The sequence below is a fragment of the Rhizobium sp. PK7-22 genome, assembly GCF_056530405.1.
The window spans coordinates 335,563-392,087 of sequence record NZ_CP096514.1 but is presented as its reverse complement, the minus strand read 5'-3'; the positions used below and the strand labels follow the sequence as shown (position 1 = coordinate 392,087).

Sequence of the window (56,525 nt, the reverse complement as noted above, 5' to 3'; positions counted from 1 at the left end):
GCTCCCGGCGAGGAGACGTCGGCATGATCGATAAACTGGAATTCTTTATTGCCCTGGCGCGGGAGCGGCATTTCGGTCGTGCCGCGGAGGAGAGTGGGATTTCCCAACCCTCGCTTTCGGCCGCCATTCGCCAACTCGAGGATCAGCTCGGTGTCGTTCTGGTCGTGCGCGGCTCGCGTTTCCAGGGGCTGACGCCGGAGGGGCAGCGGGTGCTGGAATGGGCGAGGCGCATCGTCGGCGACGCGCGTACCATGCGCGAAGAGATGCGGACCGCCAAGACCGGCCTCTCCGGTCACATCCGACTGGCAGCTATCCCCACGGCTCTGGCCATGATCCCGCGGTTGACGGAACCCTTCCAGGCGAAGCACCCGGACGTTACCTTCTCGGTGGTCTCGCGCAACTCCCTGCAGGTTCTCAGCCAGCTCGACAATTTCGAAATCGATGCCGGCATCACCTATCTCGACAACGAGCCGCTGGGACGTGTCACCAGCGTACCGCTGTATGCCGAGCATTATATCCTCGTGACGGCAGAGGGCACGCCTTTCGCGGATCGGGAGGCTGTGACGTGGAAGGAAATGAACGGCGTTAGGCTATGCCTATTGACTCCCGACATGCAGAACCGTCGGATCATCAACCAGCATCTGGCGGATGCAGGAGTCACCGTGAAGCCCACGCTGGAATCCAATTCCATGGTCGTCCTGCTTTCGCATGTGGGAACGGGCCAATGGGCCAGCATCATGCCGCGAAATGTCGCTAAGTCCTTCGGGTTTGCCAAGCAGATCAAGATGATCCCGCTGATTGATCCGGAAGCCAGCCACATCGTCGGCCTCGTGGCAACCCACCGCGAACCCTTCACCCCGCTGGTTTCCGCTTTGTTACATCAGGCCCGCAGCCTGAGTGCCGCCGACCTCGTTTGATAGTTTTTTTCTATCGCGTAACGAAACAGGTTTATTGACCGCTGAGCGCCGGTTCCGCAACACTGTACACATCGAACGCCGAAGCAGGTGTCGGGGGGATGCCATCGATGCGTCCCTTGCGGGGAGGCTAGAACAATGAACGTACATGTAGCGACCGGCATCTACGCCGAGCGGGCTTTGTCCATAATCCATGACCTGAAGCATCTTGAAGGTCCGATGCTGCCCATTCTCCATGCCATCCAGCACGAATTCGGGTTCGTGCCGGAGGAGGTGAAGCCTGTCCTAGCGCGTGAGCTCAACCTCTCCCGCGCCGAGGTGCATGGGGTGGTCACGTTCTATCACGACTTTCGCGATGCGCCCGCAGGCCGTCACGTCCTCAAGATCTGTCGTGCCGAGGCCTGCCAAGCCATGGGATCCGATCAGGTGGTCGATCAGGCCCGCCGGCTTCTCGGCATCGATTTCCACCAGACGACGCTCGACGGCGCGGTGACGCTGGAACCGGTCTTCTGTCTCGGTCTCTGTGCCTGCGCGCCTGCCGCGATGCTGGACGATGAAGTCTATGGCCGCGTCGACGAACACTGTCTCACCGAAATTGTTGCGGAGGCTCGCCGATGACCGTCACCATCTTCGTGCCCCGGGATGCTGCCTCCCTGGCGCTCGGCGCCAACAAGGTTGCCACTGCCATTGCCCAGGAAATCGAGCTGCGGGGGCTGGACGCAAAAATAGTCCGTAACGGCTCGCGCGGCATGGCGTGGCTGGAGCCGCTGGTGGAGGTTCGCACCAGCGCCGGGCGGATCGGCTACGGTCCGGTCAAGGCGGTCGATGTGGCCAGCCTCTTCGATGCGGGCTTCCTCAGCGGCGGCGATCACCCTCTCTGTCTGGGGCTGACGAAGGAAATTCCGTTCCTCCGTCAGCAGACACGGCTCACCTTCGCCCGGTGCGGTGTCACCGACCCCCTCTCGCTCGACGACTACCGTCATTACCAGGGCCTGAAGGGTCTGGAGCGGGCGCTGTCGATGTCGGCGCCGGAGATCGTGCAGGAAGTCACAGACAGCGGCTTGCGTGGCCGCGGAGGGGCCGGTTTCCCGACGGGCATCAAGTGGAAGACCGTGGCCGGAGCGCCAGGTGTCCAGAAATACATCGTCTGCAATGCCGACGAGGGCGACAGCGGCACGTTCGCCGACCGGATGATCATGGAAGGCGATCCCTTCGTCCTGATCGAGGGCATGATCATCGCCGGCATCGCCACCGGCGCCACGAAGGGCTACCTCTACACGCGCTCGGAATATCCCCACGCGATCGAGACGATGAACGCGGCAATCGTGATTGCACGGGAAGCCGGCATTCTCGGGGCCTCGGTGATGGGATCGGCGTATGCCTTCGACATGGAGGTCCGTGCCGGGGCAGGTGCCTATGTCTGCGGTGAGGAAACCTCGCTTCTCAATTCGTTGGAAGGCAAGCGCGGTATCGTCCGCGCCAAGCCGCCGCTTCCGGCGCTGCAGGGCTTCCTTGGTCGTCCGACCGTGGTCAACAATGTCATCTCGCTTGCATCCGTGCCGGTCATCATGGACCGCGGCGCGGCCTTCTACCGGGATTTCGGCATGGGCCGTTCCCGCGGCACGATTCCGATCCAGATTGCCGGAAACGTCAAATACGGTGGCCTCTTCGAGACGGCCTTCGGGCTGACGCTGGGACAGATCATCGATGAGATCGGCGGCGGCACGGCCAACGGTCGCCCGGTCAAGGCGGTGCAGGTCGGCGGACCGCTGGGAGCCTATTTCCCGCGTGACCTGTTCGATACGCCGTTCGACTACGAGGCATTTGCCGCCAGGGACGGCCTGATCGGTCATGCCGGCGTGGTGGTCTTCGACGACACGGCGGACATGCTGAAGCAGGCGCGCTTTGCGATGGAATTCTGCGCCATCGAGAGCTGCGGCAAGTGCACGCCCTGCCGCATCGGCTCGACCCGCGGCGTCGAGACGGCCGACAAGATTGCCCGAGGCATCGAGCCAGAGAAGAACAAGGTGTTGCTGGCGGATCTCTGCAACACGATGAAGTTCGGTTCGCTCTGCGCGCTGGGCGGTTTCACCCCCTATCCGGTGATGAGCGCGATGAACCATTTCCCGGAGGATTTCGCTCCCACACCCCTCGTCGAAGCGGCGGAGTAAGACCATGTCCCTCATTCATGAAATCGACTACGGCACGCCCGCCTCCCGCCTGGAAGCGCAGGTGACGGTCACCATCGACGGGCGCGAGATCACCGTTCCGGAAGGGACATCGGTCATGCGGGCCTCGATGGAGGCCGGCATTCAGGTGCCGAAGCTCTGCGCCACCGACATGGTGGATGCCTTCGGCTCCTGCCGGCTCTGCCTGGTGGAAATCGAAGGACGCGCCGGGACGCCGGCCTCCTGCACCACGCCGGTCATGCCGGGCCTGGTGGTGCACACGCAGACGGGCCGGCTGAAGGATATCCGCAAGGGGGTGATGGAGCTCTATATCTCCGACCACCCGCTCGACTGTCTCACCTGCGCCGCCAACGGGGACTGCGAACTGCAGGACATGGCCGGTGCCGTCGGGCTTCGCGATGTCCGCTACGGCTATGAGGGCGACAGCCACGTCCAGGCGCGCACCAACGGCGAGATCAACGTCCAGTGGATGCCGAAGGACGAGTCCAACCCCTATTTCACCTATGATCCTTCGAAATGCATCGTCTGCTCGCGCTGCGTGCGGGCCTGCGAGGAAGTGCAGGGCACCTTTGCGCTGACCATCGAGGGCCGAGGCTTCGACAGCCGGGTCTCCGCCGGCATGCACGAGAATTTCCTGGAATCGGAATGCGTCTCGTGCGGCGCCTGCGTGCAGGCCTGCCCGACGGCGACGCTCACCGAGAAATCGGTGATCGCCATCGGCCAGCCGGAGCATTCGGCGGTGACGACCTGTGCCTATTGCGGCGTCGGCTGCTCGTTCAAGGCGGAGATGCGCGGCGAGGAGCTGGTGCGCATGGTGCCTTGGAAGGATGGTCAGGCAAACCGCGGCCACTCCTGCGTCAAGGGGCGCTTCGCCTACGGCTACGCCAGCCACAAGGACCGCATCCTCAACCCGATGGTGCGCGAGAAGATCACCGACCCCTGGCGGGAGGTCACCTGGGACGAGGCCTTCGCGCATGTGGCGAGCGAGTTCAAGCGGCTGCAGTACCAGTATGGCCGTGATTCGATCGGCGGCATCACCTCGTCGCGCTGCACCAACGAGGAGACCTTTCTCGTCCAGAAGCTGATCCGCGCCGGCTTCGGCAACAACAATGTCGATACCTGCGCCCGCGTCTGTCATTCGCCGACCGGCTACGGCCTCGGCCAGGCCTTTGGCACCTCGGCCGGCACGCAGAACTTCGATAGCGTCGAGCATTCCGATGTCGTCGTCGTCATCGGCGCCAATCCGACCGACGGTCACCCGGTGTTCGGTTCACGGCTGAAGAAGCGGCTGCGCCAGGGTGCAAAGCTGATCGTCATCGATCCGCGCCGCATCGATCTCGTCAAGACGCCGCATGTGGAGGCGGCCTATCACCTGCCGCTGAAGCCCGGCACCAACGTCGCGGTCATGACGGCGCTCGCCCATGTGATCGTCACCGAAGGCATCTTCGACGAAGCCTTCATCCGCGAGCGCTGCGACTGGTCCGAGTTCGAAGACTGGGCGGCCTTCGTCGCCGAACCGCAGCACAGCCCGGAGGAGACCGAAAAGTTCACCGGGGTCCCAGCCGAGCTCGTGCGCGGGGCAGCGCGCCTCTTTGCGACGGGCGGCAATGGCGCGATCTACTACGGCCTCGGCGTCACCGAACACAGCCAGGGCTCGACGACCGTCATGGCAATCGCCAATCTTGCGATGGCGACCGGCAACATCGGGCGTCCCGGCGTCGGCGTGAACCCGCTGCGCGGACAGAACAACGTGCAGGGTTCCTGCGACATGGGCTCCTTCCCGCACGAACTGCCGGGCTACCGGCATGTCTCCGACGACGCCACGCGCGACACCTTCGAAAAGATGTGGGGCGTCACGATCAGCAACGAACCGGGATTGCGCATCCCCAACATGCTGGACGCTGCCGTCGAGGGCACCTTCAAGGGCATCTACATCCAGGGCGAGGACATCCTGCAGTCCGACCCGGACACCAAGCATGTGTCCGCCGGTCTTGCCGCCATGGAATGCGTCGTCGTCCACGACCTCTTCCTCAACGAGACGGCGAACTACGCGCATGTCTTCCTGCCCGGCTCCACCTTCCTGGAGAAGGACGGCACGTTCACCAACGCGGAACGGCGCATCAACCGGGTCCGCAAGGTCATGTCGCCGAAGAACGGCTATGCCGACTGGGAGGTCACCCAGAAGCTGGCGCAGGCGATGGGGCTGAACTGGGCCTATACGCATCCCTCGCAGGTGATGGACGAGATCGCCGCGACCACGCCAAGCTTTGCCGGCGTCTCCTACGCGTACCTGGAGAAAATGGGTTCGGTTCAGTGGCCCTGCAACGAGAAATTCCCGGTCGGATCGCCGATCATGCATGTGGATGGTTTCGTGCGCGGCAAGGGCAAGTTCATCCGGACCGAATATGTCGCGACCGACGAGCGCACCGGTCCGCGCTTCCCGCTGCTGCTCACCACCGGCCGCATCCTGTCGCAGTACAATGTCGGCGCCCAGACGCGGCGCACCGAGAACGTCGTCTGGCATGATGAGGATCTTCTGGAGATCCATCCGCATGACGCCGAGCAGCGGGGCATCAAGGAGGGCGACTGGATCAAGCTCGCCAGCCGGTCCGGCGACACGACACTGAGGGCGCTGATCACCGATCGTGTGGCACCTGGCGTGGTCTATACGACCTTCCACCACCCGGACACGCAGGCGAATGTCATCACCACCGACTACTCCGACTGGGCGACGAACTGTCCCGAGTACAAGGTGACGGCGGTACAGGTCTCGCCCTCCAACGGGCCCACGGAGTGGCAGCAGGACTACGAGGAACTGGGACGGCGGTCGCGGCGGATTGCCGGCAAGCTGGAAGCAGCGGAATAGGATCTGGCAGTGCAGGGTTTTCAACCAAAGACGGCAGTACAGGAAATCGTCTGCCACAGGGGCACCGTCCGCGCCGGTGTCCGGGTGGTGCCGGAGGAAGTGCCGATCGCCCTCTCCTATGGCGGCTCGACGCATGCGGTGATGATGGGAACGCCTTCCGACCTTGCTGATTTCGCAATGGGCTTCAGCCTCACGGAGGGGATCATCGCCTCTGCTGCCGAGATCGAGAAAATCGAAATCCTCGAGGAAGCGAAAGGGATCGACGTCCAGATCACCCTTCTCGAGCACAAGGAGGATGCCCTTCGCCAGCGTCGTCGTCACATGGCCGGGCCGGTCGGCTGCGGTCTCTGCGGCATCGAATCGATCGAACAGGCGATCCGTCCGGTGCCTGAGCTCGGTACGGTCGATATCACCCTGACAGGGCAGGAGGTCGCGGCGGCCATCGGCGCGCTCAACAACGCGCAACCTCTGCATGGGGAAACGCACGCGGTGCACGGGGCGGCGTTCTTCGTTCCGGGCCGCGGCCTGGTCGCGGTCCGGGAGGACGTGGGTCGTCACAACGCGCTCGACAAGCTCATCGGCGCGGTCACCGCACAGGGCATCAAGGGTGCCGAGGGCGCAGTGGTCGTCACCAGCCGGGTTTCCGTCGAGATGGTGCAGAAGGCGGCGATCCTCGGTGCGCCGATCCTGATTGCCATTTCAGCGCCCACGGCGCTCGCCATCCGCACGGCGGAGGACGCCGGCATGACGCTCGTTGCGCTGGCACGCGGCGCCGATTTCGAAGTCTTCACCCGCGCGGATCGCATCAATACCGGAGCCATGTCCCATGTCGCATGATCAGACCCGCGAGAAGCTCCTCCGGATGGCCAACCAGATTGCGACATTCTTCCTGTCCCAGCCTGAGGATATCCGGGCGGAGGGGGTGGCCACGCATATCAACAAGTTCTGGGAGCCGCGCATGCGCCGGCATCTCTTCGAACACATCGACAGCGGCGGCGAGGGGTTGCTGCCGCTGGTGATGCAGGCGTCGATGCTGATCCGTCGTCCGGATGCACCGGGCGGAGCGGGTGTCGGCGTCGGTGACGAGGCGGCAGAAGGCGCGCCGGGCGGCAAGGGCGCCGTCGCGGGCGAGTCTCTTTCGGAACCCAGCGTTCCGGAAAGCACAGCATAGAGATCAATCGTAGGTCGAGGGGCCGACGCGGCTTTGCAGATTTGTGAAGCCTATTTTCCACAGGAGGGATTGGAATGGCAGTCGCAGGAACAACCGCGGAAGGGCTCTCAGAGCCCGGCATTCTCGACAGGGAACGCATCATCGCAAAACCAGGCTTCAACCGGTGGCTTGTTCCCCCGGCAGCGCTGGCAATCCACCTTTGCATCGGCATGGCCTATGGTTTCAGCGTCTTCTGGCTGCCACTGTCGCGGGCTCTCGGGACTGAGACGCCGGCCGCCTGCACCGAGATGAACCTCATCGGCGCGCTCTTCACCACGGCCTGCAACTGGCGCGTGGCGGATCTTGGCTGGATCTACACGCTGTTCTTCGTGCTTCTCGGCTGCTCCGCTGCCATCTGGGGTGGCTGGTTGGAGCGTTCCGGCCCGCGCAAGGCCGGTTTCGTGGCCGCGTGCTGCTGGTGTGGCGGCATCCTGGTCGCAGCGCTCGGCGTCATGACCCATCAGTTGTGGCTGATGTGGCTGGGTGCCGGCGTAATCGGCGGCATTGGTCTCGGCCTCGGTTATATCTCTCCGGTATCCACCCTGATCAAGTGGTTTCCGGACCGTCGCGGCATGGCGACCGGCATGGCGATCATGGGCTTCGGTGGCGGGGCGATGATCGGCGCACCACTTGCCAACCTCCTGATGAACCACTTCAAGACGGATCTCTCGGTCGGCGTCTGGCAGACCTTCGTCGTCATGGCGATCATCTATTTCGTCTTCATGATGGGCGGGGCCTTCGGCTACCGGATCCCGCCTGCCGGCTGGCGTCCGGAAGGGTGGACACCGCCTGTTTCCAAGAACACGATGATCACCATGCGCCACGTGCACCTGAAGAACGCCCACAAGACGCCGCAGTTCTGGCTGATCTGGGCGGTGCTCTGCCTCAACGTGTCTGCCGGCATCGGCGTCATCGGCATGGCGTCACCCATGCTGCAGGAAATCTTCGCGGGGTCGCTGATCGGCCTTCCGGATCTCACCTTCGCGCAGCTTGACGCGGGTCAGAAGGGCCAGATTGCCGCCATCGCTGCAGGTTTTGCAGGATTGCTGTCGCTGTTCAACATTGGCGGTCGTTTCTTCTGGGCATCGCTCTCGGACAAGATCGGTCGCAAGAACACCTATTTCGCGTTCTTCGTGATCGGCATCATCCTCTACGCTGCCGCCCCGACGCTTGCCGACTTGGGCAACAAGGCGCTCTTCGTGCTCGCCTTCGGCATCATCCTGTCCATGTACGGCGGTGGCTTTGCGACCATTCCCGCCTATCTCGCCGATATTTTCGGGACGCAGTTCGTCGGGGCAATCCATGGTCGCCTGCTGACGGCCTGGGCAACGGCCGGCATCGTCGGTCCGGTCGTGGTCAACTACATTCGCGAAGCTCAGCTTGCCGCCGGCGTACCCGCCGGACCGGCGCTCTATACCGGAACTATGTATATCTTGGCGGGAATGCTGGTGCTCGGCCTGATCGCCAACGCCATGATCCGGCCGCTTCCGCAGAAATGGTTCATGTCGGATGAGGAAGTGGCATCGCTGCAGGCCAAAACAGCTGCTGCGAATGCGGGCCCGACCGGCTCCTTCGGGATCGGCAAGGGCGGCTTTGACGGCAAGGCGCTCGCCGCCTGGGCCGTGGTCGGCATCCCGCTCCTCTGGGGTGTATGGGTGACGCTAAGAAGCAGCCTGGTGATCTTCGGATAAAGGATCCGAAGCTTCACGGGGAAGACAAGAATGGCGGCCGCAGGGCCGCCATTCTTCGTGGGGCAGGTGCCGGTCGTGGCGACCACCGGGCCACTCTCTTCAACAGAATCAGAACGGCCACCCTGACGGATCGGGGTGGCCTTTCAAAAGTCTGGATGCCGGCGAAACTTAAGCGGCGAGTTCTTCGATCTCCGAGCCCCTGAACATCTTGGCAAGGTTCAGGAAGCAGATCATGCCATGCTCATTGGCGATGATGCCTTCCGAGAAGGACTTGTCGAAGGAGGCCGAGATTTCCGGGACCGGCTGCACCTGGCTCGAGGGGATGGTCAGGATGTCGGACACCTGATCGACCAGCATGCCGATGACCATGTTGTGGACTTCGGCGACCACGATGGCGCTGCGTTCCGTTGCGACTGCGCTCTTCATGCCGAGCTTCTGCGCCAGATCGATGATCGGGATCACGGAACCGCGCAGGTTCATGACCCCGATGACATCGGAAGGAGCATGCGGAATGGGTGTCGAGGGTGCCCATCCCCGGATTTCGCGGATGGTCGTCGTCTTGACGCAGAATTCCTGATCATGGAGACGGAACGCGATGATTTCGAGCGTTTCGCCGCTGTAGTTCGCAGAACTGGTTGTCGTAGCCATCAAAATTCTTCCCAACTCTCCGGTGCCTGGAGCAAGGCGGCGCTCGACGCAGCGCGGGCGATCCGGGCCTGAAGCTGCCGAGCCGGGGAGGCTGTTGGCTGCCTGTCGTGATGCGATGAGACGACCCTAACGGAAGATTGTTGCGCAAATCTAAATCTTGTCAAAAGATCACGCAAATTCTCGGCTTCACGTGCCAGGCTATGGCTGGCGGCGGTCGTTTCCTCGACCATGGCAGCATTCTGCTGCGTATTCTGGTCCATCGTGTTGACCGCATGGCTGACCTCGCGAAGCGCGGTAGCCTGTTCACGCGCGGCTTCGACGATCGCCTTGACGTTCCCATTGATCTCGACCACCTGGCCGACAATGTCCTCCAGAGCCTTGCCGGTCTGGCCGACCAGCGAGACACCTCGCGACACCTGCTCCGTCGAGGTGGTGATCAGGGCCTTGATCTCGCGCGCTGCGGTGGCGGACCGCTGAGCCAGCTCGCGTACTTCCTGCGCCACGACAGCGAAACCTCGCCCAGCGTCACCGGCGCGTGCCGCTTCGACGCCGGCATTCAGCGCCAGCAGATTGGTCTGGAAGGCGATTTCGTCGATGACACCGAGGATGCTGCTGATTTCCTTCGAGGACGCCTCGATCTGCCCCATGGCGTTAATGGCATTGCGTACGACCTCGCCTGACTGCTCGGCACCCTTGCGGGTCTTTGCCACCAGAGATCCTGCTTCCTCGGCACGTTTGGCGCTGTCGGTAACGGTGCGGCTGATCTCTTCCAATGCGGCTGCGGTTTCTTCCACGGCGGCCGCCTGCTGCTCGGTACGCTTCGCCAGACTGTCGGAGGCCTGCTGGATTTCGCCGGAACCGGCAGCGATGCCTTCGGCATTGTCACCGACGGTGCGCATGGCGTTGCGGAGTTCCGAGATGGCGCCGTTGAAGTCGACGCGGATCTTCTCGAGACCCGGAATGAACGGCTTGTCGATGGTGCATGTCAGGTCACCGGCGGCAAGGCTGGTCAGGCCCCCAGCAATCTCGTCAACGGCTCTGACGCGTTCCGTAATGTCGGTCGCAAACTTGACGACCTTGAAGACCCTGCCATCGGCATCAAGGATCGGGTTGTAGGACGCCTGAATCCAGACGACCTTGCCGCCCTTGCCGATGCGCTTGAATTCTGCGGCCTCGGGTTGGCCGGCGGCAAGGCTGCGCCAGAACTCGCGGTATTCGCTGCTGTCGCGGAAGGAGGGTTCGCAGAAGATGCTGTGATGGCGGCCGACAACTTCGTTCAATTCGTAGCCCATGCAATCCAGGAAGTTCTGGTTGGCGTGCAGGATGTTGCCGGTCGGTGTGAATTCGATGACCGCCTGGGTGCGGGAAATCGCCGTGACCTTGCCGTCGTTTTCCGCAGCCTTCATCGTCGCCGCTGTGATGTCGGTCGCGATCTTGACGATTTTGCGAGCCTTGCCGCGCACGATGACAGGATTGTAGGAGGCCTGGATCCAGATTTCGCGACCGCCCTTGGCGATCCTCTTGAAAGCACTGGATTCAAAATTCCCGGCGACGAGCCGTTGCCAGAATTCGCGATACTCCCGCGATGCCGCATAGGTCGGTTCGCAGAACAGGCTGTGGTGCTTGCCGACGATTTCGGTCAGCTCGTAGCCGATGGCGCGACAGAAGTTTTCGTTGGCGGTCAGGATATGGCCGGTCACGTCGAACTCGATGATGGCCTGGGACTTGGAAAAGGAAGCCAGGACAGCACTGCTGTCCGAGCCGAACGAAAGAAACGACATGGAATGCTCCGGTGGAAGAGGATGTGCCTTAGGATGTCTCTCGGCCAGACCAGCAAACCTCCATCATGGAGGTGATGCGCAAAGTCCCACGCCCTCTGTACAGACGGGTGAGAACTAGCAGCTGAGACTTAATAAACGGTCAAGCTTCTAGAGGTGCCGATTTATCAAGTCCCAGCCACGACGCGCATCGGCGAAGTTGGTCAAGGCCCCCAGAACGCAGCCACCAAGATTAGGTTCAAAAGGGATCCCGGTCGCTTCAGGACATGCTGAACAGACTATTAATGCGCGGATGAAGCAGGCCTGAATGGCGGTAACGGCCTGCCGCCGAGGACCATGATCAGTACTCGCGCTCGTAGAAGATGCCGGCGGTGCCGCCTTCCGTGCCGGCACCTGCCTTCAGCTTGACGCCGCGGCCGATATCCAGGTTGATCGTCGCCTGGGCGCCTGCAGCGCCACCCTGTTCGAGCTGCAGGTAGGTGCGGTCGTTGAGGTACCGCCCGACGGAGACGGTGGTCTGTCCCGTGGAATCAGTATTGATGTCGAGGTCGTCGACGCCGAGGTTGTTGCGTAGCGTCTGCAGCAGCGACGTCCCACCACCGCCTGCCAGCTGGCTCACCGCATCTGCGAGCTGGGCGATCTGCAGTGGCGAGAGGCGTGACATTGATTGCCCGAATATCAGCTGCGCCAGAACCTCGTCCTGAGGCAATGCCGGAGCAGAGGAGAAGGTGATGTCGGGGTCGTTGGCGAGCCCGGCTACGTTGACGGTAATCGTCGTCTGGCCGGAGGTGGTTGTGGCTTCCATGTCGAGAACCGGTATCAAGCCGCCACCGAAGGTGATGCGGCCCGACGTGAAGTCGAGGCGCTTGGCCAAAATGACGATCCGTCCGCGGCGCAGGTCGAAAGCGCCAGACACCTCAGGGGCAGCGGTCGTGCCGGTGATGGTCAGGTTGCCGCCGAGTTCCGCGTCGATGCCACGGCCACGAACGAAAATGCTGTTTGGGGCATTCAGTGTGAGGTCCAGTCCAAGAGCGGCAGAGGTGCCCGCCGCCCGTTCCGGCTGCAGCTTGGCGACCTGTTCCACCACGGCGGGCGGAGGTCTGCGGTGGCGGACCTCGACTTCCGCAAGCGAGCTTGGCAGTCTGGCCGGCACGGTGATCGCCGCTTCGCTCAGATCGATTGTGCCACCCAGCGTCGGGCCACCCGTCAGCGGACCGGTGACGGTAAGGGTGCCGTCGGCCGTCGCCGTCACGATGGTGCCGTCCACATAGGTGGCATCGTCGAGGTTGATCGTCAGATCGGCCGGAAACCCTGAGCCTGGGGTTATGCCGATCGTGCCGCTCGCGCTGATGCTGCCGCCCGTGGCCAGTTCGCCGGAGAGATTGGTGATGACGGCCTGATCGCCGCTGAAATTGACGTTGGCGCTCAGTTCCTCGATCGCGAGGTTGCGGCGAACATCGATAAATCTCGCGCCGGAGGCGGAAGCGGATCCCGTGATCGACGGTGCCGACGGTGTTCCGCCAATCGAAAGATCGACGGTGCCGTCACCCTCCAGGACAAATCCCTGGCTGGCAAGCTGACCGGCCAGAACCTGAAAGGGGATCTGGCCCTGGAAGTCGAGATCGAGCGCCCGGTCTCCGGTGAGAGATATCGTTCCGCCGCCGGAGAGTGAAAGACTGTTTTCGCCGGACAGGGTGGTGTCGAGGGTGACGCTGTCACCGGCGTATTCTCCCGTCGCGCGCACCTGGAGGGAAGAGAGACCGGCGGCGGTGCTCTGGGCAACGGCTGCGTCCGACCAGGTGAGGTCGTATCGAACGGCTGGTGCCTCAGGCGTGCCTGAGGCAGTGACATCGCCGGATATCGTTCCCCGGGCGCCGAGTGCCGGCACGAAGGCGTTTGCGAGGCTTGCCGGGACGGACTGCACGTCCGCATTCAGATCCAGCGTCGGCGGCCCGTTCTCGTTCAGAACCACCCGACCGGCAGCCGTGACATCGAGACCATCGCCGCCCGCAACGCGGGTTTCGTCCAGAACCAGGGTGTTGTCGGAAAAGCTGCCTGCTGCTTGCAGGTTCAGAGGCGCCAGACCGGCGTCCCGCGTCTGCTGCAATTGGGCCTGCGACCACTCCAGGTCGTACTGAACCGCTGGTTCGGTGATCGAGCCGCTTGCGCGGATCGTCCCCGAGATCGAGCCACCCGCATTGATGGCGGGAACGAAGCTGTTGATGAGGCTCGCCGGCAGCCGGTCGATGTCGGCCTGCAGGTCAAGGTTGTTGCCGACAGTCCCGGTGACGCTGACCTCTCCGCTTCCCGTGGCCAGCGTCAGGTCCGAGAGCACAGCACTGCCGTTCTCGACGACGACGGTGGTCGGCGACGCCAGGGTGATCGGGATTTCGCGCGGCGTCGCGGCAAAGCTTTCGAGAGCAACGGTCAGCTGGTCGCCGGTACGGATCGTCGCGACGGCAGTGAGCGGTGCATCGTCATACTGCGCATCGAGGTCGAGGCGGGTCGCACCATCCTCGTATTCAAACCCGAGGTTCAGACCCGTGACCGCAGCAGCTGCTGTCCCGATGCGTGAAGCCCGGACCGTACCATCGGCGGCAAGCTGCGTGATGTCCGGGATCGTCAGGTTCACAGCCGGCTCGGAGATGGTGACGGGATCCCGGCTGAGACTGCTGCCGGAGGCCTCGACCCGGGCTGCTGTGCGGCCCTCTTGCCTGGTGAAGGTCACGGTGCCGGCTAGATCTCCTGCCGCTTCCTGTGCGGCCAGCGCGGCCAGAAGGGAGACATCCGGAAACGCGAAGTTGACCGTGCCTTCCGGCAAGAACTCGGGCGAGAAGACAAGAGAGCCGTTCAGGCGGTTGGGGCCGACTTCGGCAGTGATCTCGGGGGCCTCTATCCTGCCTTCCGTGGAGACGAGACCGGCGTTGATGCGCAGGGGTTGTCCGTCGATCGTTCCGGTCGCGGCGACGGTGCCGCTCGGGGACTGCGGATCGGCGGTCCCTTCGACGGTCAGTCGCAGGTCTTCCAGCAACCGTCCGGCGAGGCGCGCTTCGGCGGAATTGACCACCGCATCGACCGAGAGGGCACCGATCGGGCCGGCTGCCGTCATCCTGAAGCCTGCCGCGCCATCGGCGTTTTCGATCCACCGACCAATTTCCGGGATGCGTCCTGCCAGATCCGCGCTCAGCTGGTCGTTGAGGAAGGCAAGGCTTCCATGTGCCTCGAGCGCACTGGCTGTCAGCACCAGGTTTTCGAGGCTGATGCCTCCGTCGCTCGTCCGCTCGATATAGCCTTCGGCGTTGATCTTGTTTTCAAACCGGCCGGCCAGAGATGGGGGAAGGACAGCCGGTGCAGCGGTCAGGCGGAAGTTGCCGCTTACCGCCTGGGTCTGCGTATCGAATGCTCCACTGACGGTGCCGCTCAGGCGGGCGCTGTCGAAGGTGGCGGCATCGAGACCGACTGCAGGCAGATCGAGGCGCAGAGGAGCATCGAGGGTCAGGGGACCCTGGATGACGCGGTCGATCTCCTCGTTGACGAAATCGGTTTCACCGATGCGGACGCGCGTCCGGATGCTGCCGGTGTTCGCGGCGATGTTCAGGTCTTCGCTTTCGGCCTGAATCCGGATCTGACGGAAGCTGCCCTGCGGGAGAGTGGCAGCCGGTAGGGAGGCCGTTGCATTGAACCTTGCGGAGGTCGCGGCGCCATTGAGGGTGAAGTTGATGGTATCGACGGTAAATCGGCTTTCCTCGCCGGCGATCGGCCAGACGAGATCGACGGGACCGTCGGTTCCAGTCAGACTTGCGGTCAGGCTGTTGTCGCCGTTCGGATTCCAGACGCCGGAAGCGACGAGATTGACCGCACCAGAGGTGATCTGGCCGCTGTCGATGCCGATGCGGCCGTTGGGGTTCATGTTGGCGGCCACATCGATTTCCGTGGTGCCCTCGAAAAGGGGGCGGAACGCCGGCGGCAGCAGGGTGGCGAGCTGCCCGCCGCCGGTGACGGCGATGCTGCGGCTTCCGTCCGGGAGCATCCGGTGCCGGGCGTTCACGTCGATGACCGGATCGCCGGCCACGCTGCCTGTGAGGTCGCCGCTCCAATCGGAAAGCGGACCGGTGCCCTGAAGGGCGAGATCGATGGCCGGGGCACCGGGCAGGCGCAGCAGGCTCGCAAGGAGCCCGCCTTCCGGTTCCGATACCGTGGCATCGACCGAAAGCCGGTTCTCCTCCGGGGCGTAACGCAGGTCCACCAGCGCGCGGGCGTCCGGTTCGTCCTTGCGGCGCGCTTCCAGTTCAACCGAAACATCGGGACCGGTCGCGTCGATCGAGCCCTTGAGCGAGAGCGAGAAGTCCCGCCCGCTCAGGGCCGGACCCAGATCGATGTCCGGCATGTCGATCTGTGCCACCTTCACCCCGATCGGCAGGGAAAAGCCGGATCCTGATTCATTCGTGACGGGCTCCGTTACCTCGGCGGGTTCGGGCGCGCGCAACACGTCGATCTGACTGACGGAAACATGGTCTGCCCGGAACACACCGCTGACGAGGGCGGTGGGCGACCAGTCGATTTCGATGCCGCTGAGCTGGGCATAGGGGCCCTGCGAGTCGGACAGGGTCAGGTCCTCGAGGCGCAGCTCGCCGCTCAGGAGGCCTTCCGGTCGAGAAAATTCGACGGTTCGATCCGGTGTCGAAAGGATCTCCGCGACGCGTTCGGCAGCAATGCGGCCACCCACCGGCGTCAAGCCGACGAACAGAAAGATACCAAGCCCCATGATGAGGACGATGGCCACGGCCGCCGCCGCAAGCACCAGGATCCATTTCAGCAAGCGAACCATCAGCGTCATGCCCGATTTCATTGGTTTCGGCCGGCGACGTCGGCTCCGTTAAAACGCTTGTCCAATTCCGGCATAGATGCCGTATTTGCTGCCGCCTTCATAGCTTTGAAGAGGGACCGCAACATCGATACGCAGGGGGCCGAACGGTGTCGCATACCTGAGCCCCAGACCTGCACCTGCTCTTATATCCGAGAAATCAGGCACGAGTTCGGTGGAAACAGTGCCGACATCGATGAAGGGCACGATACCGATGTTCTGCGTGACCCTTGCCCTCACCTCGAAGGAGGCCAATGTGTAGGATCGTCCTCCCAGCGCCTCATCCGCATCATTGTAGGGCGAAATTTCCTGGTATCCATATCCTCTGACGGAACCACCACCGCCGGCAAAGAAGCGTCGGGTAACAGGTACATCCGACAACTCGTCCGCACCGATCAAAGTTCCTGCCGCAAGGCGGCCGGCCAGCACGAAACGATCCTCCTCGCCGAAGCCCAGATAGCCGGACACCGAGCCCTCGAAGGAGGAGAAGATGGTGCCGTTGAAAGCCTCGTATGCGGGGGAGGCCTCCAGGGTGGCACGGTAGCCCTCGGTCGGGTTGAGCTTGTTGTCTCTGGCGTCGCGCTCAAAGGAGATCGGCGTGCCGAACGTCAGGTATTCGTTCTCGCCGAATGCATCGTCGGCGCGGGTATAGGCAATTTCAACCCCCGCCTTCACGACGTCTGTCTCGTTCAGTTCATAGGAATAGGCGGCAGATCCGACGATGCTCTGGGCTTCATAGACATCCGGCGTCTCGCTGAATGCCTGCAGCTTTGCTTCGAATGTTCCTTCCGGAATAAGGGCGCCCGGCTTGATGAAGGTGATGCCTGCCGAATAGTTGAAGGTCTCAACGTCGGTAGTAGCTTCGATCCCCGACACTTTGCCTTCGATCCGAAGGGATTCCGCCTCGCCGAAGAGGTTCCTGTGTCCCCAGTACGCCTGCACGCCTGCGCCGTCCAATGACGCGTATTCTGCGCCAAAGCCGAAGTAGCGGTGTTTTCCTTCCGAGACCTCGATCACAAGCGGCAAGGTGCCTTCTGGCGTCAGGCTGTCTTGCTCGCGGATATTGACGCTGGAAAAGACACCCAGTTCCCGCAGCCGCTCGGAGGCCTTCTGCAATTGTTCGGGCGAATATCGTTCGCCCCTGTCCAGGCGGGAATAGCGCTGGATGAAGTCTGTCTCAACGGTGCGGGAGCCCTTCACCGTTACTGCGCCCAGATTTGCGACCGGCCCGCCGATGGCGCCCAGCACCACGTGCACCGTTCGGGTGGGATGGTCCGCAGTAACCTGGCGTTCCGTCAGCTGAGCCAAGGGCCGCCCTTCCGCCTTGATGTCCACCAGAAGCTGTTCGCCTGCCCTCAGGATCGTGCGCGAGCCGACCTGTTCGCCGCGAACCAGATCGTACTCTTCCGGGTCGCGACCTGCGGCGTCGCCTTCGAAACTGACGGATCCGAGCGTGAAGGCCGGGCCAGGATCAATCGCGACGGTCACCGGTATGGGCTGCGAGTGATCGAATGTCGGATTGGGCGGCAGCTCGTCGAGGTCCTGGCCCTGGATGGTGATGCGGACGATGCCGCCGTAGCGGGCGTCCTCGTAAAGAACTGCGACCAGACGATCACGATCTTCGCGAGCCTTCACGACCAGACCCAGATCACCTGAAACAGGATCTTCGTCGTCATTTACCAGAGAGGCTGCGTTCTCCAACCGTTCGGCAAGATCCGTGTCGGCTGTTCCGGTTTCGATCGTCGCCTCGTACTCGACAGGATTGATCACCTCGACCGCCTCGTCCTCGCTGCCAAAGAGCGTGATCCCGAACAGCTTGAAGGCATGGGCATCGGACACAGTGCAAAAGGCAATCGCTGCCGCGGAGGCTGCAAGCGCTGCCGTTTTCCTCAGCTTGCCGGCAGTAGCTGCCTCACCTTTTGTTGCATGCTTGTCCAAAGTCGGTTTTCGCCTGTTTACCCAGCTCGTCGCGGCCCAGTCTGCTTCTGTAGCTGCAAACGGCGGAAACGAATACCTTTTTTCATATTCCATTGTTCTTTTAAACGAGAAATGCCCCGGAGCGTGCTCCGGGGCAACAGTCGCAAAGCTCAGATACTGTATCAGTATCTGCGTGGGCAATCGTCGATGTAGCGACGTCCATATCTGTCGCGGTAGTAGCACTGGCCGGGCTGCTGCGCCACGGATCCGATCACGGCACCGGAGACACCGCCGATCGCTGCGCCGACGGCGGCGCCGCGTACGTTGCCGGTGGCGACGCCGCCGATCACGGCACCGGTTCCGGCGCCGATGGCTGCGCCCTGTTCGGTCTGGGTGCAGCTTGCAGCCGACAGGCCGACGATCATCAGGATGATGGCTTTCTTCATTTTTTCCTCCATGGTTGCGAAGACTTTCAATGGCTGGCGGCAACGCCTTCGCCCATGGCTTCCGGACAGCGCATCACGCAAAACAATAGATCGGCTGCAGGGGAAGTCCAGATGTAGCCGAGAGGATTGGAGAGGATTCACCACCTGACTGGTCGCTCCTGAAGGCCGCGGATCCGCTGCCCGGCGGAGACCTGAAAAAGCCCGTCGCACCGGCAAACTAGAGGTTGATCAGCTGCGAAAAAAGGCAAATGATGTCCGAGTGTCTGGAGGAGGCACGGGGAGGAACATGATGGCGAAAGTGACGCTGACGGTGAATGGCCGCAGGGTGAGCGAAGACTGCGACGATCGCATGCTGCTCGTTCATTTCATCCGCGACAAGCTGGGACTGACGGGGACACATGTGGGGTGCGATACCACCCAGTGCGGAACCTGCGTGGTGCATATGGACGGCCGCTCGGTGAAGAGCTGTTCGATCCTTGCCGTTCAGGCGGCCGGTTCCGATGTCACGACCATCGAGGGCCTTGCAGTGCAGGGTGATCTGCATCCTGTCCAGGCCGCTTTCAAGGAACATCATGGTCTGCAGTGCGGCTTCTGCACGCCGGGGATGGTGATGACGGCGGTCGATATGATCCATCGCCACGGAGGACAGCTCGACGAGGCGACGGTCCGCCACGAGCTTGAGGGCAATATCTGTCGCTGCACCGGCTACCACAATATCGTAAAGGCCGTGCTTGCCGCCAATGAAGAGATGCACACCGCGCGTCAGGCGGCGGAATAAGGCAGTAGGCAGTAGCCAATGGGCATTTGTCTACGGCACGCCGCCGTTGCACAGACCCCGTTACTGCCTGGTGCCAATTGCCTAATCCCTATTCTCTGGAGGAGACGATAATGGGTATTGAAGGTATCGGTGCGCGGGTGACCCGCAAGGAGGACAAGCGCTTTCTGACGGGCAAGGGGCGCTATACCGACGACATGTCGGTACCGGGCATGAAGCACGGCTGTTTCGTGCGAAGTCCCTATGCGCATGCGAGGATCCGCGGCATCGACACGACGGCGGCACGGGAGATGCCCGGCGTCATCGACATCCTCGAGGGCCGGCAGCTTCAGGCCGATGGCATCGGCAATCTGATCTGCGGCTGGATGATCCATTCCAAGGACGGCTCGCCGATGAAGATGGGCGCCTGGCGGCCGCTGGCATTCGAGACCGTTCGCTATGTCGGCGATGCCATCGCCATCGTCGTGGCCGATACCTACGCCGAAGCGCGCGATGCGGCCGAGGCCGTGGCGGTCGACTATGAGGAGCTTCCGGCCGTCACCGAGGCAGTGTCCGCCCTGCAGGCGGAGGCGCCGCAGATCCATCCGGAAGCGCCGGGCAATCTGATCTTCGACTGGCAGATCGGCGATCAGGAGGCCACCGACCGAGCCATCGCCTCTGCGGCGCATGTGACGGAAATCCAGATCCACAACAACCGGTTGTCGCCGAACCCGATGGAGCCGCGCTCGACGCTCGGCATCTACGACAGCGCCGAAGAGCACTACACCTGCTACACGACGAGCCAGAACCCGCATGTGGCGCGGCTGGTGATGAGCGCCTTCTACAATGTGGCGCCGGAAAACAAGCTGCGCGTCATCGCGCCGGACGTCGGCGGCGGCTTCGGCTCGAAGATCTACATCTATCCGGAGGAGATCGTCTGTCTCTGGGCGTCGAAGAAGACAGGCGTGCCGGTTAAATGGACCTCCGACCGCACCGAGGCCTTCCTCACCGATGCCCATGGTCGTGACCATGTCTCGACGGTCAAGATGGGCTTTGACGCCGATCACCGGATCGTCGGGCTGAAGGTGGACACCATCGCCAACCTCGGCGCCTATATGTCGCTCTTCTCCTCGGCGGTGCCGACCTATCTCTATGCGACGCTTCTGTCGGGCCAATACGCGATCCCCGCCATCCACGCCAACGTCCGCACCGTCTACACCAACACCGTGCCGGTCGATGCGTACCGCGGCGCCGGGCGGCCGGAAGCCACCTATCTTCTGGAGCGGACGATGGAGACGGCGGCCCGCGAGCTCGGCCTCTCGCCGGCGGAGCTGCGCCGCAAGAACTTCATCCGCAGCTTCCCCTACCAAACGCCGGTGATCATGAACTATGACGCCGGCGATTATGAAGCTTCTCTTTCTGCCGCCATGCAGGCTGCCGACTGGGATGGCTTCCCGGCCAGGAAGGCGGAGGCAGCTGGGCGCGGCAAGAAGCGCGGCATCGGCATGAGCTGCTATATCGAAGCCTGCGGGATTGCGCCGTCGGCGGCGGTCGGGTCGCTCGGGGCCGGGGTCGGGCTCTGGGAATCGGCGGAGGTGCGGGTGAACGCCGTCGGCACCATCGAGGTGCTGACCGGATCCCACAGCCACGGCCAAGGCCATGAAACCACCTTTGCGCAGCTCGTCGCCGAAAGGCTCGGGGTCCCGATCGACAGCGTCAACATCGTGCATGGCGATACCGACAAGGTGCAGATGGGCATGGGTACCTATGGTTCCCGCTCCGGGGCCGTCGGCATGTCGGCCGTCGTCAAGGCGCTCGACAAGGTCGAGGCGAAGGCGAAGAAGATCGCCGCCCATATGATGGAAGCGGACGAGAACGACATCGTCATCGAGAACGGCGAGCTCAAGGTCGCCGGCACCGACAAGACGGTGCCGTGGTTCCAGGTGGCGCTGTCGGCCTATACGGCGCACAACCTGCCTTCCGGCATGGAGCCGGGGCTGAAGGAAACCGCCTTCTACGACCCGGCCAACTTCACCTTCCCGGCCGGCTGCTACATCGCCGAGGTGGAGGTGGACCCGGAGACGGGCAAGACGCAGATCGTGCAGTTCGTCGCGGCCGACGACTTCGGCAACATCATCAATCCGATGATCGTCGAAGGCCAGGTGCATGGCGGGCTGGCGCAGGGCATCGGGCAGGCGCTGCTCGAGGAGGTGCGCTATGACCCGGAATCCGGCCAGCTGCTGACGGCAAGCTACATGGACTACGCCATGCCGCGGGCCGACGACCTGCCGTCATTCGATCTTTCGCACCAAAACACGCCGTGCCCCAGCAATCCGCTCGGCATCAAGGGCTGCGGCGAGGCCGGAGCGATCGGATCGCCGCCGGCGCTGATCAATGCGATCACGGATGCGATCGGCACCAATGATCTCACCATGCCCGCCACGCCGATGAAGGTGTGGCTCGCCATGCAGGCAACCCACTGAGGAGGAACCGACATGTATGCAACCAGCTATCATCGCGCCTCCTCCGTGGAGGATGCCGTCAGACTGCGGGGCGAACACGAGGAGGGCCGCTATCTGTCAGGCGGCATGACCCTGATCGCCACGATGAAACAGCGCCTGGCGGCGCCGAGCGATCTCATCGACCTCAGGCACATCCCGGATCTGAAGGGCGTCTCTGTCGATGGCCGCAATGTCCGGATCGGCGCCGGAACGCCGCATGCGGATGTGGCCGGCTCATCGGCGCTGCGTTCGATCTGTCCCGCCATCTGCGAGCTCGCCGGAATGATCGGCGATCCGCACGTCCGCCACATGGGCACGATCGGCGGGTCGATCGCCAACAATGATCCGGCCGCCGATTATCCGGCCGCCATGCTGGGTCTCGCGGCAACGATCATCACCGACCGCCGCTGGCTGACCGCCGACGACTTCTTCACCGGCATGTTCGAGACCGCGCTGGAAGAGGGCGAGATGGTCACGGCCATCTCCTTCGAGGCGCCTGAAAAGGCGGGCTATGCCAAGTTCGCGAACCCTGCCTCCCGCTATGCGCTGACCGGCGTGTTCGTGGCAAAGCGTGCGGATGGCGTTCGCGTGGCGGTCACCGGGGCGGGCGCCGATGGCGTCTTCCGTCACGCCGGCATGGAGGCGGCCCTGGCATCGAGCTGGTCTGCGGATGCCGTGGCCGATGCGGAGGTCTCGCCCGCCAACCTGCTCTCGGACATGCACGCCAGTCCCGTCTACCGAGCCAATCTCGTGAAGGTGATGGCAAAGCGCGCCGTGATGGCGGCAGACTGAGGCAGCCTACCTGGAAGGCTCCGTCAACTTGATGTGGATCAAGTTTCCATCGGTGCCGGTCGGGTAAGTCCATTTCGGGATTGCTTGCGAGAATGTCCAATTGCCGCACTCTGGATTTATTCCAATCTGCGGGGTTGACGAAATGCGAGCGAGAAACCAAAACCAAAACAGGTTCTGGAGTGTGAAATGGATTTCGAGGCATTTTTCAAGAGCGAGCTGGACAGCCTTCACCAGGAGGGCCGTTATCGCGTGTTCGCCGATCTCGAGCGGCACCGCGGAAATTTTCCGCGCGCCACGCGTCACACGCCTGAAGGTCCCAAGGACGTTACCGTCTGGTGTTCCAACGACTACCTCGGCATGGGCCAGCATCCGGCCGTGATCGAAGCCATGAAAGAGGCGATCGACCACTGTGGCGCGGGTGCGGGAGGCACCCGGAATATCTCTGGCACGACCCATTATCATGTTCGTCTCGAGCAGGAACTGGCCGATCTTCACGGCAAGGAAGCCTCGCTCGTCTTCACCTCCGGCTATGTCTCAAACTGGGCGACACTCGGTACGCTCGGCCAGAAGATCCCCGGACTGATCATCTTTTCCGACGCCCTGAACCATGCCTCGATGATCGAAGGCATCCGCCACGGCAAGTGTCAGCGGGTGATCTGGAAGCACAATGACCTGAACGACCTGGAAGCGAAGCTGGCGGCAGCCGATCCCAATGCGCCGAAGCTGATCGCCTTCGAATCGGTCTATTCCATGGATGGCGACATCGCGCCGATCAAGGAGATCTGCGACCTGGCCGACCGCTACGGCGCCATGACATACCTCGACGAAGTGCATGCGGTGGGCATGTATGGCCCGCGCGGCGGCGGCATTGCCGAGCGCGAAGGGCTGATGGACCGGCTCACCATCATCGAGGGCACGCTCGGCAAGGCCTTCGGCGTCATGGGCGGCTATATTGCCGCGTCCACGGCGCTCTGCGACTTTATCCGCTCGTTCTCCTCCGGCTTCATCTTCACGACGGCGCTGCCGCCGGCGCTGGCCGCCGGCGCGATCGCCTCGATCCGGCACCTCAAGGCCAGCCCCTTCGAGCGGGTTCGTCATCAGGATCGCGTCAAGAAGCTCCGGGCACTGCTCGACGCTCGCGGCATCCCGCACATGCACAACCCCAGCCACATCGTTCCGGTGATGGTGGGCGACGCGGCCAAGTGTAAATGGATCTCGGACATCATGCTGGATTCGTTCGACATCTACGTGCAGCCGATCAACTACCCGACGGTGCCGCGCAAGACGGAGCGTCTGCGCATCACCCCGACGCCGCTGCATTCGGATGGCGATCTGGAACATCTGGTCGGTTCGCTGCACCAGCTCTGGGCGCGTTGCGCGCTGGCCCGCGCGGTGGCCTGATCCGTCTCACGGACTGTCGAATCAGAACAATGGTCGCCTAGGCGGCCATTTCCTTTTTCGAGATCAGCTCTGCGGCCCTGCGCCTTGCCTCGGCATCGGCGGCAAAGACCGCATCGATCGTCGCGGCGGCCGGATAATCCGTCATCGCCTCCATGACGCCTTCGGCAATGTCTGCCATGGCTAGGAAGCCGATGCGGCCGTCGCAGAAGGCCTGGAAGGCCACTTCCTCGGCGGCATTCATCACCGCGCCCTGCATGCCGCCGCGCTCCAGTGCCGTGCGAGCCAGCCGCAGCGCCGGAAAGCGCACCTCATCCGGCGCCTCGAAGTCGAGCCGCGCCAGCTTGGCGAAATCGAGCCGGTCGACGTTGAGCTTCGGCCGGTTCGGATAGGCCAGCGCATAGCCAATGGCGGTTCGCATATCCGGTGCGCCCAACTGGGCGATCACCGAGCCATCGGTGTAGCCGACCATGGAGTGGATGATCGACTGGGGGTGGACGATCACTTCGATCTGGTCGGGGCGCAGGTTGAAGAGGTGCTTGGCCTCGATCATCTCCAGCGCCTTGTTGAACATGGACGCGCTGCCGATGGAGATCTTCAGGCCCATCGACCAGTTGGGATGCGCCTTGGCGATCTCCACGGTGACATCCGCCATCTGCTCGCGCGACCAGGTCCGGAAGGGACCGCCGGAGGCCGTCAGGACGATCCGCTCGACCGCGTGATGCTGGTCGTCCTCCAGCGACTGGAAGATCGCGCTGTGCTCGCTGTCGACCGGAATGAGGCGTCCGCCGCCGTCGGCCACGGCCGTGACGAAGAGATCGCCGGCAGACACCAGGCATTCCTTGTTGGCAAGCGCTATGTCGGCGCCGCGCCGTGCTGCGGCGAGCGTCGGCGCCAGTCCGGCCGTGCCGACGATGGCGGCCATCACCCAGTCGGCATCCGCCGAGGCCGCCTCCATCAGCGCCTCGCGACCGGCCGCAGCCATGATGCCGGTGCCGGCCAGCCCATCCTTCAGAGCGGCATAGTTCGCGTCATCGGCGGTGACCGCCATGCGGGCGCCCAAATCCTGCGCCTGACGGGCCAGAAGCTCGACATTGCTGTTGCCGGTGATCGCCACGAGTTCGAAGGCGTCCCTGCCACCCAACTGGGCGACGACGTCCAGCGTGTTGACCCCGATCGAGCCGGTGGAGCCGAGGATGGAGATGCGTCGATGCGTGCCGGAGCCGCCTGCCATGCGTTCAATCCATGAAAATTGTGCCCATCGTCTACAGGCGAAAGCCATCGCTCACAAGGGTTGGCACGGATAGATGCCGGCTGCGACCAAGTGTATCTTGATCGACATCCTGGTTCGCGCAATGCTGGCGCATGGATCATCAAGACGAACTGCATGCCGGCTGCGTCATTGCCGGCGCCGGCCCGGCCGGGCTGATGCTTGGGCTTCTTCTCGCGCGCGCCGGCGTCGACGTCGTGGTGGTGGAGAAGCATCCCGACTTCCTGCGGGATTTCCGCGGCGACACTATCCATCCATCGACGCTCGAGGTGATGCACGAGCTTGGCCTCGCGGACGAATTCCTCGCCCTGCCGCATACGAAGGCGCCGAAGCTTTCGGCCGAGATGGGCGGGCACACCGTCACCATCGCCGATTTTTCGCGCTTGCCGGTCCGCAACCGCTTCATTGCCTTCATGCCGCAATGGGATTTCCTGACTTTCCTGTCGGCCAAGGCCGGACAGTATCCGGGATTCCGACTGCTGATGCAGGCGAAGGTGCTCGATCTGGTCGAGGCGGATGGACGCGTGAAGGGCCTGCGGGTGGAGACGCCGAAAGGGATCATTACGATCCATTCGCCGCTCGTGGTCGGCGCCGACGGTCGCAATTCCGCGGTGCGGGAGAAGGCAGGCCTCGAGGTGGAAAGTTTCGGCGTGCCGAGCGAAGTGCTCTGGATGAAGCTCAGCCGGCAGCCGGGGGATCCAGACGAGGTGATGGGCCATGCCGGGCCGCGCCAGGGACTGGTGCTGATCAACCGCGGCGATTACTGGCAATGCGGCTATGTGGTGCGCAAAGGCACCTTTGCAGAGATCCGTGCCGAGGGGATCGCCGCGCTGCGGGACAGGGTGCGGGAAATCTCTCCGCTTGCTCCGGAGCGGATGGACGAGATCGCAAGCTTCGACGACGTCAGCCTGCTGACCGTGCGCATCGACCGGCTGAAGCGCTGGTGGCGGCCCGGGCTTCTCTGCATCGGCGACGCGGCGCATGCGATGTCGCCGATTGGCGGGGTCGGGGTCAATCTCGCCATCCAGGATGCGGTGGCAACGGCGAATATTCTTGCTGCCCCGCTGCGGGAAGGCCGGCTGGCGGACGCCGATCTCGCGGCGGTCGAGAAGCGGCGCCTGTTTCCCACCAAGGCCACCCAGAAGCTGCAGCTGATGATGCGCAGCCGGCGGCGTAAGGACGAAGGGGATAGCGAAAAGCGGAAAGGGCCGTCGGCCTTCATCCGTGGCATCGCCCGCTGGCCGGTCCTTGCACATCTGGCCGGCCGGCTGATCGGCCTCGGCTTCCGCATGGAGCATGTGCGCCCCCGCTGAGGGCTGCGCGCCGTTCCGACACGCTGACGGACTGTGCGAACGCAAAGCAGTCTCTTCTCCAAGCAGCAGTCCTATCAAAGAAGAACGATATTTTAACCGTGTTCGGTAAGTATATGTCCTCGTAATATATGCAGTTGTTCTCAAATATTTGCAGTAGAGGCACGTTACCATGTTGGCGCCGAAGCCTGATCATCGCCGGATTGCAGCGACCCCGCGGACGATGCGCATTGTTACCGAAGGGATTGGCAGTGAACTCGAGCGCTTCAGCAGCGACAATGCCAGCGTCGTCAAGCAGATCCGGCTCCTGGCGATCAATGCGCTGATCGAGGCGGCGCGGGCGGGAGAGACGGGCAAGGGCTTTGCGGTGGTCGCCAACGAGGTCCAGCGTCTGGCGCAGACCGCGACGGACATCGCGGAGAAATTCGAGAGCCGGGTGCTCGGGCGCATCGGCCTCGGGCGCAGGATGGCCGATGCCCTCGTCGAAGAGATGGAGGGAGTACGCCTCACGGATCTCGCGCAGACGCTCGTTCAGCTGATCGTCCGCAACCTCTTCGAGCGAACCGCCGACGTCCGATGGTGGGCCACCGACTCCGCCCTTTGGCAAGCGCTTGCCGGAAATGATGCCGAAGCTGCCGTCTTCGCTTCCGAAAGGCTCGGCGTCATCAATCGCTTCTACACGGTCTACCTCGACCTGGTGCTGACCGATCTCAACGGCTGCATCATCGCCTCGGCCAACCCTGCCTTCCAGAAGAAAATCCTTGGTGTGTCGCTGGCCTCCGAACCCTGGTTTGCGAGCGCCCGCCACTGCCGGACCGGCGATGATTACATCGTCGACGACGTCAAACCCAGTCCCCTGCACGGCGGTCGCAACGGGCTCGTCTATGCGACCGGCGTTCGTGAGGGCGGCAGGATGGATGGCGCTTTGCTCGGCACGCTCGGGGTATACTTCGATTGGCAGGCGCAAGGCCAGGCCATCGTTGACAAGGAGCCGAACCTGCCGCCGCAGGTGGCGGACAAGACCACCATCATGCTCCTCGACGGCGGCAGCCGGGTCATCGCTTCAACCGATCCGTCGCGCATGTTCACGCATTTCGCGCTGCAGAAGAAGAACGGCGAGGACAAGGGAAGCTACTACGACCGCAGCGGCGCCATCGTCGCCTTTGCCAAGACCCTCGGATACGAGGATTACGACGGTCTGGGATGGCACGGCGTTGTCCTTCAGGCGACCGAGAGCGAGGAGAGCCTCAAGGCGGCACTGAACCTGGATAGTGTCAGCTGAGGGTGCCCTGACTGTGCACCTGCGGCTTACCCACTCACCTCCGGCGAGCGCGCAAGCCAACGGCATCGCTTAGGACGTTGGCCTCAAGGCACCCGTGGCCGTGAGCACAACCATCGCATGATCGACCCTGGATGAAACCCCATCAAGCAGCTTCTCTCTGCTCTCTCCAAGCAGTGCGCGAAGCTGATGCGGCGCGAAGACCAGATCGATGAACTGTTCCACGACATCGTCCACATCCGCAGGACGATCCGGTCCGCTCAGTATTGCATTGCGCACGCTGCTGCGTCCGCCCTCCCAGCCGATCCTGCTGGCCTCGACGGCGAGGTCCGGAAAACGGTCAGCCGTCGCAACGACCAGCCGCATCATCGCAAGCGTCTCAGGTCTCAGCGCATGATCAAGGATCTGCCGGCCCGCCATCCGCAGGCGTTCTTCCAGTCGCAGATCCGGGTGGGCTTCCGCTACGGCAGGAAGCGTGCTGGCCTGGCGCCGAACGACGGCTTCAAACAGGCTGTTCTTGTTTGGAAAGCGCGCATAGAGACTGGCTTTGCCCGCTTCTGCCTGTCGGGCCACTGCCTCACACGAGGTTGCGGCAAAGCCGCGCGTGATGAACAGATCGAACGCCGCATCCAGCAGCCGCCGGTCCACTTCGCCTGCGTCCTCGCGTCTTGGTCTGCCACCGCGTGATCGTGATTTTGTCATGCCGGGAGCCTAAGGCCATTGACCGAATAGTTCAACTGAACGATGGTGTTCAGTTATGGCATCCCGCCATCCAACCTCAGAGTTATCCATGAAGAATGCCGTGCTGCCGTACCCTATCCAGATTGCGCAGAGAGATCTCGACGACCTTGCCGGCCGCCTTGCAGCCACGCGCTGGCCCGATGCCGGGACCGTCAAGGACGGCAGCCAAGGGCCGGAACTGGACCGCATCAAGGTCCTGGTAGACCGCTGGCGCGACGGCTACGACTGGCGAGCGACGGAGCAGTTGTTGAACGGCTGGGGAAGCAGCCGCACGGTGATCGACGGCCTGGGCATCCATTTCCTTCACATCCGCTCCTCGGAAGCCGGTGCAAGGCCACTCCTCCTGACCCATGGGTGGCCGGGATCCGTGCTTGAGTTCAGGGACGTGATCGCTCCCCTGTGCGAGCCGGCATCGCATGGCGGAGATCCCGCCGATGCCTTCCACCTTGTCATTCCTTCGCTGCCGGGGTTCGGCTTCTCCGACAAACCGGAAACATCCGGTTGGGGAGTAGGGCGGACTGCGGCGGCATGGGCGGAATTGATGCAGCGCCTCGGGTATGGCGAATACTGGCTGGCACAAGGCGGCGACTGGGGCGCGGCGGTGACCACCGCGCTCGCGCACATGCAAGTCCCCGGTCTCGCAGGAATTCACCTCAACATGGCCATGTTCCAGCCGACAGCTGAGGAGATCGCAGCAGCGACGCCCGAGGAGCGCAAGATGCTAGCCGATGCGCAGACGTATGATCGTGAATATTCTGCCTACATGAAGCTGCAGAGCAGTCGGCCCCAATCGGTCGCCTTCGCGCTTGCCGACTCGCCGGTCGGCCTTGCCGCGTGGATCTATGCCCTTTTCCAGGATGTATCCGACACTAGAGGCGAACCGGAACGGATCATTGCGCTCGACCACCTGATCGACGATATCATGCTTTACTGGCTTCCCGCCGCCGGGCCAAGTTCAGCTCGTTTTTACTGGGAAGCTGCGCGCGAGATGGCCGGGGGAATGCCCAGAGAGCCAGTTCCATTGCCGGCCGGGGTCAGCATGTTTCCGGGAGAGCAGCTGCGCCTGTCACGCCGTTGGGCCGAGCGGCGCTTTGCTGACCTGCGCTATTTCGCCGAAGCGGATCGGGGTGGTCACTTCGCCGCGATGGAAAACCCGGAAACCTTCGTCAATCATGTCCGCACCGCGTTTCGCGCCATTGGCTGACGAAGTTTCCTGCAACACAGACGGCGCTGTGGCTTCAACGCGTTTGCGCCGCCTGTGACAATCAGAAGAGTCCTGGAAGGCAAGATTGTGATCCGCTCCAGCGGCGGATTGCAGCCAACGACCTTCCGGCTCTACGGGCTGCCTTCTACGATACCGGCAAGTGGTGATTCCGACGCGATTCGAACGCGTGACCCCCAGATTAGGAATCTGGTGCTCTATCCTGCTGAGCTACGGAACCACTGGTGAGCATCCATACAAAAGGCGCCCGCCGATGCCAAGCCTTTTCGGAAGGGGCGTGGCGGGCACATGACCCCGCCACGCGTCCGGTTGATGGGTGTCTTCAGTCGCTGAGGCGCTGTTCGGCGAGGCGCACCCAATAGGAGATACCGTAGGCGATGGCGTCGTCGGCAAAGTCGTAGGCCGGGTTGTGCAGCGGTGCGCTGTCGCCGTTGCCGATGAAGATGAAGGCGCCGGGGCGGCTCTTCAGCATGTAGGCGAAATCCTCGCCGGCCATCGAGGGCTCGACTTCAATGTCCAGGTTCTTCGGCCCCACGACATCCGAGGCGGCGCGGATGGCGTTCTCCGTTTCGTGGTCGTGATTGGTGGTGACGGGGCAGTTGCGCTCGTAGTCGATCTCGGCGCTCGCGCCATGGGCAAGCATGGTGCCTTCGACGATCTGGCGGATGCGGGTCTCGGCGAGATCGCGCACCTCTTCGCTGAGGCTGCGCACGGTGCCGCCGATCATGGCGCTGTCGGGAATGATGTTGTGGGTGGTGCCTGCCTGGAAACGGGTGACCGAGACGACGACGGAGCTCAGAGGGTCTGCATTACGCGCGGCGATCGTCTGCAGGGTGCCGACGAGCTGCGCGCCGATCAGGATCGGGTCCACCGTGCGGTGCGGCTGGGCGGCATGACCGCCGCGACCCTTGATGGTGACCGTGAACTTGTCGGGTGCGGCCATGATGCCGCCGCGCCGGATGGCGAACTGGCCGACGGGGATGCCCGGCATGTTGTGCATGCCGTAGACCTCGTCGATGCCGAAGCGCTCCATCAGCCCGTCCTGGATCATGGCCAGCGCGCCGGCGCCGCCCTCTTCGGCCGGTTGAAAGATGACGGCGACCGTGCCGTTGAAATTGCGGGTCTCGGCCAGGTGTCTTGCGGCGCCGAGAAGCATGGAGGTATGGCCGTCGTGGCCGCAGGCATGCATCTTGCCGGACGTCCTGGAAGACCACGGCTTGCCGGTCACCTCGTCAAGCGGCAGGGCGTCCATGTCGGCACGCAGGCCGATCGTGCGGCTGCCGGGCCCGCGACCATGGATGAGGCCGACAACGCCGGTGCGGCCGATGCCGGTTACGACCTCGTCGACGCCGAAGTCGCGCAGGCGCGCTTCCACAAAGGCTGCGGTATCCTGGACATCATAGAGAATTTCGGGATGTTGATGAAGATGGCGGCGCCACTCGGTCACTTCCGCCTGTAGCTCGGCGGCACGATTGATGATCGGCATTCGGTCCCCTGTTCTTGTCTTTGTACGAGATCGTGAATCGCCCTCCCGGGCCATTGTGCTCCTCACGATTGACGCAATCAACGATCTTTGCCATTGCTTGGCCACATAGGCAAACTATTGCCGCTCTCGTTCACCCGCCAACGAGGTTATCGTTTTGCTCAAGCGTCACTCCACCTTGCCGCGCCTTTCCAGGCTGGCTGCAGCCCTGACGGCTGCGGCCGTCTTTGTCTCAGCAGGAGGCGCGTTCGCCAATCCGCAGATGGTCGTGGATGTGCGCACGGGGCGCGTGATCATGCACGAGGATGCCTTCAGGAAGTGGTACCCGGCTTCGCTCACGAAGCTGATGACGGCCTATCTCACCTTCAAGGCGCTGAAGGGAAACCAGCTCTCGCTCGAGACGCCGGTGACCATGAGCAAGAAGGCTGCCGACCAGCCGGCCAGCAAGATGTATTTCAAGCCCGGCTCCAAGCTGACGCTCGACAGTGCGTTGAAGCTCCTGCTCGTGAAGTCCGCCAACGACGTGGCTGTCGCGGTGGCCGAGACGGTCGGCGGATCCCTCGATCAGTTCGTCGGAATGATGAATGCGGAGGCGCAGCGCCTCGGCATGACCTCGACGCGCTTCATCAATCCGCACGGGCTGCCGGGCAAGGGTCAGTACACGACGGCGCGCGATCTTGCCGTGCTGGCGTTGCAGCTGAAGCGTGAGTTTCCGGAATATGCGGGATATTTCGCGCTGGAAGGCGTGAGCACCGGCGCGAAGAATTATCCGAACTACAACATGCTGGTGGGCCGCTTCAACGGCGCCGACGGCATGAAGACCGGCTTCATCTGCGCTTCCGGCTTCAACCAGGTCTCGTCAGCGACACGCAATGGTCGCACGGTGATCTCCATCGTGCTCGGCTCCGACAGCCTGGCGGGACGCGCGGACGACTCGGCCGATCTCCTGCAGAAGGCGCTGACCTCGCCGGCAGGCCAGGGGGTGCCGCTTGCATCGCTTGCGCCCTATGGCGACACCGCGGCAGTCAACGACATCAGCGCCGAGATCTGCAATCCGAAGGCAGCAAAGGTGCGCAGCGAAGGCCGCGATGATGCGGGGCGGATGGTCGTTCGCTCGCCCTACATCCACGAGATGACGCAGCCGCCGCGCTACAGCTTCGCCGGGCTGATTCCCGGCTCGGAGGTTGCTGCGGGCAAGACCGGGCAGAACCAGATCGCCAACGTGCCGATCCCGCTGCCGCGTCCGACCTTCTGAGCCGCGAAGACGATGTCGGCTCCTCAAGACCGCATTCCGGTCACCATCATCACCGGCTTCCTCGGCGCGGGTAAGTCGACGCTGCTCAACCGTATTCTCAAGGATCCGGCAACCAGCGACACGGCCGTCATCATCAACGAGTTCGGCGAAGTCGGCATCGACAACCTGCTGGTGGAGTCCTCTGGCGACACGCTGGTGCAGCTGTCGAACGGCTGCCTGTGCTGCACGGTGCGCGGCGAGCTCATCGATACGCTCGCCTCGCTGATGGATGCCATGCAGACGGGCCGTATGACGCCGATCCGCCGCGTCGTCATCGAGACCACCGGTCTTGCCGATCCGGCGCCCGTGATGCAATCGGTGATGGGGCACCCGGCGATGGCGCAGAGCTTCGAGCTCAATGGCGTAATCACGGTCGTTGATGCCGTCAACGGATCCTCGACGCTGGAACGGCATGTCGAGGCGGTGAAGCAGGTTGCGGTCGCCGATCGGCTCATCGTCTCCAAGTCGGGCATGGCGACCAGGGAGCAACTGCTCGATCTGCATGCGCGGCTCGACCGGCTCAACCCGCGGGCGGTGCGGATGGATGGCGATGCGCCGGAGGCGGCGACCGCTTCAGTTCTGCAGAACGGGCTTTACGACCCGACGACGAAGATCGCCGATGTCGACCGCTGGCTGCGCGACGAGATGGCCAGCAGCCACCACGCCCATGACCAAGATCACCATCACCACGATCACGGCCACCATCACCATCATCACGACGTCACTCGCCACGGCGCCGACATCCGCTCCTTCTCGATTCTTCACGACCGGCCTATAGACCCTGCGGCCATCGAGATGTTCATCGACCTGTTGCGTTCGGCCCATGGCGAGAAGCTGTTGCGGATGAAGGCGATCGTTGCGCTGTCGGACAATCCCGATCGGCCGCTCGTTCTGCATGGGGTGCAGTCGATCTTCCACCCCCCTCAGCGGCTGGCCGCCTGGCCCGAAGGGTCGGACCGCCGCACGCGCATGGTGCTGATCACGCAGGATCTGCCGGAGGAATTCGTCGCCGACCTGTTTGCCGCCTTCACCGGCACGCCGCGGGTGGACCGGCCGGACCGGGCGGCGCTGGAGGACAACCCGCTCGCCGTTCCCGGCTTGCGGATGTGAGGATCAGCCCTTGCGGATCCGGAAGCGGTGCCCGTCTTCCGTCGTCTGGCCTTCGATCAAGTGATGTCCGTCTTCTCGGCAGAAATGCGGGATGTCGATGCCCGCCAGCGGATCGCTGGTCTCGACCACCAGCTCCTCGCCGGAGCGCATCGCGCTCATGCGCTTGCGTGTCTTGAGAACGGGAAGGGGGCATTTCAGCCCCCTCAGGTCGTAGAGACTGGTCGTCTCGCCGGTCATTCCGCCGCCCAGAATTTCCACAGCGGCTTCTTGTCGGCGGTGCTGACGGGCGGTGCCGCATAGGCAAGCGGATTGGGTGCCGGGATCGGAACGGTGGTGGTTGTCGAGGAGCCGTCGGCAATCGCCGTCTCCCCAGGGGCCGGCTCCAATGTCGTAGCGGTTTCTGGCAGGCGGTCCTGCTTCATCCGCTCGGCGGCGGTTGCCGGACGGTCCGAGGTGGAAGTTGAGGCAAGCATTGGCGTGGCCGGCGTGCTCTGCGGGCCTGACCGCTTTGCCATGAAGGCTTCGAATTCCTGGCGCTTCAGAAGCTTTCCGGCCTCCAGCGAGGTGCCGGTCGGTGCATAGGCAAGATCACGCCCTTTTCGCTTTGCAGCAACCACTTCCTTGCGCTCGGCTTCCGTCGGCTCGTACCAGACCATGCCGTCCAGCTTCTTCATCGCCTTCTCGTAGGCGACCTCGTAGGTCTTCTGGTAGGAGGCCAGGGCGACGTTGAGCGCCGGCGGCGTCGACATCGGTGGGCATGCTGCCGCGCCGTTGCTGATCGTGCCGTCGATCTGCTGGTTGAAGACGTACTTCTTCTCGCAGATATTGACCTCGGGGGGACGCTTGGTCACCTCGAAGTTGTCGTAGCCGACCTTCAGCATGTTCCAGAAATCGGTATGTTCGCTGTCGCGGTGGCGGGCCATGTTCTCGGCCGTCATCCGGAAGGGGAAGGCCTGCAGCTGGACTGCCGTCTGGCCGCCCTTGAAGGCGTCCCGCGCGAAGGCGTAAATCTCCAGCACCTGGGCGTCCGTCATCGAATAGCAGCCGGATGACGAGCAGGCGCCGTGGATCATCAGGTTGGACCCGGTGCGGCCCTGGGCCTGATCGAAGCGGTTGGGAAAGCCGGTGTTGATCGCAAGGTAGTACTTGGAATTCGGGTTCAGGTGCGCCGGCGTCAGGTTGTAGAAACCTTCGGGCGCCTGACGGTCGCCCTCCTTCACCTTCGGGCCGAGCTTGCCCGACCAGGCGCAGATGGAATAGCTGGCAATCACGTCAAAACGTCCGTCCGCCTTCGCCTTCCAGATCTCAAGAGCGCCCTCTTCCTTGAAGATGCGCATCATGATCGGAGAGTTGCGGGGCATGTTCTTCTTCTGCATCTCGGTCACGATGCGAGACGGAAGAGGCTGCTCAACCTTGTTCTTGACGTGGGACAGATCGACGGAATCGAGAGTGTCGTTGCAGCCTGCCAGTGCAGTCGCGAAGAGAAGGGCGAGGGCAATGTTTCTCAGGCGTATCGGCATGAACACCACTTGGATTGCTGCGGGCGAGTAACGGGCACAAGAGCTATAATAATGAAGCGGTAATCTTTACATCTTCTTAAACGCTGGCGTCCGTCTGTCCAGCAAAACCCCGCATTCGCTTCGGGATTTATGCAAAACATCCGCTTTAATGGGGCGATTTGAAGGCGGTGACGCGGATTAGAGGTTGCGGCCGATCTGCAGGAACTTCTGGCGACGTGCAGTGCGCACCTCGTCCCCCGACATCTGGCCAAGCTCTTCAAGCGCCGAAGAGATCACATCGCCGGTAGTGTTGATGACCATTTCGGGATCGCGGTGGGCGCCGCCGGTCGGTTCGGGAATGATGTCGTCGATCACGCCCAGCTCCTTCAGGTCGGGTGCCGTGATGCGCATGTTGGTCGCGGCTTCCTTTGCGCGCGTGGAATCGCGCCACAGGATGGAGGCTGCTCCCTCCGGCGAAATGACCGAATAGATGGCGTGCTCGAGCATGTAGACGCGATTGCCGGTGGCGATCGCAATCGCTCCGCCGGAGCCGCCTTCGCCGATCACCACGGAGACCATCGGCACCCGCAGGGAGAGACACATTTCGGTGGAGCGGGCGATAGCTTCCGCCTGACCGCGCTCTTCCGCGCCAACGCCTGGGTAGGCGCCGGCCGTATCGATGAGCGAAATCACCGGCAGGCCGAAACGGTCCGCCATTTCCATGACGCGCACGGCCTTGCGATAGCCTTCCGGGCGCGGGCTGCCGAAATTGTGCTTCAGGCGGCTTTTGGTGTCATGGCCCTTCTCCTGGCCCATGACGGCGACGGGCTGGCCTCGGAAGCGCGCAAGCCCGGCCTGGATCGCGGCATCTTCGCCGAAATTCCGATCGCCGGCCAGTGGCGTGAAGTCGGTGAACAGCTGGGCGGCATAGTTCATGAAGTGCGGGCGCTGCGGATGGCGCGCGACCTGCGTTCTCTGCCAGGCGTTCAGCTTCCCGTAGATGTCTTCCATCGCCTCGCGGACGCGGACTTCCAGGCGTGCGATCTCATCGGAGGTATCGATGCTTTCGTCTTCGGCGGCAATCTTCTTGAGCTCGTGGATTTTTGCCTCGAGGTCTGAGATGGGCTTTTCGAAGTCGAGATATGTCTGCATGAGATCCGTGTTCCGATCATTCTAGCCAGGTCGGCGGGCCCTCTATTCCCGGTTTTTTGCCAGTTTTGCAAGAGGGTGATGCGTTTGTACCAATTGCCGCAATCTCTCTTCGAGCACGTGGGTATAGATCTGTGTGGTGGAAATGTCTGAATGGCCCAGCAGTTCCTGCACCACGCGAAGGTCGGCACCGTTCTGCAGAAGGTGACTTGCAAAGGCGTGCCGCATCACGTGCGGAGAGATTGCGGAGCTTTTGAGGCCGGCGCGGGCGGCAAGCCCCTTCAGGTCGCGGCCAAAGACCTGCCGCGGCAGATAGCCCTCCTTGCCGGAGGAGGGAAAGAGCCAGGGGTTGTCGTCGGCGTCCGGGATCTCCGCGCGCCGTGCCGCGCCGTAGCGCCGCACCGTTTCGATCGCCGAGCGGGACAGGGGAACGAGCCTTTCCTTGTTGCCCTTTCCCTTGACGATCAGGAAGCGGCCTTCCTGATCCAGGACCCGCGCCGGGAGCGATACCAGTTCGCTGACGCGCATGCCGGTCGCATAGAGCAGTTCCAGAAGCGTCAGCATCCGCAGCCGGGAGAATTGCCCGGGGGAGGCGTCGTCCGCTTCCTCGGCCGCACGGGCCAGGAGCCGGGTCACCTCCGCCTCGCTCATGGTCTTCGGCAGCGTCCTGCCCTTTGCCGGGCTGTCGAGAACTGCCGTGGGGTCATCCCCCCGCAGGCCCTCGGCGTAGAGGAACTTGTAGAACTGCCGCATCGCCGACAGTCGCCGTGCCTGGGAGCTCGATGCAAATCCGCTTTTGCCCAGACCGGCGAGATAGGCGCGCAGGTCGCTGCTGCTGGCTTCGATCGTCTGCACGCGTCTGGACGCCATGAAGCCGAAGAGGTCTTCGAGATCGTGCTGGTAGGAGATCAGCGTATTGCCGGCGGCACCGCGTTCGGCGCTCATCATCTCCAGGAAGGCCTCGATATGGGCTCGGGTCAGGTCGGCCACGCGGACCTCACTCCTGTGGCGCGGGGTTCAGGCGTTCCGACGGGACACGAACGGTGACATCGCGTTCTCGCGGCTCGACGAGGAAGACCAGGGCCAGCATGCTCCCGTAGATGATCGCGGCGATGACCGCGATGACGGACAGGAAGCGGAAAAGGGTGGGCATCGGTCGGGATTTCCTTCGCGAATCCGGATGGAGACGGTTCAACTATATGCGAAATGGCTGCTGGATGCGCAAGCTGACGTTGAGCCGGGACTTTGCGCGCCGCATGGCTTGACGCTGCGGGTCCATTTGTCGATACCCTTCTCTAAATGGATCTCGGACGATGAATGACCTTCTCATGCCCGCTGCGGTACCCTCCCTCGCCAGTCAGGCGCGTGCGGCGCTCGGCAAGCGTAACCTTATCTTCGTCGGGTTGATGGGTGCGGGAAAGTCTGTGATCGGCCGCATGGTGGCGCAGGCGCTCTCCGTTCCGTTCATCGATACAGATGCGGAAATCGAGCGGGTTTCGCGGATGACGATTGCCGAACTGTTTGCAGCCTATGGGGAGGTGGAGTTCCGTTCGCTGGAGACCCGGGTGATCGCCCGCCTGCTGGACGGCGGGCCTCGGGTCATCTCGACGGGCGGCGGCGCGTTCATCAACGAGAGTACCCGCAAGGTGATCAAGGAGGGCGGCGTTTCGGTCTGGCTGAAGGCTGACCTTGACGTTCTCTGGGAGCGGGTCAACAAGCGCGATCATCGGCCTCTGCTGAAGACGGAAAATCCGAAGGCAACGCTGGAGCAACTGATGAACCAGCGCTACCCGATCTACGCCGAGGCGGATTTGACCGTGCCGTCGGGGAATGTGCGCAAAGAGGCGACGGTTACGAACGTGCTGTCGGTACTGGCTGGTCCCGAAGAGAAAGGTGACGTGCAATGAATGCTTCTTCGTCCAAGGCCGGCGAACGGATGGTGCATGTGCCGCTCGGAGACCGCGCCTACGACATCCTGATCGGGCCGGGGCTGATTGCCAGGGCCGGCGGCGAGATCATCACCAGGATGTCGGGCCGGCGCGTGGCGATCGTCACCGACGAGACCGTCGGTCCGCTCTATCTGGGGCAGCTGATGGACAGCCTGCAGACCGACGGCTTCGAGGCGGTTTCGCTGGTGCTGCCGGCGGGCGAGAAGACGAAGAACATGGACGCGCTTGCCGCAGCGACCGACATGATCCTCGCGGCCCGCATCGAGCGTGGTGACGCCGTGATCGCTCTCGGCGGCGGCGTCATAGGAGATCTGGCCGGTTTCGCGGCCGGCATCGTGCGCCGCGGGGTGCGCTTTATCCAGATCCCGACATCGCTTCTGGCGCAGGTCGATTCCTCCGTCGGTGGCAAGACCGGCATCAACACCCGGCACGGCAAGAACCTGCTCGGTGTCTTCCATCAGCCGGATCTGGTGCTGGCCGACACTTCGGTGCTCGACAGTCTGTCGCCGCGGGAGCTCCGCGCCGGCTATGCGGAGGTCGCCAAATACGGCCTGATCGACAAGCCCTATTTCTTCCACTGGCTGGAAAAGAACTGGAAGCAGGTGTTCGAGGGCGGACCGGAGCGGATCGAGGCGATCGCGATCAGTTGCCAGGCGAAGGCGGATGTCGTTGTTGAGGACGAACGGGAGACGGGACGTCGGGCGCTTCTCAATCTCGGCCATACCTTCGGCCATGCACTGGAGGCGGCAACCGGCTACGACAGCAGTCGGCTGGTGCACGGCGAAGGCGTGGCGATCGGCATGGTGCTCGCTCATCAGTTTTCAGCCCGCCTCAATCTTGCCAGCCCAGATGATGGCCAGCGCGTCGCCGCGCATCTGGCCGAAGTCGGCCTCCCCACCAGGATGACGGATATTGAAGGTGAGCTGCCACCGACCCAGATACTGATGGAGGCGATCGCGCAGGACAAGAAAGTCAAGAGCGGCAAGCTCACCTTCATCCTCACGCGCGGTATCGGCCAATCTTTTGTTGCGGACGACGTGCCTACGTCGGAAGTGTTCAATTTCCTTGAGGACATGCGTTAGGAATCATTTTGGAAGCTTTTTTCTCCGTCGTCGCCGAATACTGGCTGACGCTCGTCTCCATCGTGTTGCTGATCATTGCCTCGGGATTTTTTTCGGGGTCTGAGACGGCTCTGACAGCGGCGTCGCCGGCGCGCATGCACACGCTGGAAAGCAATGGCGATGAACGGGCAGGCGTCGTGGGAGCGCTGATCAAGCGCCGTGACCGGCTGATCGGGGCATTGCTGATCGGCAATAACGCGGTCAACATCCTTGCCTCGTCGCTGACCACCAGTCTGTTCCTGGCGTTGTTCGGCGATTCCGGCGTCGCGATTGCCACGCTGTTGATGACGGCCCTGCTCGTGATCTTCTCCGAAGTGCTCCCCAAGAGCTGGGCGATCTCGGCGCCCGACCGGTTTGCCATGTTCGTCGCACCATTCGTGCGGCTCTTCGTGCTCGTCGTCGGGCCGCTTTCCAGCGGCGTCAACGCCATTGTCCGCGGCATTCTGGCGATCTTCGGCATCAACCTGTCCAGGGAAGCCTCGATGCTCTCTGCACACGAGGAACTGCGCAGCGCGCTCGACCACCTGCACCGCGAGGGTGGGTTCAAGAAGGCCGACCGCGACCGCATGGGGGGGCTTCTGGATCTCGAGGAGCTCGAGGTTTCCGACGTCATGAAGCACCGGACCGTCATGCGGGCTGTCAATGCCGACGACCCGCCGGAGGTGGCCGTGCGGACGGTGCTTGAGAGCCCCTTCACGCGCATGCCGTTGTGGCGCAACTCGACGGAGAACATCATCGGCGTCGTGCATGCGAAGGATCTTCTGCGCGCGCTTGCCGAACCGAATGTCGAGCCGGAGAACCTGGACATCGTCAAGATCGCCCAGAAACCCTGGTTCGTGCCCGACAGCACGACCCTCAAGGATCAGCTCAACGCATTTTTGCGCCGCAAGGTACATTTTGCGGTGGTCGTGGACGAATACGGCGAGGTACAGGGCATTGTGACGCTGGAAGACATCCTGGAAGAGATCGTCGGGGATATTGCCGACGAGCATGATCTCGAGATCCAGGGCGTCCGGCAGGAGGCAGACGGCTCCATCATCGTTGATGGCTCCGTGCCGATTCGCGACCTCAACCGTGCCCTCGACTGGAACCTTCCCGACGACGAGGCGACGACGATTGCCGGTCTGGTCATCCACGAATCAAAGCTCATCCCGCAAGAGCGGCAGGCGTTCACCTTTTATGGAAAGCGCTTCATCGTCATGAAGCGGGAAAAGAACCGCATCACCCGACTTCGAATTCGTCCGGCGGATTCAGTCAACCTGCCGGCGGAATAGGTCACCAGCGCGTCGGTTCGCCGGGAGCGGACGCTTCGACAGCCAGCGCATGCAGCCCTGCATCAAGCTCCGGCTTCAACAGTGCGTTGACCGCCCTATGACGCTCGAGACGGCTCATTGTCGAAAATTTTTCCGAGACGATACGGACCCGCATATGGGTTTCGCCAGTTCCGTCGAAGCTCGCCTGATGGCCGGCGTGCTGATGACTTTCGTTGATGACTTCCAGGCGCTCTGGAGCAAGGCCGTCCTGGAGCAGGGTCTCTATTCGGGATTTGACGGACATGAGCAGCCTTCGCAGATCGATAAGGGGTGCTCCAGAGAGCAGCAACAAAGGGGTTTGTCAATTCTTGTTCGTGCTCTTCGCGCACCCCATAATGAGGTCAAATGAAACTGGATTCCAAATACTTCGATCGCATTCGGACGCGCCGGAAAACACAGCAGGAAACGGTCGCCGAGGCGCCGACCTGCCAATGGGACGGGTGCGACCGTCCGGGCGCACACCGGGCACCGGTCGGGCGCAACGCCGAAGGTCAGTTCTTCCTCTTCTGCTTCGAGCACGTGAAGGACTACAACAAGGGCTACAACTACTTCTCGGGCCTGTCCGACACCGAGATCGCGCGTTACCAGAAGGAAGCGATCACCGGTCATCGCCCGACCTGGGCCGTCGGGGTCAACAAGGATGCAAAGCATGCATCGATGCATTCGACGATCCGGTCGGGGCCAGGAGGGCCCAGCCAGAAGATCAAGGATCCCTTCGGCTTCGTCGCTTCTAGCCGTGGTGCCGGCCCGCGCGTGGAGCCGCAGGCGCGCAAGCTGAAGACTTTGGAGGCCAAGGCCTTCGACACGATGGGTCTTGGCGCCAGGGCGAGCTCGACGGAGATCAAGAGCCGGTACAAGGAACTTGTGAAGATGCACCATCCAGACGCCAACGGCGGCGATCGCGGCTCGGAGGAACGTTTTCGAGAGGTGATCCAAGCATATCAGTTGTTGAAGCAAGCAGGTTTCTGCTAAGCGATAAACCAGTTGAAAGAGGACTGACGGCGGGCGGTGGCTCGCGCCTTGGAGAGATAATGAGCAAGATCGATCTTGATATTTCAAACCTTCCCGACACCACTGTTTCAGTCCGCGAGGTCTTCGGCATCGACTCCGACATCCGGGTCCCCGCCTACAGCAACGGCGACCCCTATGTTCCTGACCTCGATCCCGACTATCTTTTTGACCGCGACACGACGCTCGCCATCCTGGCCGGTTTCTCCCATAACCGTCGTGTGATGGTGTCCGGCTTTCACGGCACCGGCAAATCGACCCATATCGAGCAGGTCGCTGCCCGTTTGAACTGGCCCTGCGTGCGCATCAACCTCGACAGCCACGTCAGCCGTATCGATCTTGTCGGTAAGGACGCGATCGTGCTGAAGGACGGCAAGCAGATCACTGAATTCAAGGACGGCATCCTGCCCTGGGCCTACCAGCACAATGTCGCGCTGGTGTTTGATGAGTACGATGCGGGCCGGCCCGACGTGATGTTCGTCATCCAGCGCGTGCTGGAATCCTCGGGCCGCCTGACCCTTCTCGACCAGAGCCGAGTCATCCGGCCGCATCCGGCGTTCCGGCTGTTTGCGACCGCCAACACGGTTGGCCTGGGCGATACCACCGGTCTCTATCACGGCACGCAGCAGATCAACCAGGCGCAGATGGACCGCTGGTCCATCGTCACCACCCTGAACTACCTGCCGCACGACAAGGAAGTCGACATCGTCGTCGCCAAGGTGAAGAGCTTCGGAAAAACGGCCGAAGGCCGCGAGACCGTCTCTAAGATGGTGCGCGTTGCCGATCTCACCCGCTCGGCCTTCATGAACGGCGACCTGTCGACGCTGATGAGCCCGCGGACGGTCATCACCTGGGCGGAGAACGTGGATATCTTCGGCGACATCGCCTTTGCCTTCCGCATCACCTTCCTCAACAAATGTGACGAGCTTGAGCGCACCCTGGTGGCCGAACAGTACCAGCGGGCCTTCGGCGTGGAGCTGAAAGAGAGTGCGGCCAACATCGTACTCGGAGCCTGAGGTTAGACTGACGGATGGCAGGACGCGGCGATAATCTGAAGGGCAAAGCGGGCGGTCCCGTCGATGTGGAACCGCTGCGCCGGGCAATTACCGGCTGCGTCCGCTCGATTGCCGGCGACGGCGAGGTCGAGGTCAGCTTCAGCAACGACCGTCCGGGGCTTGCCGGCGAGCGGGTTCGCCTGCCGGAAATTTCCAAGCGACCGACTGCCCAGGAACTGGCGGTCACCCGCGGCCTTGGCGATTCCATGGCGCTGCGGATTGCCTGCCACGATACTGATGTCCACGCCAATCTCTCGCCCCAGGGCGCCGATGCGCGCAGCGTCTTCGACGCCGTGGAGCAGGCGCGCGTCGAATCGATCGGCGCGCTGCGCATGACCGGCATGGCGTCGAACATCGAGTCCATGAATGCGGAGAAATACGCCAAGGCGAACTTCTCCGGCATCGAGCGCCAGGAGGACGCGCCGCTTGCCGAAGCCATGGCGATGATGGTGCGCGAAAAGCTCGCCGGCACCCGGACGCCGGCCAGTGCCGGCAAGGTGCTCGACCTATGGCGTCCGTTCATCGAGGAAAAGGCCGGTCCTGCCCTTGATAACCTGAAGGGTGCGCTCGAAGACCAGCAGGCCTTCGCCAAGCTCGTCCGGAACATGCTGTCGTCCATGCAGATGGCGGAGGACCTCGGCGACGACGAGTCCGAACCCGAGGAGATGGACAACCCCACCGACGAGGAGCAGCCGCGCAGCAACGAGGCCGACAACGAGGAGGTCGAGGAGGAGGCGGGTTCCGATGCGGCGCCGGCCGAGCAGAGCGAGGCAGCCGACGACGAGCTCGACGAGGGCGAGATGGACGGGGCCGAAATGTCCGACGACGAGATGTCGGACGAGGCAGACGACCATTCGGAAACGCCTGGTGAGACGCGCCGGCCGCACAGCCCCTTCGACGATTTCAACGACAAGGTCGACTATCACATCTTCACGCAGGAATTCGACGAAGAGGTGCACGCCGAGGAGCTGTGCGACGAGGCCGAGCTCGACCGGCTGCGCGCCTTCCTGGACAAGCAGCTTGCGCACCTCCAGGGCGCTGTCGGTCGGCTGGCGAACCGTCTGCAGCGCCGGCTGATGGCGCAGCAGAACCGTTCCTGGGACTTCGATCTCGAGGAAGGCTATCTTGATCCCGCCCGTCTCGTCCGCCTGATCATCGACCCGATGCAACCGCTCTCCTTCAAGAGGGAGCGCGATACGCAGTTCCGGGATACGGTGGTGTCGCTGGTCATCGACAATTCCGGCTCCATGCGCGGCCGGCCGATCACGGTTGCCGCGACCTGCGCCGACATCCTCGCCCGCACGCTGGAACGCTGCGGCGTCAAGGTCGAGATCCTTGGCTTCACCACCAAGGCGTGGAAGGGCGGGCAGAGCCGCGAGCAATGGCTGGCGAATGCCAAGCCCGCCAATCCGGGCCGCCTCAACGACCTGCGCCACATCGTCTACAAGTCGGCGGACGCGCCCTGGCGCCGGTCGCGCCGCAATCTCGGGCTGATGATGCGCGAAGGTCTGCTCAAGGAAAACATCGACGGCGAGGCGCTGATGTGGGCGCACAACCGTCTGATCGCGAGACCCGAGCAGCGCAAGATCATGATGATGATCTCCGACGGCGCGCCGGTCGATGACTCCACCCTCTCGGTCAATCCGGGCAATTATCTGGAGCGGCACCTGCGGGCCGTGATCGAGCAGATCGAGATGCGCTCGTCGGTAGAACTGCTCGCCATCGGCATTGGCCACGACGTGACCCGCTACTACCGCAAGGCCGTCACCATCGTTGACGCCGACGAGCTTGCCGGTGCAATGACCGAGCAGTTGGCCGCGCTGTTTGAGGAAAACGCAGGCAAGATGCGGCGGGCCGGTTGAAGCACAGTCTTGCGAAGACAGGGCGACTGCTTGCCTGGACAGCGGGCGTCTTATCGCTCGTCGCCTTTCCTGTCTTGCCGGCTGGTGAATTCATGCCTGTCACCGCGCAGGTCATCAAGATCTTCAGACAGGGCTCGTCCAATAGCGAACTGGGTCCGCTCCAGTTCCTGGGCGGGCTTGAGTACTCCTCGTCCGACAGGCGCCTCGGCGGCGTTTCGTCGATCCGGTTCAGGCCGGATGGTCGCAGTTTCGTGGCTGTTCTTGACACGGGGGACTGGATGACCGGAAAGATCGTTCGCGACGGCGCCGGTCATCTCAGCGGCATCGCCGAACTCTCTGTCACCCCGATGCTGGGCGCCGATGGCCAGCCGGGTTCCAAATCCGAGATGGATTCCGAGGGACTTGCCTCCCGCGCTGGTGAGCTGATCGTCAGCTATGAGCGGCAACACCGTGTCGCGGCCTATTCCGATCCGGGGTTCGAGACCTCCAAGCCGCGTCCCGTCGACATGGTCATTCCGAAGCGCGAACTGCGGTCGAATGGCGGCATAGAGACACTCGCGGTCGCACCATCTGACAGTGCGCTGAAGGGTGCGATCGTGGCCGTTGCCGAGCGAAGCATCGATGGCGATGGCAACCTCTTCGCTGCCGTCCTGGACGGTCCGTTGAAGGGGATTTTCAAGGTTTCCAAGGACGACCCGTGGGATGTCACCGACGGCGATTTCCTGCCGAACGGCGATCTCCTTCTGCTGGAGCGACGGTTCAGCTTCACCGGCGGCGTCGGCATGCGCATCCGCCGGATCGACGGCCGCACAATCCAGCCTGGAGCCGTCGTCGACGGCAAGGTCCTGATCGAAGCCGACATGAGCGCCGAGATCGACAACATGGAAGGTCTCGATGTCATCCGGGGACCGGAAGGTGACACGCGGATCATCCTCGTTTCCGACGACAACCGGTCGTTCCTGCAGCGCAACCTGATGCTGGAGTTCCGGCTGACGGACTGAGCGTCAGCCGGGTGTGATCGAGAGGATCAGCTGGCGGCCTTTGCCGGAGGCATGGGCTTCAGCACGGTCATCAGGGCGCCGTAGGGAAGCAGCATGACGATCCCGACCATGATCTTTACGCCAAGATCGCCCAGAGCCCAGGACATCCAGCGTGGTGCCTCTGCCGCCATGATGCCGAGGATTGGCGCCCATTCGATCGCAAACGGCTCGTTGGGCCCCAGCACTGCGAAGGCCGGCGCAAAGGCGAGCGAGAAGAACAGGGCCGTGTCGATCGCCGAGCCGACCAGCGATCCCGCCAGCGGCGCCTGCCACCACGTCTGCCGTCGCAGACGGTTGAAGACGGAGATATCGAGGAGCTGGCCGAACAGGAAGGCCGTGCCGGACGCAATGGCGATGCGCGGCATCGCTGTCCAGAAGGACACGGCGACCCCGACGACAAAGCCTGCCAGCACCACACGCCGGGCAATCGCCGGCCCGAACTGGCGGTTGGTGAGGTCGGTGATGAGGAAGGCGATGGGATAGGTGAAGGCGCCCCAGGTCAGGAGATCGCCGAGCGCAATCCCGAACAGGGATCCGGACAGCGGAAACTGAACGGCGAAGTTGGAGGCAACGACAATGGCCGCCATCAGAAGCGCATAGACGGATGTATAGCGAAGGTATCGCATTTTTTTACCCTGGGTGATGCCACCAGCTGGATTTGATGAAGGTCACGAGAAAGGGCCTGTCCGGTTTCCCGTCAAGCCCTCCTCAGAACCGGTGATAGTCTTTTAAAGCTTAGGCAGCAGCAACAGTTGCAGCTTCGGCAGTCTTCTTGACGATCTGGCGGCGCAGCAGGCGAGCGCGCATCGACAGGTCGGTTTCGCTGGCCTTCAGCAGGAAGGCGTCGAGGCCACCGCGGTGCTCGACCGAGCGCAGGGCGTGTGCCGAGACGCGCAGACGATAGCGCTGACCGAGAGCGTCGGAAATCAGTGTGACCTGGCACAGGTTCGGCAGGAACCGGCGACGGGTCCTGTTGTTGGCGTGGCTGACATTGTTGCCCGTCTGGACGCCCTTGCCGGTCAATTCGCACATACGTGTCATGATACACCTTTGTTCTTATGCAATCGGATGGTACTTCCAGGCAATGCCCGGCGCGCCGATCCAACTGGTCTGATTGGAAAGTTGCGGTTCTATAGTCAGTGCGGTCGCCTGCGTCAAGCCAAACCTTGGCTTTGGTCCGTGAGATTGTGCGCAGGTACGGCGAGGAGGGCTCTTTCCTGCCATAGTGGACAGTATATATGATGGCAACAGAGAGACATGACGTCCTCCCTCTCCCCCGGAGACCATCCCATGCTTGAACGCCGCCGATCGTTCCTGGCAGCTGCAACCGCCGCTATCCTCCTTGCCGGACCTGCCGGCACGGCAGGCATCCGGCATGTCAGCGAATACGACATCTCGCTCGGCATCCTGCCGATCGCCAAGGCCTCGTTCGCCAGCGAGTTCGGCGGCAGCGACTATCGCATCTCCGGGAGCTTCCGCTCCTGGGGACTTGCGGAGCTGATCACCAAGATTTCCGCTGAAACGACAGTCAGTGGACGCAAGCGCGGCGACCGGCTGGAGGCGGAGCGCTACAACCTCGTCTACACGACGGGCAAGCGGACGCGCGTCTACGACGTCACCTACCGCAATGGCAATGTCACACGGTCCGTCATGAAGCCGGAGCCGAAGGCGCGGCCGGAGAACTGGGTGCCGGTGACGGAGGCGGACCTGCGCTCGGTGCTGGATCCCTTAAGCGGGCTGATCTTCGCCGGCGATTCCAAGGTCTGCCCCAGCCGGCTCAAGATCTACGACGGAGAGTCCCGCATGGATCTGGTGCTGACGCCCAAGGGCCGCAAGTCGTTTTCGACGGACGGTTTCGAAGGCGAGGCGATCGTCTGCGAGATCCAGTATGTGCCGAAATCCGGCTTTCGCCGTGGTCGCAGCGATATCGAGCATCTCAAGAAGACGCCGATGGAGATCTGGTTTGCCAAGGCGCAGTCGGTGAATGTCTATGCCCCGGTCTACGCTCGCATTCCAACGAGCATGGGTGATGTCTATGTAAAGGCCGCCAAATACGGCGGCTGAATGGGGCGACCGCCCGCTGATCCTGGTGGCCAGCCGCCTTGCCGGACCGGACGTGCTGATCGCTCTTGCCTGCCTGCTGATCACGGCGGCGCAGTCTTGGCCACGCGCCACATGTTCGGCCGGCGCGACCCGGTCAAGGCAAGACCGACGGCGTGTTGTTCAGGCGCTGACCGGTTCCCAGCCCGGTGGCGCCATCTCGAATGCGGCAAAGTCGAAGCCCGGCGCCACGGTGCAACCCACCAGCGTGAAGTCGCCCTTCGGTTCCGCCGCCTGCCAGGCGTTGGCCGGCACGATCGCCTGCGGGCGCTCGCCCTGCGCGAGATCGATCCCCAGCACGACGGTCTCCACCTGCTCGCCATCGTGCGAGATCATCAGCCGAAGTGGGTCGCCGGCGTAAAAATGCCAAGCCTCCGCCGCGTCACGGACGCGGTGCCAGTGGGAGCGTTCCCCCGCCTGCAGCAGGTAGTAGATGGCGGTGGAATGACCGCGCGGGCCGCCATGGCCGTCGCGGAAGGTTTCCACATACCAGCCGCCCTCCGGATGGAGCTGCATGCCCAGGGTCTGGATGATGTCTTCGGCCGTCATCCTAGAAGTTGTCCTTGCGCTTGCGGATCTCCGCAAAGACCTCCTCGTTCGACTTCGTTTCCATCAGCAGGGTGCGGCGGATGCCCGGATCGTTGGGGCGCAGGAAGGGATTGGTTTCCTTTTCCAGCCCGATCGTCGTCGGGATGGTGAACCTCCCGGCTGCCCGGGCCGCCTCGATGTCCTGAACCCTCTCCTGCAGGCGGATGTTGTCGGGGTCGATGCTGATGGCGAAGCGGGCGTTGGAGAGCGTATACTCATGCCCGAAATAGACCGCCGTCTCGTCGGGCAGCGCCGCGAGCTTCTGGAGCGAATGCCACATGTCGGCTGCCGGGCGCTCGAAGAGACGACCGCAACCGAGTGCAAAGAGCGTGTCGGCTGCAAACAGGATCTTGTCGTCGGGAAAGTGGTAGCAGATGTGCCCGGCGGTATGGCCCGGCGTCTCGATGACGCGGACCGTGTGGCTGCCGAACTGGAACTCGTCGCCCTCCATCACCGAATTGTCGAGCCCGGGGATCGCCACGGCCTCGTTGACCGGCCCGATGATCTCGAGGTCGAACTTTCCCTTCAGGCCGAGGTTTGCCTCGACGTGATCGGTATGGTGATGGGTCGTCAGGATATGGCTGAGCCGCCAGCCGCGGCGGGCAAGGGCGTCCAGTATCGGCTGCTCCTCGGGAGCATCGATCGTTGCCGTCAGCCCCGTCTCCGGATCATGGACAAGCACACCGTAATTGTCGCTACGGCATTGAAAGACTTCGATCTCCAGTGACTTCATGAGGCTCCCTCCTTGCAGACATCGGCGTTAGAACAATGTAGAGGTCGTGCCGTTGATCTCCAACCGCCGTCACGCAGCTTTTTTGCCATGCAAACCGATATCGTCGATCTTCGCGAGTTTTATCATTCCGCCCTCGGCCGGCTGGCCGAGCGGTCGATCACGCTGGCGCTGTCTTCGCTGTGGACGCGGCTGCCGGAGGAGCGACTTGTGGGGCTCGGTTACGCCGTGCCCTATCTGGAGCGTTTCCGGGCCGATACCGAGCGGACCTTCGCCTTCATGTCGGCGGGACAGGGGGCGGTCAATTGGCCGGTCGGCGAACGGTCGACGACGGCACTGGTGTTCGACGAGGAACTGCCGCTACCCGATTCCTCGGTGGACCGGGTGCTGATGGTGCATTCGCTGGAGTTTGCGGAAAATCCGCGCGAGACGCTGAAGGAGCTCTGGCGGGTGCTGGCGCCCGGCGGGCGGCTGGTGATCGTCGTGCCGAACCGCCGCGGCGTCTGGGCGCGGATGGAGCATACGCCCTTTGGCTCCGGCAGGCCCTATTCGCGCGGGCAGCTTATTGGACTGTTGCGCGAAACGAACTTCACGCCGGCGGCCAGTGCCGATGCCCTGTTCTTTCCGCCGTCGCGGATCCGCATGGTCCTGAAGTTCCGCAACATGCTGGAGCGGATGGGCCGGCGGTTCTGGCCGGTCTTCTCCGGCGTCATCATCGTGGAGGCCCAGAAGCGGCTCTACCAGGGGCTGCCGGTTGCCGCGCGGGCCTCGCGTCGCGTGTTCGTGCCGGTGCTCGCGCCGCAGGGCGTGCCGACCACGCGCGCTGCGGCAAAGGCGCCCCGCGCCAGGGGCTGACCCTCGACAAAGCCGCCGTTCGGCATTAATGCCGATGGATCATCCGTCGTTACCTGCACCCTTCCAGAAGGTCGATCCCATGAGCATCGTCGTCACCGAGCCTGTTCCGCGTCCTGGCATCCTGGACATTGCCGCCTATGTGCCCGGCAAGGAACATGCGCCGGGCGTGGCGCGGGTCTTCAAGCTGTCCGCCAACGAGACGCCGCTCGGTGCCAGCCCCAAGGCCATCGAGGCCTTCAAGGCGGCAGCAAGCCACCTCGAGATCTATCCCGACGGCCTGGCGACGGAACTGCGCGAGGCGATCGGCTCCGTGCATGGATTGAATGTTGCCAACATCCTGTGCGGCAACGGCTCGGACGAACTGCTGGGCCTCCTCTGCCACGTCTATCTTGGCGCCGGCGACGAGGCGGTCATCACCGAGCACGGCTTCCTCGTCTACAAGATCCAGATCATGGGCGCGGGCGCCAAGCCGGTCGTCGCCAGGGAGAAGGATGCCACGGTCGATGTCGACGCCATTCTGGCGGCCGTCACCGAGAAGACGAAACTCGTCTTCATCGCCAACCCGGGCAATCCGACAGGCACCTATGTCCCTGTCTCGGAAATCCGCCGACTGCACGCGGGCCTGCCGAAGAACGTCATCCTGGTGCTCGACGCCGCCTACGCCGAATACGTTCGCCGCAACGACTACGAGGCCGGTCTCGAGCTCGTCGCCACCAGCCGCAACGTCGTCATGACGCGCACCTTCTCAAAGGCCTACGGCCTTGCGGCGCTGCGCATCGGCTGGATGTATGCGCCGGCCGCCATCATCGACGCGATGAACCGGGTGCGCGGTCCGTTCAACATGAATGCACCGGCGATCGCGGCCGGGGCCAGCGCCGTGCGCGACCAGGCCTTCATCGAAAAGGCCGTGGAGCACAACACCCTTTGGCTGGACAAGCTGACGCATGCCTTCGAGGCCATCGGCCTTCGGGTGACGCCGTCGGTCACCAACTTCCTGCTGATCCACTTCCCGGACGTCGACGGCAAGCGCGCCGAGGAGGCCGATGCCTTCCTGACCAGCCGCGGCTATATCCTGCGCGCCGTGAAAGGTTATGGGTTCCCGAACGCCCTGCGCATGACGGTCGGCACCGAGGAGGCAAACCGGGGAGTGATCGAGACGCTCGGCGAATTCATGGGGCGCACGGCATGACGGATGCCCTCTTCAGCCGCATTGCGCTGATCGGCATCGGCCTCATCGGCTCCTCAATTGCCCGGGACGTAAAGGCGCTGGGGCTGGCGAAGGAGGTGGTGATCTCCACGCGGAGCGCGGAAACGCTGCGCCGGGCGGAGGAGCTGCAGCTCGGAACCAGCTATACGGCTTCGGCGGCAGAGGCGGTCAAGGGTGCCGATCTCGTCATCGTTTCGGTTCCCGTCGGTGCCTCCGAGGAGGTGGCCCGCCAGATCGCAGCAACGCTGAAACCCGGAGCCATCGTCACCGACGTCGGTTCGACAAAGGCCTCGGTCATCGCACAGATGGCGCCGCATATGCCCGAGGGCGTTCACTTCATTCCGGGGCACCCTCTGGCGGGGACCGAGAAATCCGGTCCGGATGCCGGCTTCGAGGGCCTGTTCCAGGGGCGCTGGTGCATCTTCACGCCGCTCCCCGACACCGACCCCGAGGCGCTGCACAAGCTGACCGCCTTCTGGACGGCGCTCGGCTCGCGCATCGACGAGATGGACCCGCAGCACCATGACAAGGTGCTGGCGATCGTCTCGCACCTGCCGCACATCATCGCCTACAACATCGTCGGCACGGCCGACGACCTGGAGACCGTGACGGAATCGGAAGTCATCAAGTATTCCGCCTCCGGTTTTCGCGATTTCACCCGGCTTGCCGCCTCCGATCCGACCATGTGGCGCGACGTCTGCCTGCACAACCGGGAAGCGATCCTCGAGATGCTGGCGCGGTTTTCGGAAGATCTCGCCTACCTGCAGCGGGCGATCCGCTGGGGCGAGGGCGACAAGCTGTTCGAGCTCTTCACCCGCACCCGCACCATCCGCCGCTCGATCATCGAGGCGGGGCAGGATGTCGACGTGCCGGACTTCGGCCGGCACGCCCTCGACAAGAAGTGAGCCGCCTCAGATCCGCGGAATTTCACCCAGCGGGATGAAACCTCCCGCAAACACCTTGCCGCGGTTGACGGTGAGGTCGATGGAAGCGCTCTGGCCGCCACCGTTCAGCGCCGACAGCATGCCGGCCACCGTCTGCAGCACCGGTGCTATCTCCGGGAAGGCCTGTGCCAGACTGTTGCGCCAGGCGTCGATCTCTTCGACCTGAAGCTTCAGGCGCCCCGAGAGATAGCCCTCCTCGTCGATCGAGAAGGGGCCGGTGACGGTGATGACGCGCCCTTCGCCCAGATCTGCCGACAGCGCGCGCATCTCACCCTGCGTGCCATAGAGGGCAATACCGTTCGGGTCGGTGCCGTCGATCAGTCCCGCCCGTCCCGCGAGCGTGACGTCGACGGTTGCCGTCAGCGGCGGCAGCAGTTCCGGCAGGCCTTCGGCCGTGGTGCGGGCGTTCTGGAGCAGCAGGGCGGCATCGAGATCCTGGCCGTTCTGGCGCAGGTGCATCTCCGTCCGTTCGGCGCTGACGTTGAAGGACTGGCCGGCGCCGGAGGAGACGATGCTCGTTGTGGCGTCCTCGATGATGGTGGAGCTCCGCTCGACACCGCCATTCTTGGCCGTCAGGCTCGACTGCAAGTTCTCCCAGGTGCTCAACACCGTCAGCCCGTGGCTGGTCCGCACCTGTGCGGGCGCATCGGCCTCCCAGACAATCTGGCCCGGCGCATAGACCTGCGCGGCGGAGCGCAGCGCGCCAAGCGTCGCGGAAATTCCGTTGTTGCGGTCGTCGAGGGCCACCCGCGAGCAGAACAGTCCGATCCGGAAGGGATAGCCGCGGTAGGTGGCGTCGGCGCACTCCACGGTGATCCCGTTGGCTTCCTGGCCACCCAGAAGCGCCAAGGTCTCTTCCTTCAGCGCCGAGGCGGCGTAAAACCAGCCGCCGGTGTAGAGAGCGATCGCGAGGATGATCGCCGTCGCAAGGAGCCAAATCTTGCGGCTGACGCTGGTTCGGCTTGACGCTGACATGATGATCTCCAATGGTGGCCCTGATGTAGCGCGGTGAGCGCTGTAGGGAACGCATGGCGCCGGATATGGACGAATTTTGGGTGTTTGGCTACGGATCGCTGATGTGGAATCCGGGCTTCCCCTATCTGCAGAAGGCCGGTGCCCACGTCTTCGGCTATCGCCGCTCCCTCTGCGTCCGGTCGCATGTCCACCGTGGCACCCCCGAGCGGCCGGGCCTCGTCCTCGGGCTCGACAGGGGTGGATCCTGCCGCGGGGTCGCCTTTCGCGTGGCCGGGGACGACCGGGCAGAGGTGCTCGACTATCTGCGGGCGCGGGAGCTCGTAACCCACGTCTACAAGGAAAGGCTCCTGCCGATCACGCTTGCCGATCGGCAACGGGTCACGGCAGTCGGCTACGTGGTCGATCGGGCGCATGCGCAATATGCCGGTGCGCTCGACGTTCCCGAGGCGGCGCGGATCGTACGTGAGGCGATCGGAAAATCCGGACCCAACCCGACATATGTGATCAATACCGTAGCGCATCTGCGGCAGATGGGCATCCGTGACCACTGGCTGGAAGGGGTCGAGCGCCTCGTCGCAACCCCTTAGGCGCGTTCGGCGCGCAGTTCCGCCAGTCGCGTCACGGCCGTCGGCGGCAGGCGCAGGTGCGGGTTGGCCTCCACCGTTTCGATCAGCAGATCGTCGCTGGCCTTCTCCAGCGTCGTCCTCAGGGTCTCGAAGAAGGTGTCCGGGTCGAGGCCCGGCATGATCGGCGGCAGGATGCGGACTTTGAAGTGGCCGGGGAAGCGGACCGAGCGGCGTCGCGGCCAGAACAGGCCCGGATGCATGGCGATCGGGACGACGGGCACCTGGATGTCCCGGTAGATGCGGGCGATCCCGTAGCGATATTCGGGAATGGCGCCGGGCGGGCGGCGCGTGCCCTCCGGATAGATGATCAGCTGCCGGCCGTTGGCCATCTCCTGCTTGGTCCGCTCCATGACCTCGACCATGACCTTGCCGCGGGCGCCGCGATTGACCGGGATCATCCGCTGCTTCATCACGTACCAGCCGAAGAGCGGGATCCAAAGAAGCTCGCGCTTGAGGATGTAGACCGGATCCTTCTGCCAGGGCAGCAGCGCAAACGTGTCCCAGAAGGACTGGTGCTTCGGGGCAAAGATACAGCCGCCCTCCGGAATGTTTTCCAGTCCCTCGATTTCGAAGGTGGTGCCGACGATCGTCTTCATCAGCCAATGGTTGGAGCGTGCCCAGTTCCTCGGTACCGAAAAGGCTCTCTCGCGCGACACGCTGAAGTAAAACGGCGTCAGCACGATCATCTGAAGGATGAGATTGGCATAGAACGCCAGGTTGAAAAGGATGGACCGAACCATCAGCATGTGGAGTACCCTCTTGGACCAGCGCTGCCTACACGAGATTGCGGGCAAGCGAAAGCAGCTGTTGAAGGCGCTTCAGACCTTGTCGCCGTTGCGTAGGCCGCTCGGCCGCTCGATGCCGATCCAGTCGCGGGCATTGGCGACAACCACCTTCACGTATTCCGACATCATGGTGCGCAGGACGTCCGGATCGGCAAACCAGGCCTTGCGGGTCAGGTCGGAGTTGACGACGGGATAGGGAATGAAGCGGGTGACGGTGTCGACACGGCGCAGTTCATGCAGGCTGCGGGGGATGTGGTAATTATTGGTGACGACGAGCACGACCGCAAATCCATTGTCGTGGATCCAGCGGGCGATCTCGTTGGCGTTGCCGGTGGTGTCGAGAGCATCGTAGCCGATATCGACGCAGCAAGAGAAGAGATCCGAGGGCGCCTGGGTCATCTTGCGGATTTGTGCCGGTGTCGTCGAGGGATGGGCACCGGAGATCAACAGGCGCTTGCCGGCACCATCGCGCAGGAGCCCCATTGCCTGGTCGATTCGCTGGTAGCCGCCGGTCAGCACGACGATGGCATCGGCCTTAACGCCCTCCGGCGGCTTCAGAGAGGCAACCGAGTCGGCAAACCACAGAAATCCACCGAAGACACCGGCCAGGAGCAGGAAACTGATCAGGATCAGACGTCGCACGGCCCGCCGAAGCCAGCTGCGGCGCGAGAACAGCTGGCGCGACATGCCGCGTGGTGGCGGCGCGCCAGTTGATCCGTTTCCCTTGATCGGACGAGTCGTGCTCATGGTTCAGTGCATAAACCGAGATAATGGCGGAGAACAGGTCTTTGTGCGGAGGCAGCCCGTGCCGCGCCTCACGAGGCGGGCAGCCCTTCGGATCTGGCCGGGTCGGAGCGCACGAGATCGATCTCGTCGATTGTCTTCATCACGGTGAGCCGCGCCGTCAGAGTGGTCAGCAGCGCGATCAGGATCATCGTGGCGAAGATGCCGACATAGCCGATGACGCCTGGCGAGAAAGCTCCAAACAGTGCCGTTGCCTGGTCGCTTTCCGGTGTGGCGCGGGAGCTTGCCTGCCAAGCGCCGAGGAAGGCGAACAGGATGGCTGCCATGGCGCTGCCGGCGGCCGACCCCTTCAGGCTGATCTTCAGGAAGTGCTTCTGGAACTCGCGGGCGACGAAGGAGCTTTCGGCGCCGACGAAGTGCAGCACCTCGACGATATGCCGGTTGCCGGAGATGACCCCGCGGGTGGCAAAGACGACGGTCAGAACCATGGCCGTGAACACCAGCACCAGAACGCCGGTGCCGATCCAGACGGTGGTGCTGGCCATGGAGACCAGCCGGTCGACCCAGGTGCGATGGTCGTCGAGGAAGGCCTGTGGCACCTCCTTCGACAGGAGATCGCGCATGGCGGTGAAATCGGGCGGGTTCTGCTCGTCGATGGTGATGATGACGAGGCGCGGCACGGGCAGCTCCTCCAGATCGAGACCGGTGCCGAGCCAGGGCTCCAGGAGGCGCGCCGTCGCGGCGTCGTCCATGATCGTGCCCTGCGTCGTGCCGACGAAGCTCAAGGCCAGGTTCTTGGCGGTCTGAAGGGCGGCATCCATGTCGAGCCCCTCTGTCGGCTTGATCTGGATGGTGATCTCGCGGGAGATCTGGCTCTGCCAGCCAGCGGCCGTGGCTCTGACCATGGTGACGGCGCCGAAGGTCAGGCAGGCGAGAAAGGCCATGATGGCGATGACGACGATGAGGGCCGTGCCCTGGATGTTGGTCGGCGGCAGGATCGGCGCGGTCGGACGGACATGCATCTGCGTGCGGCGCGGCGGGGCCTTCTTGTCGGATTTGATGCGGGTTAGCTCATTCATAGATATCGAGCCTCCCTTCCGTCAGGATCATGCGCCGTGCATTGACCTGATCCATCAGTCCGAGATCGTGGGTGGCGATGACCACCGCCGTCCCCAGCCGGTTCAGTTCGAGGAAGAGATTGAGGAGGCGCTGCGCCATCGGCGGATCGACATTGCCGGTGGGCTCGTCGGCCAGCAGGATCTCCGGCCGGTCCATCAGCGCGCGGGCAATGGCCGCAC

Annotated in this window: 51 protein-coding genes and 1 tRNA gene (1 of these 52 running past the window's edge); 28 read left to right on the top strand and 24 right to left on the bottom strand. The window is 63.3% G+C overall.

Features of this window, described 5'->3' with window-relative positions; genetic code table 11:
* Positions 1-23: 23 nt before the first annotated feature.
* The 7 genes from M1E10_RS06690 (at position 24) to M1E10_RS06660 (ending at position 8,870) form a co-directional block, all read left to right on the top strand.
* Positions 24-917, top strand: a complete 894-nt coding sequence (locus M1E10_RS06690) for a LysR family transcriptional regulator (RefSeq protein ID WP_499175595.1) — start codon at positions 24-26, stop codon at positions 915-917.
* 135 nt (positions 918-1,052) lie between these two features.
* Positions 1,053-1,532 (top strand): formate dehydrogenase subunit gamma, encoded by a 480-nt coding sequence (locus M1E10_RS06685; RefSeq protein WP_499175594.1) that lies wholly within the window; start codon positions 1,053-1,055, stop codon positions 1,530-1,532.
* Positions 1,529-3,085 carry a formate dehydrogenase beta subunit gene (locus M1E10_RS06680; protein ID WP_499175593.1) on the top strand — a complete coding sequence of 519 codons (1,557 nt, stop codon included), beginning with the start codon at positions 1,529-1,531 and terminating at the stop codon, positions 3,083-3,085. Before M1E10_RS06685 ends, M1E10_RS06680 begins: the two co-directional genes overlap by 4 nt.
* 4 nt (positions 3,086-3,089) lie before the next feature.
* On the top strand, positions 3,090-5,969 hold the full coding sequence (gene fdhF / locus M1E10_RS06675; protein ID WP_499175592.1) for a formate dehydrogenase subunit alpha: 2,880 nt from the start codon (positions 3,090-3,092) through the stop codon (positions 5,967-5,969).
* A 9-nt stretch (positions 5,970-5,978) separates the two neighbouring features.
* Positions 5,979-6,806, top strand: a complete 828-nt coding sequence (gene fdhD, locus M1E10_RS06670; RefSeq protein WP_499175591.1) for a formate dehydrogenase accessory sulfurtransferase FdhD — start codon at positions 5,979-5,981, stop codon at positions 6,804-6,806.
* Positions 6,796-7,140, top strand: a complete 345-nt coding sequence (locus M1E10_RS06665; RefSeq protein ID WP_499175590.1) for a formate dehydrogenase subunit delta — start codon at positions 6,796-6,798, stop codon at positions 7,138-7,140. The genes fdhD and M1E10_RS06665 overlap by 11 nt, the downstream gene beginning before the upstream one ends.
* Positions 7,141-7,214: 74 nt before the next feature.
* Positions 7,215-8,870 carry an OFA family MFS transporter gene (locus tag M1E10_RS06660; RefSeq protein WP_499175589.1) on the top strand — a complete coding sequence of 552 codons (1,656 nt, stop codon included), beginning with the start codon at positions 7,215-7,217 and terminating at the stop codon, positions 8,868-8,870.
* A 168-nt stretch (positions 8,871-9,038) separates the two neighbouring features.
* On the opposite strand, the gene M1E10_RS06655 is transcribed toward M1E10_RS06660, so the two are convergent.
* The 5 genes from M1E10_RS06655 to M1E10_RS06635 all read right to left on the bottom strand — a co-directional run bounded on the left by M1E10_RS06655 (position 9,039) and on the right by M1E10_RS06635 (position 18,523).
* Positions 9,039-9,518, bottom strand: a complete 480-nt coding sequence (locus M1E10_RS06655) for a chemotaxis protein CheW (RefSeq protein WP_499175588.1) — start codon at positions 9,516-9,518, stop codon at positions 9,039-9,041.
* Positions 9,518-11,299, bottom strand: a complete 1,782-nt coding sequence (locus tag M1E10_RS06650) for a methyl-accepting chemotaxis protein (RefSeq protein ID WP_499175587.1) — start codon at positions 11,297-11,299, stop codon at positions 9,518-9,520. The genes M1E10_RS06655 and M1E10_RS06650 overlap by 1 nt, the downstream gene beginning before the upstream one ends.
* A gap of 337 nt (positions 11,300-11,636) precedes the next feature.
* Positions 11,637-16,133, bottom strand: a complete 4,497-nt coding sequence (locus M1E10_RS06645) for a translocation/assembly module TamB domain-containing protein (protein ID WP_499175586.1) — start codon at positions 16,131-16,133, stop codon at positions 11,637-11,639.
* A gap of 39 nt (positions 16,134-16,172) precedes the next feature.
* On the bottom strand, positions 16,173-18,098 hold the full coding sequence (locus tag M1E10_RS06640) for an autotransporter assembly complex protein TamA (protein ID WP_499175585.1): 1,926 nt from the start codon (positions 18,096-18,098) through the stop codon (positions 16,173-16,175).
* Positions 18,099-18,259: 161 nt separating this feature from the next.
* Positions 18,260-18,523: a YMGG-like glycine zipper-containing protein gene (locus tag M1E10_RS06635; protein ID WP_499175584.1), complete on the bottom strand. Its 264-nt coding sequence runs from the start codon at positions 18,521-18,523 to the stop codon at positions 18,260-18,262.
* 289 nt (positions 18,524-18,812) lie between these two features.
* On the opposite strand from M1E10_RS06635, the gene M1E10_RS06630 reads away from it, so the two are divergent.
* The 4 genes from M1E10_RS06630 to hemA all read left to right on the top strand — a co-directional run bounded on the left by M1E10_RS06630 (position 18,813) and on the right by hemA (position 23,971).
* On the top strand, positions 18,813-19,301 hold the full coding sequence (locus tag M1E10_RS06630; protein ID WP_499175583.1) for a (2Fe-2S)-binding protein: 489 nt from the start codon (positions 18,813-18,815) through the stop codon (positions 19,299-19,301).
* 110 nt (positions 19,302-19,411) lie between these two features.
* Positions 19,412-21,760 carry a xanthine dehydrogenase family protein molybdopterin-binding subunit gene (locus M1E10_RS06625; RefSeq protein ID WP_499175582.1) on the top strand — a complete coding sequence of 783 codons (2,349 nt, stop codon included), beginning with the start codon at positions 19,412-19,414 and terminating at the stop codon, positions 21,758-21,760.
* Between the two features lie 12 nt (positions 21,761-21,772).
* Positions 21,773-22,570, top strand: coding sequence for an FAD binding domain-containing protein (locus M1E10_RS06620; protein WP_499175581.1), 798 nt, complete (start codon positions 21,773-21,775; stop codon positions 22,568-22,570).
* Positions 22,571-22,756: 186 nt separating this feature from the next.
* A complete protein-coding gene (hemA, locus tag M1E10_RS06615) occupies positions 22,757-23,971 on the top strand; it encodes a 5-aminolevulinate synthase (RefSeq protein ID WP_499175580.1) in 1,215 nt (404 codons plus the stop codon).
* Between the two features lie 37 nt (positions 23,972-24,008).
* On the opposite strand, the gene dxr is transcribed toward hemA, so the two are convergent.
* Positions 24,009-25,202 carry a 1-deoxy-D-xylulose-5-phosphate reductoisomerase gene (dxr, locus tag M1E10_RS06610; RefSeq protein WP_499175579.1) on the bottom strand — a complete coding sequence of 398 codons (1,194 nt, stop codon included), beginning with the start codon at positions 25,200-25,202 and terminating at the stop codon, positions 24,009-24,011.
* Positions 25,203-25,333: 131 nt separating this feature from the next.
* Between dxr and M1E10_RS06605 the strand changes: the two genes are divergently transcribed.
* Both M1E10_RS06605 and M1E10_RS06600 read left to right on the top strand, forming a co-directional pair.
* Positions 25,334-26,551, top strand: a complete 1,218-nt coding sequence (locus M1E10_RS06605; protein ID WP_499175578.1) for an FAD-dependent oxidoreductase — start codon at positions 25,334-25,336, stop codon at positions 26,549-26,551.
* Between the two features lie 169 nt (positions 26,552-26,720).
* Positions 26,721-27,830 (top strand): methyl-accepting chemotaxis protein, encoded by a 1,110-nt coding sequence (locus tag M1E10_RS06600; protein ID WP_499175577.1) that lies wholly within the window; start codon positions 26,721-26,723, stop codon positions 27,828-27,830.
* Between the two features lie 69 nt (positions 27,831-27,899).
* On the opposite strand, the gene M1E10_RS06595 is transcribed toward M1E10_RS06600, so the two are convergent.
* Complete coding sequence (locus tag M1E10_RS06595) at positions 27,900-28,529, bottom strand: TetR/AcrR family transcriptional regulator (protein ID WP_499175576.1); 630 nt, start codon at positions 28,527-28,529, stop codon at positions 27,900-27,902.
* A gap of 88 nt (positions 28,530-28,617) precedes the next feature.
* Here M1E10_RS06595 and M1E10_RS06590 point away from each other — a divergent pair, with 88 nt between their 5' ends.
* Positions 28,618-29,772 carry an epoxide hydrolase family protein gene (locus tag M1E10_RS06590; RefSeq protein ID WP_499175575.1) on the top strand — a complete coding sequence of 385 codons (1,155 nt, stop codon included), beginning with the start codon at positions 28,618-28,620 and terminating at the stop codon, positions 29,770-29,772.
* Positions 29,773-29,933: 161 nt separating this feature from the next.
* Here the strand turns inward: M1E10_RS06590 and M1E10_RS06585 are convergent.
* Together M1E10_RS06585 and M1E10_RS06580 are read right to left on the bottom strand one after the other, a co-directional pair.
* Positions 29,934-30,010 (bottom strand) — tRNA-Arg (locus M1E10_RS06585).
* Positions 30,011-30,112: 102 nt separating this feature from the next.
* Entirely contained in the window at positions 30,113-31,276 is a 1,164-nt protein-coding gene (locus M1E10_RS06580) for a M20 aminoacylase family protein (RefSeq protein ID WP_499175574.1), read from the bottom strand.
* Between the two features lie 259 nt (positions 31,277-31,535).
* Here M1E10_RS06580 and M1E10_RS06575 point away from each other — a divergent pair, with 259 nt between their 5' ends.
* Entirely contained in the window at positions 31,536-32,528 is a 993-nt protein-coding gene (locus M1E10_RS06575) for a D-alanyl-D-alanine carboxypeptidase family protein (RefSeq protein WP_499177104.1), read from the top strand.
* Positions 32,529-32,540: 12 nt separating this feature from the next.
* Positions 32,541-33,677, top strand: a complete 1,137-nt coding sequence (locus tag M1E10_RS06570) for a CobW family GTP-binding protein (RefSeq protein WP_499175573.1) — start codon at positions 32,541-32,543, stop codon at positions 33,675-33,677.
* Between the two features lie 3 nt (positions 33,678-33,680).
* Here the strand turns inward: M1E10_RS06570 and M1E10_RS06565 are convergent, their stop codons facing one another.
* The 5 genes from M1E10_RS06565 to M1E10_RS06545 form a co-directional block, all read right to left on the bottom strand.
* The gene (locus tag M1E10_RS06565) at positions 33,681-33,914 is read right to left on the bottom strand and encodes a sulfurtransferase TusA family protein (protein ID WP_499175572.1); all 234 of its coding nucleotides are present in this window, start codon (positions 33,912-33,914) and stop codon (positions 33,681-33,683) included.
* Positions 33,911-35,191: a L,D-transpeptidase family protein gene (locus M1E10_RS06560; protein ID WP_499177103.1), complete on the bottom strand. Its 1,281-nt coding sequence runs from the start codon at positions 35,189-35,191 to the stop codon at positions 33,911-33,913. Before M1E10_RS06560 ends, M1E10_RS06565 begins: the two co-directional genes overlap by 4 nt.
* A 183-nt stretch (positions 35,192-35,374) precedes the next feature.
* Entirely contained in the window at positions 35,375-36,328 is a 954-nt protein-coding gene (locus tag M1E10_RS06555; RefSeq protein ID WP_499175571.1) for an acetyl-CoA carboxylase carboxyltransferase subunit alpha, read from the bottom strand.
* Between the two features lie 42 nt (positions 36,329-36,370).
* Positions 36,371-37,315 carry a site-specific tyrosine recombinase XerD gene (locus M1E10_RS06550; RefSeq protein WP_499175570.1) on the bottom strand — a complete coding sequence of 315 codons (945 nt, stop codon included), beginning with the start codon at positions 37,313-37,315 and terminating at the stop codon, positions 36,371-36,373.
* A gap of 7 nt (positions 37,316-37,322) precedes the next feature.
* Positions 37,323-37,478: a hypothetical protein gene (locus M1E10_RS06545; RefSeq protein WP_029617408.1), complete on the bottom strand. Its 156-nt coding sequence runs from the start codon at positions 37,476-37,478 to the stop codon at positions 37,323-37,325.
* Between the two features lie 160 nt (positions 37,479-37,638).
* Here M1E10_RS06545 and M1E10_RS06540 point away from each other — a divergent pair, with 160 nt between their 5' ends.
* From M1E10_RS06540 to M1E10_RS06530, 3 genes are read left to right on the top strand one after another with little or no spacing between them, the layout of a single operon-like run.
* A complete protein-coding gene (locus M1E10_RS06540; protein ID WP_499175569.1) occupies positions 37,639-38,232 on the top strand; it encodes a shikimate kinase in 594 nt (197 codons plus the stop codon).
* Positions 38,229-39,356, top strand: a complete 1,128-nt coding sequence (gene aroB / locus M1E10_RS06535; RefSeq protein ID WP_499175568.1) for a 3-dehydroquinate synthase family protein — start codon at positions 38,229-38,231, stop codon at positions 39,354-39,356. The genes M1E10_RS06540 and aroB overlap by 4 nt, the downstream gene beginning before the upstream one ends.
* A 5-nt stretch (positions 39,357-39,361) precedes the next feature.
* Positions 39,362-40,669 carry an HlyC/CorC family transporter gene (locus M1E10_RS06530; RefSeq protein WP_499177102.1) on the top strand — a complete coding sequence of 436 codons (1,308 nt, stop codon included), beginning with the start codon at positions 39,362-39,364 and terminating at the stop codon, positions 40,667-40,669.
* 1 nt (position 40,670) lies between these two features.
* Here the strand turns inward: M1E10_RS06530 and M1E10_RS06525 are convergent, their stop codons facing one another.
* A complete protein-coding gene (locus M1E10_RS06525; RefSeq protein ID WP_499175567.1) occupies positions 40,671-40,952 on the bottom strand; it encodes a BolA family protein in 282 nt (93 codons plus the stop codon).
* A 101-nt stretch (positions 40,953-41,053) separates the two neighbouring features.
* On the opposite strand from M1E10_RS06525, the gene M1E10_RS06520 reads away from it, so the two are divergent.
* The 4 genes from M1E10_RS06520 (at position 41,054) to M1E10_RS06505 (ending at position 45,634) form a co-directional block, all read left to right on the top strand.
* Positions 41,054-41,680, top strand: coding sequence for a J domain-containing protein (locus tag M1E10_RS06520; RefSeq protein WP_499175566.1), 627 nt, complete (start codon positions 41,054-41,056; stop codon positions 41,678-41,680).
* Positions 41,681-41,739: 59 nt separating this feature from the next.
* On the top strand, positions 41,740-42,732 hold the full coding sequence (gene cobS, locus M1E10_RS06515; RefSeq protein WP_029617402.1) for a cobaltochelatase subunit CobS: 993 nt from the start codon (positions 41,740-41,742) through the stop codon (positions 42,730-42,732).
* 14 nt (positions 42,733-42,746) lie between these two features.
* The gene (cobT, locus tag M1E10_RS06510) at positions 42,747-44,633 is read left to right on the top strand and encodes a cobaltochelatase subunit CobT (RefSeq protein ID WP_499175565.1); all 1,887 of its coding nucleotides are present in this window, start codon (positions 42,747-42,749) and stop codon (positions 44,631-44,633) included.
* 92 nt (positions 44,634-44,725) lie between these two features.
* Entirely contained in the window at positions 44,726-45,634 is a 909-nt protein-coding gene (locus M1E10_RS06505; RefSeq protein ID WP_499175564.1) for an esterase-like activity of phytase family protein, read from the top strand.
* Between the two features lie 26 nt (positions 45,635-45,660).
* On the opposite strand, the gene M1E10_RS06500 is transcribed toward M1E10_RS06505, so the two are convergent.
* A complete protein-coding gene (locus M1E10_RS06500) occupies positions 45,661-46,299 on the bottom strand; it encodes a 7-cyano-7-deazaguanine/7-aminomethyl-7-deazaguanine transporter (RefSeq protein WP_499175563.1) in 639 nt (212 codons plus the stop codon).
* A gap of 109 nt (positions 46,300-46,408) precedes the next feature.
* Positions 46,409-46,714, bottom strand: a complete 306-nt coding sequence (rpmB, locus tag M1E10_RS06495; protein ID WP_029617398.1) for a 50S ribosomal protein L28 — start codon at positions 46,712-46,714, stop codon at positions 46,409-46,411.
* A 249-nt stretch (positions 46,715-46,963) separates the two neighbouring features.
* Between rpmB and M1E10_RS06490 the strand changes: the two genes are divergently transcribed.
* The gene (locus M1E10_RS06490; protein WP_499175562.1) at positions 46,964-47,737 is read left to right on the top strand and encodes a DUF3108 domain-containing protein; all 774 of its coding nucleotides are present in this window, start codon (positions 46,964-46,966) and stop codon (positions 47,735-47,737) included.
* Between the two features lie 159 nt (positions 47,738-47,896).
* Here M1E10_RS06490 and M1E10_RS06485 read toward each other — a convergent pair whose 3' ends face one another.
* Both M1E10_RS06485 and gloB read right to left on the bottom strand, forming a co-directional pair.
* Positions 47,897-48,322: a cupin domain-containing protein gene (locus M1E10_RS06485; RefSeq protein WP_499175561.1), complete on the bottom strand. Its 426-nt coding sequence runs from the start codon at positions 48,320-48,322 to the stop codon at positions 47,897-47,899.
* Between the two features lies 1 nt (position 48,323).
* Complete coding sequence (gene gloB, locus M1E10_RS06480) at positions 48,324-49,094, bottom strand: hydroxyacylglutathione hydrolase (RefSeq protein ID WP_499175560.1); 771 nt, start codon at positions 49,092-49,094, stop codon at positions 48,324-48,326.
* An 87-nt stretch (positions 49,095-49,181) separates the two neighbouring features.
* On the opposite strand from gloB, the gene M1E10_RS06475 reads away from it, so the two are divergent.
* From M1E10_RS06475 to M1E10_RS06465, 3 genes are all read left to right on the top strand, one after another.
* Positions 49,182-49,946: a class I SAM-dependent methyltransferase gene (locus tag M1E10_RS06475; RefSeq protein ID WP_499175559.1), complete on the top strand. Its 765-nt coding sequence runs from the start codon at positions 49,182-49,184 to the stop codon at positions 49,944-49,946.
* Positions 49,947-50,025: 79 nt separating this feature from the next.
* Positions 50,026-51,135, top strand: coding sequence for a pyridoxal phosphate-dependent aminotransferase (gene hisC, locus M1E10_RS06470; protein ID WP_499175558.1), 1,110 nt, complete (start codon positions 50,026-50,028; stop codon positions 51,133-51,135).
* Positions 51,132-52,058 carry a prephenate/arogenate dehydrogenase family protein gene (locus tag M1E10_RS06465; protein ID WP_499175557.1) on the top strand — a complete coding sequence of 309 codons (927 nt, stop codon included), beginning with the start codon at positions 51,132-51,134 and terminating at the stop codon, positions 52,056-52,058. The genes hisC and M1E10_RS06465 overlap by 4 nt, the downstream gene beginning before the upstream one ends.
* Positions 52,059-52,064: 6 nt before the next feature.
* Here the strand turns inward: M1E10_RS06465 and M1E10_RS06460 are convergent, their stop codons facing one another.
* Positions 52,065-53,072: a DUF2125 domain-containing protein gene (locus tag M1E10_RS06460; RefSeq protein WP_499175556.1), complete on the bottom strand. Its 1,008-nt coding sequence runs from the start codon at positions 53,070-53,072 to the stop codon at positions 52,065-52,067.
* Positions 53,073-53,125: 53 nt separating this feature from the next.
* On the opposite strand from M1E10_RS06460, the gene M1E10_RS06455 reads away from it, so the two are divergent.
* Positions 53,126-53,659 carry a gamma-glutamylcyclotransferase gene (locus tag M1E10_RS06455; protein ID WP_499175555.1) on the top strand — a complete coding sequence of 178 codons (534 nt, stop codon included), beginning with the start codon at positions 53,126-53,128 and terminating at the stop codon, positions 53,657-53,659.
* Here the strand turns inward: M1E10_RS06455 and M1E10_RS06450 are convergent.
* The 4 genes from M1E10_RS06450 to ftsE form a co-directional block, all read right to left on the bottom strand.
* Positions 53,656-54,444, bottom strand: a complete 789-nt coding sequence (locus tag M1E10_RS06450; protein ID WP_499175554.1) for a lysophospholipid acyltransferase family protein — start codon at positions 54,442-54,444, stop codon at positions 53,656-53,658. The two genes, M1E10_RS06455 and M1E10_RS06450, sit on opposite strands and share 4 nt — an antisense overlap.
* A gap of 72 nt (positions 54,445-54,516) precedes the next feature.
* A complete protein-coding gene (locus tag M1E10_RS06445) occupies positions 54,517-55,230 on the bottom strand; it encodes a YdcF family protein (RefSeq protein ID WP_499175553.1) in 714 nt (237 codons plus the stop codon).
* A gap of 68 nt (positions 55,231-55,298) precedes the next feature.
* Positions 55,299-56,306 carry a cell division protein FtsX gene (locus M1E10_RS06440; protein ID WP_499175552.1) on the bottom strand — a complete coding sequence of 336 codons (1,008 nt, stop codon included), beginning with the start codon at positions 56,304-56,306 and terminating at the stop codon, positions 55,299-55,301.
* Positions 56,299-56,525, bottom strand: the 3' end of a protein-coding gene (gene ftsE, locus M1E10_RS06435) for a cell division ATP-binding protein FtsE (RefSeq protein ID WP_499175551.1). 433 nt of this gene lie beyond the right edge of the window; only the last 227 of its 660 coding nucleotides appear in the window; its start codon lies beyond the right edge, outside the window; the stop codon is at positions 56,299-56,301. Before ftsE ends, M1E10_RS06440 begins: the two co-directional genes overlap by 8 nt.

Excerpts from the sequence above, each read along its gene's own strand:
- M1E10_RS06690 (WP_499175595.1), top strand. The coding sequence starts at position 24 with ATGATCGATAAACTGGAATTCTTTATTGCCCTGGCGCGGGAGCGGCAT.
- M1E10_RS06685 (WP_499175594.1), top strand. The coding sequence starts at position 1,053 with ATGAACGTACATGTAGCGACCGGCATCTACGCCGAGCGGGCTTTGTCC.
- M1E10_RS06680 (WP_499175593.1), top strand. The coding sequence starts at position 1,529 with ATGACCGTCACCATCTTCGTGCCCCGGGATGCTGCCTCCCTGGCGCTC.
- fdhF (WP_499175592.1), top strand. The coding sequence starts at position 3,090 with ATGTCCCTCATTCATGAAATCGACTACGGCACGCCCGCCTCCCGCCTG.
- M1E10_RS06665 (WP_499175590.1), top strand. The coding sequence starts at position 6,796 with ATGTCGCATGATCAGACCCGCGAGAAGCTCCTCCGGATGGCCAACCAG.
- M1E10_RS06660 (WP_499175589.1), top strand. The coding sequence starts at position 7,215 with ATGGCAGTCGCAGGAACAACCGCGGAAGGGCTCTCAGAGCCCGGCATT.
- M1E10_RS06655 (WP_499175588.1), bottom strand. The coding sequence starts at position 9,518 with ATGGCTACGACAACCAGTTCTGCGAACTACAGCGGCGAAACGCTCGAA.
- M1E10_RS06650 (WP_499175587.1), bottom strand. The coding sequence starts at position 11,299 with ATGTCGTTTCTTTCGTTCGGCTCGGACAGCAGTGCTGTCCTGGCTTCC.
- M1E10_RS06645 (WP_499175586.1), bottom strand. The coding sequence starts at position 16,133 with ATGACGCTGATGGTTCGCTTGCTGAAATGGATCCTGGTGCTTGCGGCG.
- M1E10_RS06635 (WP_499175584.1), bottom strand. The coding sequence starts at position 18,523 with ATGAAGAAAGCCATCATCCTGATGATCGTCGGCCTGTCGGCTGCAAGC.
- M1E10_RS06630 (WP_499175583.1), top strand. The coding sequence starts at position 18,813 with ATGGCGAAAGTGACGCTGACGGTGAATGGCCGCAGGGTGAGCGAAGAC.
- M1E10_RS06625 (WP_499175582.1), top strand. The coding sequence starts at position 19,412 with ATGGGTATTGAAGGTATCGGTGCGCGGGTGACCCGCAAGGAGGACAAG.
- M1E10_RS06620 (WP_499175581.1), top strand. The coding sequence starts at position 21,773 with ATGTATGCAACCAGCTATCATCGCGCCTCCTCCGTGGAGGATGCCGTC.
- hemA (WP_499175580.1), top strand. The coding sequence starts at position 22,757 with ATGGATTTCGAGGCATTTTTCAAGAGCGAGCTGGACAGCCTTCACCAG.
- dxr (WP_499175579.1), bottom strand. The coding sequence starts at position 25,202 with ATGGCAGGCGGCTCCGGCACGCATCGACGCATCTCCATCCTCGGCTCC.
- M1E10_RS06605 (WP_499175578.1), top strand. The coding sequence starts at position 25,334 with ATGGATCATCAAGACGAACTGCATGCCGGCTGCGTCATTGCCGGCGCC.
- M1E10_RS06600 (WP_499175577.1), top strand. The coding sequence starts at position 26,721 with ATGTTGGCGCCGAAGCCTGATCATCGCCGGATTGCAGCGACCCCGCGG.
- M1E10_RS06595 (WP_499175576.1), bottom strand. The coding sequence starts at position 28,529 with ATGACAAAATCACGATCACGCGGTGGCAGACCAAGACGCGAGGACGCA.
- M1E10_RS06590 (WP_499175575.1), top strand. The coding sequence starts at position 28,618 with ATGAAGAATGCCGTGCTGCCGTACCCTATCCAGATTGCGCAGAGAGAT.
- M1E10_RS06580 (WP_499175574.1), bottom strand. The coding sequence starts at position 31,276 with ATGCCGATCATCAATCGTGCCGCCGAGCTACAGGCGGAAGTGACCGAG.
- M1E10_RS06575 (WP_499177104.1), top strand. The coding sequence starts at position 31,536 with ATGGTCGTGGATGTGCGCACGGGGCGCGTGATCATGCACGAGGATGCC.
- M1E10_RS06570 (WP_499175573.1), top strand. The coding sequence starts at position 32,541 with ATGTCGGCTCCTCAAGACCGCATTCCGGTCACCATCATCACCGGCTTC.
- M1E10_RS06565 (WP_499175572.1), bottom strand. The coding sequence starts at position 33,914 with ATGACCGGCGAGACGACCAGTCTCTACGACCTGAGGGGGCTGAAATGC.
- M1E10_RS06555 (WP_499175571.1), bottom strand. The coding sequence starts at position 36,328 with ATGCAGACATATCTCGACTTCGAAAAGCCCATCTCAGACCTCGAGGCA.
- M1E10_RS06545 (WP_029617408.1), bottom strand. The coding sequence starts at position 37,478 with ATGCCCACCCTTTTCCGCTTCCTGTCCGTCATCGCGGTCATCGCCGCG.
- M1E10_RS06540 (WP_499175569.1), top strand. The coding sequence starts at position 37,639 with ATGAATGACCTTCTCATGCCCGCTGCGGTACCCTCCCTCGCCAGTCAG.
- aroB (WP_499175568.1), top strand. The coding sequence starts at position 38,229 with ATGAATGCTTCTTCGTCCAAGGCCGGCGAACGGATGGTGCATGTGCCG.
- M1E10_RS06525 (WP_499175567.1), bottom strand. The coding sequence starts at position 40,952 with ATGTCCGTCAAATCCCGAATAGAGACCCTGCTCCAGGACGGCCTTGCT.
- M1E10_RS06520 (WP_499175566.1), top strand. The coding sequence starts at position 41,054 with ATGAAACTGGATTCCAAATACTTCGATCGCATTCGGACGCGCCGGAAA.
- cobS (WP_029617402.1), top strand. The coding sequence starts at position 41,740 with ATGAGCAAGATCGATCTTGATATTTCAAACCTTCCCGACACCACTGTT.
- cobT (WP_499175565.1), top strand. The coding sequence starts at position 42,747 with ATGGCAGGACGCGGCGATAATCTGAAGGGCAAAGCGGGCGGTCCCGTC.
- M1E10_RS06505 (WP_499175564.1), top strand. The coding sequence starts at position 44,726 with ATGCCTGTCACCGCGCAGGTCATCAAGATCTTCAGACAGGGCTCGTCC.
- M1E10_RS06500 (WP_499175563.1), bottom strand. The coding sequence starts at position 46,299 with ATGCGATACCTTCGCTATACATCCGTCTATGCGCTTCTGATGGCGGCC.
- rpmB (WP_029617398.1), bottom strand. The coding sequence starts at position 46,714 with ATGACACGTATGTGCGAATTGACCGGCAAGGGCGTCCAGACGGGCAAC.
- M1E10_RS06490 (WP_499175562.1), top strand. The coding sequence starts at position 46,964 with ATGCTTGAACGCCGCCGATCGTTCCTGGCAGCTGCAACCGCCGCTATC.
- M1E10_RS06485 (WP_499175561.1), bottom strand. The coding sequence starts at position 48,322 with ATGACGGCCGAAGACATCATCCAGACCCTGGGCATGCAGCTCCATCCG.
- gloB (WP_499175560.1), bottom strand. The coding sequence starts at position 49,094 with ATGAAGTCACTGGAGATCGAAGTCTTTCAATGCCGTAGCGACAATTAC.
- M1E10_RS06475 (WP_499175559.1), top strand. The coding sequence starts at position 49,182 with ATGCAAACCGATATCGTCGATCTTCGCGAGTTTTATCATTCCGCCCTC.
- hisC (WP_499175558.1), top strand. The coding sequence starts at position 50,026 with ATGAGCATCGTCGTCACCGAGCCTGTTCCGCGTCCTGGCATCCTGGAC.
- M1E10_RS06465 (WP_499175557.1), top strand. The coding sequence starts at position 51,132 with ATGACGGATGCCCTCTTCAGCCGCATTGCGCTGATCGGCATCGGCCTC.
- M1E10_RS06460 (WP_499175556.1), bottom strand. The coding sequence starts at position 53,072 with ATGTCAGCGTCAAGCCGAACCAGCGTCAGCCGCAAGATTTGGCTCCTT.
- M1E10_RS06455 (WP_499175555.1), top strand. The coding sequence starts at position 53,126 with ATGGCGCCGGATATGGACGAATTTTGGGTGTTTGGCTACGGATCGCTG.
- M1E10_RS06450 (WP_499175554.1), bottom strand. The coding sequence starts at position 54,444 with ATGCTGATGGTTCGGTCCATCCTTTTCAACCTGGCGTTCTATGCCAAT.
- M1E10_RS06445 (WP_499175553.1), bottom strand. The coding sequence starts at position 55,230 with ATGAGCACGACTCGTCCGATCAAGGGAAACGGATCAACTGGCGCGCCG.
- M1E10_RS06440 (WP_499175552.1), bottom strand. The coding sequence starts at position 56,306 with ATGAATGAGCTAACCCGCATCAAATCCGACAAGAAGGCCCCGCCGCGC.